The sequence below is a fragment of the Paenibacillus sp. NPDC058367 genome (assembly GCF_042723305.1).
Lineage (GTDB): Bacteria > Bacillota > Bacilli > Paenibacillales > Paenibacillaceae > Paenibacillus_AQ.
In genome coordinates, this window is the sequence record NZ_JBHXIZ010000009.1 from 91,384 (window position 1) to 149,054 (window position 57,671).

Here is a 57,671-nt window from a genome sequence, read left to right on the forward strand (position 1 = left end):
GATTACAATGTTAATCATCATAGCCCCGGCAAATACGCCTGCTAATCCCCATAAGAAGGGTGCTGGACTGATGGAACCAAACATTTGTGCCAAATAAGCTTGTACAGAATAATACATCGGTGTGATGCGGCCGAACCAATCGTATGGTGTATACATCATATCACGAGGCATGGTAGCACCATTGGCGATGGTTTGCATGAGCAGGATTGGAATATTTAAGACCATACCGCCTTCGCCAACTAGGAAGACCATAATCGCACACACGTTAAATGCAGCCATATACATTAGAATTTGCTGAGCAGCAACTGGTAACAGTAAGGATAGGTCTACATCTGCAATAGAGAATGCAATGGCTAAAGCAACGACTGTTGATAATACAGCGATTAATAAAGCTGTTAATTGAACGAACATAAACAGTTTTGTCTTGCTTGCTTTCCCGCGGTTCGCTTTAAAAGAAGCAACTAATTGCATGGAGGCAATCATTGCCCCAACATAACCAGCCATAGTTAAGAACATAGGTAGCATGTTGTTGTGCATGCCGTCCGGAACATCATTGATGACAACATAATTCCCGACATAACTATTCTCAATTTGTGTAGCCATTGCGGTGGCTTGTTCTTCTGGTACGTTAAAGTTCATTAACACACCTTTTGCGGTTTGCTCTGAGAAGTTCGCGCTTAATTGTTTGTTAATTTCTCCTACAACGGAAGACATGGCTGAAGATACCATGGTGGCAGAGGCTTCGTTGACTGTGAAATCAATACTTGCGGATACCTTACCGCTTTGAACGTTGGCGGAAAATTCTTCTGGAATATGGACAACTAGAGCTAACTTATTATGCTCTAATTCATCCATCGCCTTTTTATTCGATACATCGGTTTTTATCGTTTTGAATGGTAAGCTCTCCGAAAACTGACTCGAAATCTGAGCCCCATATTTACCTGCATCATCGTTGACGATAGCAATTTTTAAATCATCCATGTTCCCTGGAAGTGCTGTATACCCTGGTAAGAAAATACCAAGCATCGCAATGGCATAGAACACACCCATAAAAATAGAACCAATGGCTCCTTTGGACTTCAAAAACTGTGAAAACTTCAACTGTATACCTTCTTTCTTCTGAATGACACTTTTATTTTAGTACTCTAATTAAAGTACTTTTAACTGAGTGAGGTTTATAGTACGATAATTCATTATAAATGTCAAATTTAAGATACAATGGATAAGTAGTGAATGAATCATCATTCGGGTTGTTACATTGATATATGGTGGGTGTGTTAATGTATTAATTAAAAAGTGAATAACTGAAGGGACTTCGGACATGAACAAGGTTATTGTAATTGGTGCAGGGATATTAGGGGCTTCAGCAGCTTATCAGCTAAGTAAGTTAGGTGCTGAGGTCATCATTATAGATCGTAAGGATGTTGGACAAGCAACGGATGCAGCAGCAGGGATTATTTGTCCATGGTTGTCTCAACGCAGAAACAAAGCATGGTATCGTCTTGCTAAAGCGGGAGCAAGCTTTTATCCGGCACTTATTCAAGAGTTGGAAGAGGCTGGAGAAACCGAGACTGGATACGCAAAAGTTGGAGCGATATGTATTCATGAGGATTTGAAAAAGTTACTCGCGATGAAAGAAAGAGCGGAGCTTCGCAGAGAGGACGCCCCTGAAATAGGTGAGCTTACGATGCTGACGGATCTTGAAGCACAAGAGAAGTTTCCATTATTATCGGAAGGTTATCATGCGCTTCATGTATCGGGTGCAGCAAGAGTGGATGGACGTGAATTACGTGATGCTTTGCTAAGGGCGGCACAGCGTAATGGTGCGCAGATGATTGAGGGAGATGCTATTCTTGAACATGATGATCATGAAATTAAAGGGGTTAGCGTAGGAGAACAGACATTCACAGCGGATGAAGTGATTGTGTGTGCAGGGGCTTGGTCTAACGCTTTGCTTCATCCGCTTGGGATCATGCTTCAGGTGCGTTATCAGAAGGCTCAAATTATGCACTTGAAGCTTGCTCAACAAGCGAGTACAGGGCAATGGCCTGTGGTAATGCCGCCTACAGATCAATATATACTTGCATTTGCGGATCAAAATATCGTGGTAGGTGCTACTCACGAAAATGATGTCGTAGGTTATGATACTGCTGTAACCGCAGGTGGAATGCAAGAAATTTTAAATAAAGGACTTCAAACGGCTTCCGGTCTTGCAGATTGCAGCCTAAATGAGATTAGAGTAGGGTTCCGTCCTTTTACTGCAGATTTCCTTCCCGTGTTAGGAAGGGTTCAAGGATGGAATAAACTAATTGTTGCTAATGGACTAGGTTCATCGGGATTAACGATGGGACCCTTTCTTGGTGAACAGCTAGCCAAGCTGGCCATGAATCAACAGGTAGATATTCCGCTTGAAGATTATGCATTGGAGCATGCGATAAATTGATTAGTACGAGCACGTATGGAGGGAAAGTCCAAACATTCACCGGAGTCACGAACTTACCTTAATAGAAAAATCTTAAGTTCAACTAGTATAGCGAAGGTTTTTTTTATCCTTTATACTGAAAAGACCAATTTATCTTCCTAGGAGTTGTCTAACGAATCATGATAAAGAAAGAAGTCGCGCATATACGCAAGCAATTTAAGCTGGATCACGATTTAATGAGTATTTACGATATTCTCAACGTGTATATTATGAAGGAAAGCAATGAGATCTATCATTGGGAGCGCCTGCCGTTTGGAATGGTGGATAGAGAGAAGCAGGAACTGTATATGGGCAATTTCAAAAAGCTCTTGACCGGCGAACTGGATCAGAAATTGTTCGAGTTGAAGTTTCAGGCGGAAGCGGAGGAACCAGCGCAGGTGATGCTTCACCAAGCTTTGGTGACAGGGGATCCAGATGAATGGCAGGACCTGATGCTGCTGTTGGTGGACAGAATGATGGCAGATACTCATTATGAACGGGATACGGTGATCACTTTCGTTCGCGGACAGTATTACCGCCCGACCAAAGATAGAAACGATGAAGCCGAGGAAAGTGAGAAAAACGAAATGTTCGCGCATCCGTTTATTCTATGCAGCGTGAATTCCACGGAGAAGCAACGGAAAGCTATCTTATTTGATTATGTGGAAAGGGAATTTAAGTACAATGTCATTGTAGATCCGATCGTCAAGTTAAGTACGCCGGAGCAGGGCTTCTTTTACCCAAGCGTGACGGATAATTATTCCGATGTGAACCGCATTCTATATTGTACGGGAAAATCGAACTTTCCAGATCCGCATTTCATCGAGCAGGTCTTGAACGCCGAAAGATCCGTGACGGCACTGGAAGAGAGAGCTATTTTCGAAGACATCGTGAAGGAAGTGGCGGGCGAACAACTTGACGCGACCACCATTGCTCAGCTGTACGAGGAAATCCACCAGGTCATTGAAACCAACCAAGATGAAGAAGAACCTCCTAAGCTCGACTATAGAGATGTAGAACGTGTGCTGAAGGTAAGCGGCGTTGAAGACGTGACGATGGAAAAAGTGGAACGTGCGTTTGAAACCATCGTCGACGACAAGCACTATGAGATGAAGGCAAGTAGCGTGATGCCGAAATTCACTACAAAATCGATAAAGATCGAAACAAAGGTAGCTACGATTTCGGTCAGTCCGCAGGATTTGAAATATGTGAAGCAAGTGAATTATCAAGGTAGACGCTGCATTTTGATTGAGGTTGACGAAGATGCTGTGATCGAAGGATTTACACTCACTACAGAAACGCTTTAGATTTTTTAATAGCGGGCTATCCTTAAAGTCTTTGATCAAGACTTGGGATAGCCCTTTTTGTATCAAATATGGTACTTAAAGATATAGTGGATATATTCTTTTGCACTAGTATTAATTTCTTCATCGCTGGCTTGAAATGAAGCTCCAAAGACAGCAAGGTACGGTAGTGCTTCTGCACCTACATGTTTGGCACTGGCTTTAAAGGGTGCAATTACTTCGTCTACGGTAAAAGAAACAGAGCCATCAGGTTGATAATTTTCTTTTTTATCGCCGATGGATATAGCAAGCCCTAACTTTTTCCCGTTAAGCTTGTCACCGTTTGATCCATAAGCCCATCCGTAAGAGAGCACATCGTCAAACCATTTTTTCAGTAGAGGCGGATAACTATACCAATACAAAGGGAATTGAAAGATCACATGGTCATAGGCTTCCATTAGATTTTGCTCTCTAGGAATATCAATGTTCCAGTCAGGATACTCTTTATAAATCTCATGAATGGTAATATCGTTTGGATATTGCAGTAGCTCTTCTTTCCAGCGTTGATTGACCCTCGAATTCTCAAGGTTGGGATGTGCCACAATCACCAGTGTTTTCATAATGAATCTCCATTCCAGGCCTATATTAAGCGTATTTCTTCAAAATGCTGTGCCTTATTTTTATGAATATCATCATTATCCTGCAGGTTTTAATAAAAGAAAATACACACAATAAAGTAAGATGGTTACTTTGAAGTGCGTACTAGACTCACAAAAAAATATATGCAAAATGAAGTTTTGGGTAAGTTTAATTAGATCTGTATGAACGAGGTGTTATTCTATGAAACAATATAATCTAGGGATAGAGGCAACACTAGAAATCATCGGTGGAAAGTGGAAAGCTTTGATCATCTGCTTATTGATGTCCGATGCCAAAAGAACAAGTGAATTGCAGCGCAATATTCAGGGCATCTCACAAAAGGTTCTGATCCAGCAGCTACGTGAACTTGAGCGTGATGGACTTGTCAAAAGATTCGTGTACCAGCAGATGCCGCCAAAAGTCGAATATAGCCTTACGGAATATGGCGTTACAGCCAATAAGATCGTTGACGTTATGTGTTCTTGGGGAAAAGAAAATATTAGAATCAGACAAGAACAAGGAGAAGAGGTAGTCTTGTTGGAGGAGTTCCAAGCGTTGTAGCCTTTGAATAGGTTTGCGCGTCATTTGAATCAAACTGATTTTACAGAATTGTTATCAAACTATTAAAAAAAAGTAGGGTTGTTCAAATCCCATGGTATAGCCAATGAAAGCGTTTCTATTGATTTTGCGACCGCTATCCCCGAAAGAAATTGGCATTATTTAGTTCTTGAAGTTCCTCTGATTTGGATATTTTATTTAGTTATTGTTTTATTTTAATAGGATAATGTTACCTTACCGTCACTCTGTCCTATGTTTCTAGGAATATAATGAGATTGTATTCGACACCAACCTTTATAAACCATCGGAGGAAACACAATGAAAATTAAGAAAACATTATCCGTTGCATTATGTGTAGCAGCAGTCGCATCTTTCTCATCTCAAGCAATGGCCAGTCCTGTCACAACGCCAACCAGTTCAACCGTAGCATCATCCACTAATCAAGTTGGACAAAAATTTACACTAGCTGGTGTTAAAACGAACGCCAATACAGTATTGATAGCAACAAGAACGGTTGATCTTGATTTGGATGGCGTGAAGGACACTTTATATCTCATTGGCGACAAAAATGAATCTCCTGATTTCGACAACATTAATCTCATCGTTGTAAACGGCAAAACAAACAAAGTGTTAAACGCAGGGATTAAAGACTTTGGTGGTTTGAACGCGAAAATCAGCTATGTGAGTGATTTCAATAATGACCATGCACTTGATGTGATGATTACTGCGTACTCCGGTGGTAACCAAGGTTCTACCAATGCTAGAATCGTAACTTTCAAGAATGATACCCCTTCTATTATTCTGGGTGGGGATTTGAAGGTAAAAGGCGAACGTGCATTATTCAGAACATTAGAAGCGGTTGATGTGGAAAATGATGGCGTGAACGAACTGCTTGGAATCAGAATCCTCCATGGTGAAGCTACTTCCGTGGTAACAGGCTATGAAAAAGTATGGTTTACGTACAAAAACGGCGAATTCCAAGTTAGCAAAACAGAAACTACTAAAGAAGATCCATTTAAACAACCTGCACTTGGAGAACTGACTGTTGGCCAACCTTTCGCATTGCAAGGTGTTAACACAACAGATAAGACTGTTCTTATCAGAAAACAAGTTAACGATGTTAATAAAGACGGTGTCCAAGATAAAATCTATCTGATTGGTGACAAAGCAGATGAACTTGGTTATGTAAGCAACATCAACCTGGTTGTTGTCGATGGCAAAACAAACACATTGAAGGATGCAAAAATCAGCGGTTTCGATGGCTTTAAACCAGAAATTCAATGGATTGGTGATTTCAACGGGGACAAAGCAAATGATGTAATGTTTACAGCATTCTCCGGTGGTAACAATGGTACAACAGATGCTTACATATTGTCTTTCACAGGTGATAAGGTACAACCACTTTTGAGTGTAAAACCTGTTGTGGATGGTAAACCAGCATTTTTCAACACTTTAGAGCAAGTAGATCTTAATAAAGATGGTGTATATGATCTGGTTGGAACTAGAAAAATTCGCGGTGACGCTGAAGCTATAGTTCTAGGCGAGGAAAAAACAACATTTACTTTCAAAGACGGTGCCTTCAAGGTTGTGGGTACAGAAACCATTAAGTCCGATAGCAAACCAGCGACTACACCATCAACTACAACAAGTGATTTCACCGTTGGCAAACGTTTTGAGCTTAAGGGCATTACAACAACAGCAAAAACGATTTTGCTAGCGAAACAACAAGTGGATGTAACTGGTAATGGTGTTGCGGATAATGTCTTACTGATTGGTAACAAGGATGCCGCAAATGGTGGACTGGTTACAGATATCAACATCGTCGTTATTGAAGGAAAAACTAAAAAAGTGATTAACAGTAATCTCAAAGGCTTCACGGGTTACCAGCCAAAAATTAACTTCGTTGGAGATTTCAACGGAGATAAATCTAAAGATGTCATGATTACTGTATACTCAGGCGGTAACAACGGCAGCACCAATGCTTACGTAGTATCCTTCAAAGACAGTGGTGTGAAAGTTCTTCTTAATGAGTACGTGAAAGTGAATGGCAAACGTTCGCTCTACAATACAATGAAGGCTTCTGATGTAGATAAAAACGGAGTCTATGAGATTGTTGCAACAAAAACGATTCGTGGTGAAGCTACTTCCGTAATTAAAGGCGTAGAAACCTCTGTTCTTGCTTACAAAAACGGAGCATTCCAAGTTCGTTCGACAACTATGAAGAATTCGAAATAACCTTATAGCAAAAACCTAATTGTGAGGGAGTCTCCTAGTAGCCATACAAAAGTGGCTACCGGGGGACTCTCTTTTTTGGAGTTGAATTGACTTGTCTCTTGGTGAGAACGCCTAAAATTAAACTCTCCCTTGCTCAACGAGCTATCCGGATTCATTATTAAATTACAAAATGACCCGTTGATCTAAAGGAGAGAAAACAATCTTATGGAACTAAAAAAAATAAATGAATCGATTTATTATTTAGAAAATGTTAGAGAAACAGACAGACCTGTTTTGGGATATGTTGTAGGTGAGAACTTTTCAATTATGATTGATTGTGGCAATTCAAAATCGCATTTTGATGCCTTTATAACGGGTTTGGATGATCACAATCTATCTCGTCCCAAATATGCTTTGATTACGCACTGGCATTGGGATCATACCTTTGGTATGCATGCTTTTGAGGGGGAAACCATAGTATCTTCAGCAACGAATGAGGTACTAAAGCGATTGAAAGCGTGGAAATGGGATGAAGAGTCCGTTATAAAACGTCTAGGGACAAAAGAAGAAATAGAATTCGCCTATAACTGTATGAAAAAAGAATACGATACGTTCGATAAGATTTCGGTCAGCACAGGATCGATTATTTTCGAGGATTCTTTAACATTGGATTTAGGGGGCATCACTTGCCAAATCCTCAAGGTAGGAGGGCCGCATGAAGCAGACTCTTGTGTTGTATATGTTAAAGAAGCGGAAGTTTTATTTGCAGGTGATGCACATAGTGGAGATTATTATCATGGAGAAGGTAAAATTGATCCCATAAAAATGAAGGAATATGTTGAGTTTTTAAAAAATCTTTCATTCACTACGTATATCCCAGGGCACGACGCCCCTATGAGCAAGGAGCAAATCATTTCTGTGTTAAGTAGATTTTGTGAAGTGAAGTAAACAGGGACTCCCTTTCCCTATACCCAACCTGTAAACTCCAGTATAGATGCTTTTGCAGATTGGGCTTCGGAATGTGCGGCTTTACGCCATTGTTTGGGAGATTCGCCCATAAGCTTGGAGAAACATCGGTTGAAGCTGGAAATGGACTGAAAACCGACTTGTTCAGAGATGGAGAGGATGGAAGCATCCGTGCTTTTCAACTGCTTGCAGGCCTCTTCAATGCGGGTGCTGTTTAGGAAATCGAGAGGTGCGGTCCCCATGATCTCATGGAATTTTCTGCGAAAATGAGTGGTGCTTAGATGGCACAGATCAGCTAGGTCATTGATGGTAATCGGCATCATGTAGTTTTTAGTGATGTACTCCAGAACCGGAGAGATGACAAAATCGCCTTTCAGGTTATGCTCTGTTTCTTGCTCTACTAAGGGTTCATTCCGGGAATGAATTCTAAGCAGCTCTATATAAAGGGATAACAATAAGCCGTAAGCACTTTCCTGATAGTAAGGATTTTTGTGCTTCAATTCCTCTACAATCGATGTCGCAAGGGTATAAACCTTGGGATGTACCTCCTTGTTCAAAATACAATTCTTTCCCTTGATCGCCCATAAATTTGGCTCGAAGTCACTATAAGCGCTTTTGAATGATTGCTGAAAGAGCTCCTCTGGCGAGAAAAAGATATAAGACCAAAGACTGGCCTCATTTGGCGAACTATATGTTGTATGAGGCAGATACCTAGGGATGAAGGTCACATCTCCGGCTTTAAAGGGTACGGATTCACCTTTGATCTCCATGATGCCGCTATCCGAATGACAAATGCCAATCTCTAAATGGTTATGAAAATGGAGATGTTCACTTTTGATATCGGAAATCTTCCAACGCTCACCGCTTAACAGTAAAATAGGGAAGTTTATCGGCAAGCTGTAGTGGCGGTATTCAATGACGGGTTTCTTTTTTCTGGGCATATTCTCAATACTCCCATTCTTATTACGTAGGTTGAGTAGATTATAGGTTAAAGTGATTTCAAGTTCAACAATATAGATGTACTTTACAACTTGAGGAAAGGGAAAGAAGCGGTGGAGGGGAATTTTGGAACTGTAGGAGCGTTAGCGTCCGCCTTTGTCTGCAGATTTCCACCGTGAAGAGCGGTATAAAATCAAGAAATCTGCAGACAACAGCGGCCGGAAGTCCAAACATTCCCCGGAATTGCGACTGACCCTGTACTCTTAATGGTTGAAATTGCACAATTTAGTTATGAATATGCTTAGAATCAGACCATTTTACTCCTTACAATAGAGTTAGTAAAGCGTTTACATAGGACGGACAGCTCTCAGCGCCAATGGGGGTGTGTGAGAAAGAGAGGAGAATCAAGATGCTTCAATTAACTTATGACAGAGAAGAGATTCTAAGCGTCATCGACAAAGTAGTTAGAAAAACAATGACGATGGATTTAACATGGGACTGGCCTTGTGGTGTGGCTTATTATGGGGTATCCAGAGCTTATAAAACGACAGGTAATACAGAGTATTTGGATATGCTTGTCCAGTGGGCAGATGAATATATCGAGCTGGGCCTGCCGGACTGGACGGTAAACACCTGTGCTATGGGGCATATGCTGATTACCTTGTATGAAGAAACAGGCAATCAGAAATATTGGGATATTGTAATGAGCAAGGTGGATTATCTGCAGAACCATGCGCTCAGATTCGGAGATCATGTGTTGCAGCATACCGTTTCTATTTCGAATGATTTTCCAGAGCAGGCATGGGCAGATACATTGTTTATGGCGGCATTTTTTCTGCTCCGTGTTGGAAGTAAATTAAACGATCAGGAAATGATCCAGGATGCCCTGAATCAATATTACTGGCATATCAAATACCTGCAAGACCCTAGCAGCGGCCTCTGGTACCATGGCTACAATAATGTGAAGCAGGATCATATGTCCGGACTATATTGGGGCAGAGCAAATGCTTGGGGCGCATATACCATGTCGCAAGTCAAAAAGCTTTTGAAAGAATGGTATTTGTATCCGCAATGTATGGACGTGGAGTGTTCGCTGCGCGATCAATTGGCCGCACTCAAGCTTGTGCAAACGGAGAACGGCCTGTGGCGGACCGTACTGGATGACGAAGAATCTTATGAAGAAGTATCTGCCTCTTGCGGGATAGCGGCTGCAATGATCAATAACGGCAATCCGCTGCATACCAAATATGTACAAAAGGCCCTGAAGGGTGTCCTAAGCAATATCAGCGAGGATGGACGTGTACTGGGAGTATCGGGCGGAACAGCGGTTATGAAGGACCGGGAAGGCTATCGCAATATTCCAAAAGACTGGATTCAAGGCTGGGGTCAAGGCTTAGCACTCTCTTTTCTGTCCGATATGCTCAAATAGGAGGGATCCGAGTTGTCCACAAAAACAACGGGGGCTTTTACACTACCGGGCGAATCCGGTTATGAGGCACTGACCTTAGAGTTAGCTGAACGGTGGGGTGCCGATGTCATCCGTGACAGTGACGGCACGCAGTTGTCCGATGAGATTATCAACGCAGGATACGGCATTTATTCTACAATCTGTATCATCAGAGATCATAACGAATGGGCATCTCAAAACCCTGATAAGCTACAGCAAAGCTTTTTAATTACTAATCCGAAGGTAGCGGTCGAAGATTATTTATCCATCTATTTAATGGAAGACTTTTTCGCTGAGCAATTCCGAGTAAATGATTCCAAAGAGGCGTTTAAGTACTGGCAGGTTTTTGACCGAACGACCGGTAAAGAGATTCCAAGAGAACAGTGGAATTATGAGCGGGAATCTGGAAATGTAGTTATTACTGGAATTGCGCCATGGCATAAGTATACGGTCAGCTTCATGGTCTACCGGATTTGGGAAGAGATCTCCATGTACAATCACACCACGAATCACTGGGGAAAAGAACATCTAATGCAGATTGATCCCATCTATGTTGAAACGCAAAAGTATTTGCTCCACTTCCTTGAAGATTGGTGCCGTAAGCATAAGGAAACAACGGTGGTTCGGTTTACGTCCCTATTTTATAATTTCGCCTGGATCTGGGGCAGCAATGAGCGCAATCGCCATTTGTTCTCGGACTGGGGTTCATATGATTTTACGGTAAGCGCTAGAGCGCTTGATCTGTTTGCTCAAAAATATGGGTATTCGCTCACGGCCGAGGATTTTGTGAATGGTGGAAAATATCGTGTCAGTCATATCCCGGCGCAGCAGCGCAAGCTGGACTGGATGGCATTTATCAATGATTTTGTCATCGAATTTAGTAAGAAATTAATTGATATTGTGCATGGGTACGACAAGCTGGCATATGTCTTCTATGATGATAGTTGGGTTGGCATGGAGCCTTACAATGATCGTTTCGAGAAGTTTGGCTTCGACGGGATGATTAAATGTGTGTTCTCAGGGTTCGAGGCAAGAATGTGTTCAGGTGTAAAAGTAGCTACCCATGAGATTCGGCTGCATCCCTACTTGTTTCCGGTTGGTTTAGGTGGTCTGCCTACCTTTATGGAGGGAGGGAACCCTACACTAGATGCCAAAAAATATTGGATCAATATTCGGCGTGCTCTACTCAGAGAGCCTATAGATCGAATTGGATTGGGTGGATATTTGCATCTTGTAGAGCCTTATCCGGATTTTTGTGATTATATCGAAAAGATTGCGGGTGAATTCAGAGAAATTAAAGAGCTGCATCATAAAGGCAAACCGTATCATATTAAGACGAAGGTAGCCATTCTGCACGCTTGGGGCAAATGGAGATCGTGGACCTTGTCCGGGCATTTCCATGAAACGTATATGCATGATTTGATTCATATCAACGAGGCTTTATCCGGATTGCCGATTGAAGTACAGTTCATTGATTTTGAGGATATCCGTCAGGGAATTTTAAAAGATTGTGATGTAGTGATCAATGCCGGATCTGCTGGCTCAGCATGGAGTGGTGGAGAACGCTGGAGGGACAACAAGTGTGTGGACTTACTGACAAAGTGGGTGTATGAAGGTGGTACTTTTATAGGCGTGAATCAGCCTTCAGCGCTTGAAGGGTATGACAGCTTTTTCAGAATGTCACATGTGCTTGGTGTAGATGAGGATACAGGCTCCAGAGTAGCGCATGGAAAGTGGACATATGAAGTGAAGGATGAGCTTGGTTTAGTGCCTGCTGGGGCTAGCATAACACCCAAAAATAACATTTATCTTACCGATGGAGCAGCAGCGGTTGTGAATGAAACGGATGGGCTGATAACTCTATCCACGCATGCCTTTGGTAAAGGAAAGGGGATCTATCTTCCATCTTTCCAATTCAGCTTTGAGAATACAAGATTGCTGCTGAATTTGATTCGTTTTGCGGGTAATGAGTTCAGGGAAACAAAATACATTACGGACAACTTATATACAGAGTGCGCTTATTATCCAGAAAGCAAAATCCTCGTGGTCATTAACAATAGCGATCAGCTTCAAAAAACTACGATTCATACGGAATATGGACAACACACCCTGGAATTAGATCCTTTTGACACGATGATTAAAATGATTGGTGACTAATATTTGACTTGAGTAGGGAGATTCCTAAGTATCCTTTACCAAAAGGGGTTCTGGTGAGGCCAACTGCACTGAACAATAGTGGAGCTCAGGAACAATATCGTCAAGCTGAACTCGCTTCCTTTGACGGTGTGGCGTGGAGTCTAAACCATTTGGGATGGATGCAGGGATCTCCCGAAATCGTTAATTTCTGTGCGTTTCATGACGATCAATTGATCGATAACACCTCAACCTGGAGAACTACAGAGGAGAGAAGTGCAACGGAGAATGTATTCGTTATTCCTGAATGGCAGAAAAAAAGTGTCGCCCGTAACATCATCTGCACTATCTAAAGCAGCAGGGTAAAACAATCGCCACCTTAGGCACGCATGGAGATAATAAGAAAGCTATTCGATTATATACTCAGATTGGTTATGAATTATACGGTTCAAGATTTACAGTTGGCTATGAAATAGTTTAACAAGCATTTACTAGACGACTTTGGTCGTCTTTTTTTTATTGTGCAAGGACTTCTGACCTACTTTGTTGAATTAATACTAATAAGGTAATATTTACATAACTATAAGCATATATTGAAATTTCAAATTCTTTATTTTGTTCAACAGAGGGAGTTTAGAGGAATGATACGAATCTGTATTTGTGATGACGAGCAATTACATAGTTCCAAATTAGAGAAGATTATTATGGATAGTGCAGGCTTGTATCAAAACATAGAGTTCGATATTGACATTTATGAGTCCGGAAAATCATTATTGAAAGCTTTAAATGCCAGAAACGAAGAGTACCAAATATTATTCTTAGATATTGAAATGGGGATTTTAAATGGAATCGAGGTCGCTCGGGAAATTAGAAAAATAGACAAAAACATGATTATCATTTATGTTACCAGCTATGACAATTACACCATGGAAAGCTTTGAAGTTTCGCCTTTTCGATACATACTAAAACCTATTCAAGAAGAGCAAATAAGTAAAGTATTACTTCACGCCATTGATGAGGTTAGAAGGAATAATCAGTATTTATTCTTCAAAACTCAAAATCTTAACTATCAAATCAAAAGTGAGACGATTCTATCCATTTCATCTGAGAAAGGTAGGATTATACACGTTGTAACCGTTGATGATGAATTTTCATTCTATGGCACAATAAAAGAGATTGAAGAAATGCTTGATCCATTATCCTTTATAAAAGTAAATCAAGGCACCATTTTAAATTTAAATTACATACATATTGTTTCGGGAACCGATATTATTCTCACCAATAAAGAAAATTTCGCAATTAGTAGAGGGCAGAGGAAAATAGTTAAAGATGCCTATAACCATTTCATAAAAAGGAGGATCGGCTTTTGAGAAATATTGAGGTTATTAGCATTGCGGTTCTAGCGATTCTCTATACACTTGTGCAGGTAACATCGATTTCTATTTATTTCAATGGATTTCTTAACCTCAGAATTTCAAAGTATAAATTTTATTCCATAACCTTTGTCTCTATGGGAATCATAAAATTATTGTCTAGTGATACAAACTCTATGGTTAAGTTGTTTTTATTTGTTGTTCTTTTGAGTATCTGTATACTGTATTCGTTCTACGGATCAATGGCTCAAAGGATCTACCACATTATCTTTTTTACGCTGATCACTACACTTGCAGACTTGGCGTTGTCTATTATTACATATAATTATGATCAAAAATTTGAAGGCCAGTTATTCATTATGCTAGTCGTATATTTTAGTGCAAACTTTTTATCGTTGTTAATTGTGATGTTGTCGGCAAAGCTGTTACTCTATTTTAGATCTGATAATGAGATCGGATTAAGTAATAAGGAATGTTTGTTATTAAGTATTGTGCCTTGTCTATCTTTAATGAGTATATATTGGGTTTTTCAGTATAAAGATATCAATCAATTCGTTCCATGTGTTTTTTTGTTAATTGTGAATGTGTGCATTATGCTGATTTACAATAGTTTAGAAGGGAAAAATTTTCTTATACATAAGTACTCCATAATGGAGACACAAAATAAATATTACGAAGAGAGCTTAGAGAATCAAAGGGAAATGTCTAAGCTAAAACATGATCTGAAAAATATTTTATTAAATATAGCCTATGGATTGGAGAGGAAAAAAACAGACGAGGTAAAAGAGGAGCTACAGGAGTTATTGAAAACCAATGTATTCTCATATAGATTATTAACCGGGTGTATACCCATCGATGCCATTCTTAATAGTAAGCTAGAACAAACCAAAAAGTATAATATAGAATGCACTTTAGACCTCCAAGTTCCTCATGACTTATTTATAGAACATACCATTGACCTAGCGGCCATTTTAGGGAATCTTTTAGATAATGCCGTTGAAGCAGTACTTAGATTAACAGAAGAAATAAAAAAGGAAATTGAAATCAAAATAAAGTTTAGTGAGGGTAAATTATTCATAATCATTGTAAATTCGTCGAATCATGTGAATTTGGATTTCTCCTATGGACGATTAATCTCTGAAAAAGGGAAAAATAGGTACGGCATTGGAATCAGCAGTATCAATGAACGAGTCAAAAAGTTAAAAGGATACTCAGACTTTTCGTACGATGAGGGCTATTTTAATTCAATCGTGGTCTTACCAATTCCATAAAATAAAAAAAGGCGACTTTCCATTCAAAAGAATGAGAAATCGCTTTTTTATTTTGCAGATTACAACGAGTATTGTGCGGATTACAACGAGCATCAAAAAACAAAAAAATATTGGTTTATGATTTCAATATAGGTTATCAAGGCATGATTATTCCGAAGTACAAAAGAAGAGTGAAATAGGGGGGAGCAAAGAGTCGCCATTGTGCGGCTTTCATTATGCAAACTGTATCCATTTCTTTTTTGGAACATGTGAATTCTAAATCAAATAGGAAAGGAGGAAGAATGTTATGATTCCATTAGTTATATTAGTGGTTGTATTTGCTTTATTGACTATAACGCTATCATGTCTATGGCTCTACAACGATTGTTTGTATCGAGGAATAAATCCTTGGATTTGGGTATTCTTAATGATTGCGACCACTCCCATATTGGGATTCATTTTATATTCTCTTATTGGAAAAAGAGGAATATCAATTACGGGTAAGTCTAGAAAAAATAAGTATATAGGATCTGCGGTTTTTATTACCATACTGTTACTTATCTTTTCAAGTATCGGATTAGCATTTTATTCAGTGACATAGGTAGAGAAGTTAGATTCAAGCTGACAGTGCTCTGTAGAGTTTCTACAGGGCTTTTTATTATTGTATAGTTCATTTCAATATTTCACCGCCTATGCTACTATATCTACGATCAGAAAAGGAATAATTTAGAAGAATAGATGGATTTCATGGAAATCGGTGCTATAGAATGGGATGGTGGCATTGAGATCGTAGCTGGCATTTCACAAAGAATAATTGGATATATACAATCACCCGAAAGGAAGAATTGCTCTTGAGAACCCCTATAACTAATGTAAACTGGCTTGAACACCATGAAATCATGGATGAGCTACTCTATCATGAAGCCAGCTTAACCACGCATCCGATGGATGATGGCTTTGAAGCTGAGGTTCTAAAGATCAATCTAGATCAGGAAAGCTATGTCTTGAAAACATGGAGTAAGAGCTCCAAACCAGATGTTCAGTTTCAATACCGTTTATTGGATGTCCTGTCCGAACGAGGGGTAGCCGTCTCTAAACCAGTGGGTTGGGGAATCAATCCGGACGGGAATAAGGTGTTGTTAACAAGCTTTGACGGAACGCCAATTCATAAAGTGAATAATAAGACAATGAAGGAGCTCGCGAGCATTTTAGCCAGAATTCATCAAATAGATATCGCTGAGCTGGAACATATACAACTACCTAAGTACGATTTCATCGACTACTTTTTTCCTGAAGTGAGAGAGCATACAGACCTTAATCAAGCTGTGATTTCTCTAGTGGAGCAAACGCCTATGAGACAAGATCGTATCATTCATGGAGATTTTCATTTAGGAAATATAGTAGAGGAACAACAGCGATTTACCGTCATCGATTGGACGAACGGCCAGTTGGGAGATCCTAGATATGATTTTGCATGGTCATTTATTCTGCTGAAAATCCACATCTCTGAGCGTTACGCTGATATGTTCCGTTCTGCTTATCTATTGGACAATTTTATGGAGCAGGAAGAGCTTGAGGTGTTCGAAGCATGGGCTTGTCTAAGATGGATCTTACTGAATAGACGAGGCAGTACACCTAAAGGACCTAATGTATCGAAGAGGGTAAAGAGCATACTGGGCAGTAATCGCTTCCTGAAAGATTTGGATTTCCAAGGGTTTAAATGAACTTCATCTTAAAAAGAATTACAATACAGACCGCAACCCTTTGCGAGGGAGGCGGTCTATTTACGTTTGTTCGCTGCTTTCATTCAATATTCAGTTTGGGTGTTTATAATGCTTTTTATGAATCGGGGGATGTGCTTGTATAGACTTCGACTGTGAAAAGGAGGTTTTCCATGGTAAGGGCAATTCAAAAAACATTGTATCTCATACTGGCATGCTTCATAGGACTGTTTATCGCTTCCTCCTTTTTTATCCGGGCGAAATATAATTATTTCGTATATGGGGACACGCCAGTTTTGGAGAAGCAACAGCTGGGCCTTTTTATTCTAGGGATTGTGGTGGTGCTGGCGTTAAGCGTTATTTTGTATAAAATATGCCTGAAGCTTAATCAGTACAGTTGGAAAATCGTAATTCCAGCCATATTGCTATGTTCCTTTGCCATTCAGATCGTGATCATTTTTCTGTTTCCTCGCTTGCCGACGGATGATTCGCAGACGGTGCTTTCACTGGCACTCGATATGCTGTACAGGAATGATTATTCATCTTTTGACACGACAGGTTATCTGCATATGTTCCCGTTTAACTTCTCGATTGTTGTGTACTTAAAGACGTTGCTACAGTTATTTCCGGATAATTACTTGGTGATCAAAGTATTCAATATTCTATTTACACTCTTAACCTCGTTAATGATTTACCTGCTGTATAAAGAGCTCAAGGGTAAGTCTGAGGATCATGATTATGGCATTCTCGTGTTTGCCGCTACCTATATCCCTTCTTTGTTTATGAGTAATTTAATTTATAACGATGTGATCGCGACTGCCTTTTTGACAAGTGCTTTATATTTTGCTGTGAAATTTATAAAAAGAAAGTCCATAAAGGATATTGTTTTCGCAGCCATCTTCCTGGCAGTCGGCAACTATTTCCGAAGTATCGGTGTTATTTTTCTGATTGCTGTGGTAGTCAGTCTATTGTTCAACATGCGTGCGATCGGGGTGAAAAAAGCTCTAAGCGCGTTGTTTATTACGGCTTTATTGTTTAATGTTCCAAGCTGGACGCAAAATGCTGTGCTGCAGGCGACGAATGTCGTAGATGAACCGATTAACGAAAATTCCGCACCGGTCTATATGTGGCTGAATATGGGGATCAATCTGGAGACGTTTGGATTCTGGGATAACTGGCAGAGCTATACGATCTATCAGCAGGATGCCAATTATAATAAGGCAGAAAGTACGCAGCTATTTAAAGAGGAAATCAGCCATAAACTCTCCGAGGCGAGCCTAAGGGACGTAGTGAAAATGTATTATAAAAAAATCGTTTGGACCTGGACAGAAGGAACATACCAGATGGAACGATATGGACTTGGGAATGATGGATCATCCAGTAACGGTGGAAGAATAGGCTTTGTCATGGACCGTTATAGCTACACTAATGCTGCTACGGATCTATTTAAGGGGGATTCGAGCTACCGCAGCGGGCTGCTGTGGTTGCTGTATGTCCTGAATTTTCTGATGTATGTTTTTATACTCGTTCGCTTAATCGGTGGAATAAGAGCCAAAAGATTTGAAGAGACCTCTTTGATTCTTGTGGTGTTGGGCTTTATCGGATTTTATCTACTATGGGAGATTAAGTCTCGATATATTTACCCGGTATATCCGCTGCTGATCGTGTTATCCTACATGGGTTTTAAAGATGTATATGATTATATGTTAAAAAGATATTTTCCACGTTGACCATGTTTGCTCGGAAAGAGAGGGTTCAAAGATGCGGATCAAGCGATATCTCACTTTGCTCATAGTAGTGCTTAGTTGTTCCATGGTGCTCGCCTCCTGTGACGCCATCACCGCTCAGAAGATATCAAGTACAGATTCTGGTTCAAGGGCGAACGGGGGACAGGGCTTTAACGGTGGTCGGGGTAAAGATGGAGGTAACTCTCCCGGCATGAATGGTGGGACAAGAAGAAACGGCAGTCAAGGTACAGATGGAGAAGTTAGCGGGCAAAGTGGGCGACAGTGAACAAATTTCATGAACTTGCCCCAAGCCTACGAAGATTAAGTGTGATAGGATAAGATTACATTTAAATTCCCCGCGGGGGTAAGAAAAGAGAAAAGGGAGCAACATGAGAATCATTATATCGCCTGCCAAGAAGATGAAGATGGATACGGATTTTATGGATTGCCGCCAGATGCCGCAATTCATAAGCGAGTCGCAGACTCTTCTGGCCTTATTACAAAAGTTGAATTATGAAGAAGCCAAATCACTATGGAAATGCAATGATGCCATCGCCACGCTGAATGTGGAACGGATTCGGGATATGGATGTAACTCGGAATCTTACACCGGCTATCTTTTCTTATGAGGGTATCCAGTACCAGTACATGGCACCTGGGGTACTTCAAATGGAGGAGCTGGAATATCTTCAGCAGCATTTACGGATATTGTCTGGATTCTATGGAATCGTTCGGCCGTTTGACGGCGTTGTTCCTTACAGGCTGGAGATGCAGGCTAAGCTTAGCGGACCAGGTTTCAAGTCTATCTATGAGTTCTGGAAGAGGAAGCTGGCAGATCAGTTATTTTCGGAGAGTGACATCATTCTGAATCTGGCCTCCAAGGAATATAGCAAGTGCATCTCCCCGTATGTTGGCGGAAACGTTCGAATGATTAGCTGTGTATTCGGGCAGGAAATCGGCGGTAAGATCGTTGAGAGAGCGACTTTGGTTAAGATGGCCAGAGGTGAAATGGTGCGTTTCATGGCTGAGCGGCAAATCACCTGTGTGGAGGATATCAAAGGCTTCGACGGGTTTGATTTCAGCTTTGCTGATGAGCTGTCGGATGAGAGTACGTATGTGTTTATACAAAAAAAGAATGAATAGAGTAAGTAGTACTATGGGTAATCTTGGAGGTGGTTGAACAACCAGCTTCAGGGTTACCTTTATTTTTGGTCAACGAAAACAGATGGGAAATTCTAGTTTTTTAAAGGGGATAGATTGCAGTATAGAGAATAAAGTTCGGATGGAATAAGAACAGGTGAAAGAGGAGGGCTTATGATTTTTAAAAGAGATCCATTGGACAAACAGAGCTTACTTAAAGAATTGGATTCACTAGGCTATTCCGACAGAGTCAAAAAAGTAGCGATATTAGGCCGTGATCATCTTGGATCTGTCCAGTACTCCCAATTACTAGCCTCCTTGCTGGAGGATGGCGTTTATGAAGCACGTCTTGCCTTAATCGGTGCCATTGCAACACATGATGCCCCTATTATTCTGTCAGCCCTGCGGCATCCCATGGCAAGTATCAGAAATACGGCTGCGGGTCTTTTGGCAAAGGTGGCTTCAGATGCTGATATTGAACGTGAGCTCCCCCATTTATCATATGATTGCCGCCGTAAGCTGTTGCACAGTATTTCACAGATTAACCGTCAGGAATTGGCGGAACGTTTATTGCCTATGGTGTACGCCCGGTGGGGAGCGGAGGAAGCCGCGATTATATTGCAGGCCTGTTATTCGGAAACAGTTAGTAAGTGGCTTGCTGATATCGGATATGCCATAAAAGACTGGAAGAAACTAGCCAGCAGGCATCTTGACGTAGTAGCGGAATACTTTGAAACAACGCTAGAAAGCACACCACCCAGGGAAAAAGGATATGTCTGGTGGAGGTTCTCATCAGCTATGGAGATCCTATGCAATCTGAAGGCGGATCTGGTACTTGCGTGTGCGATGAATCATGGACCCGAGGGTGTCATACATCCTGCGTTAAAGGAACAACTTGGTACACTTGTACGCCAAAATCCGAATAAGGTGTATCAGCTGCTGACTCGAACGGAGTCGCGGAGCGATCTGATTTCTTATGGTGTGCCTGAAGGGGTTCTAAAAAGAAAAAAATATTTATCCATGGAGCAATGGATTGAGATAGCGAAATTACTCGCAGATCACCCGATGCATTTAGCGAAGTTGCTGCATAATATTGCACCTTCCAACCGCCAAGTGATTTTTGATGCCGTGTATGAAGAAGATAAACGCCAAGAACGTGTTTTTCCGGAAAGATTACTTTATGTATTACCGCATGCCTTGCGTGACAAGGAAGCCACCCGGATGCTTGGCCTTCGTGAAATCAATGATGACCGGGAGAGAACAATCAGACTCACCGCTTGCCGTTCGATTCTTCATTCAAGAGCGGGGCTTGAACAAGCAACAAAGGTATCCAGTTCAGAAGAACGTTCCACGGCGCTTATGCAACTGATCAGAAGTACGGTTCTGTCGAGACAGGGTATGCATGAGACTTTGGTATTTTTGGGCCGGATTAGAAATGAGCAAGATCCTGTTCGAGGTTTTGTGTTTAAGGAGCTTTCAGAAAGTCCTGCATCTGTGTTCACCGATGCCCATGTACAAGAACTTACTATGCTTGTTGATAGTGTTATAGATGCCAGAGATACTTCATATGGTACGAAGTTTTCCGTTCAACAACTGGCATTTGCTATTCTCCGGCATAACGCACTAAATCCTCACAGTGAGTTGTTCAAGTTCTCTTTAAATACGATCCGGAAACTGGCCCAGCAGAACGGACAGCTTTCACTTCCATCGTTGGAGAAGAATTTACCACAGGGAGTAGAAGAGGTCATCTTTGATGAAATCTATACATTAGCTGTACAGGGCAACAAAAGAGAAGACTACAATCTGGTGCTTAGCCTGGCTAGCTCATTTGGTAAAAGAGGTTACGGCATCATAAAACTTCAGAATCTGTTAAAGGAAGCAACGAGGGCAAAGGCAGATTCTACAGCCATACAAGCGGCTAGATACTGGCTTGCGCCTCGTACAACACGTGATGCCAGAGTTAAGGAATTATTAGCTTTAGATAAATCGTATATTACGATCCATGAAGTATTCCAGCATCTGCATCTGAAGCGTCAAGAATGGCTCGATCCTTTTATTTCAGGGGCTGTCATTAAGGGCAAGTTCCTATCAGGCAAAACGATCTATCTTGTGCCGGCCGCGGATGGATTCCACAGATGGCTGCCACGTCAGCAACAAGCATTAAGTGCCTTATTAGAAAAAATTGCATACGATGCCAAACGTAATCTTTGGGAGCGTGCAAGAGTTATTAAGATCATGGCAAGTATGCCTGATCTCGGTTCGGATAGGTTACTTGGGCTTATGCAGGATAAGGAAGTAACTGTAGTAGAAGCTGCACTTCATGCCTTTTCACTTATGGAAGAACCGGAGAAGGCACTTCCCATTCTGCTGGAGAATCTGGATGGGGACCGGGCACGTGTAGCCATGTACTCGATACCCAGATGCATCCGCAGGGTGAATCCGGTGTTACTGGTTACCATGCTGAAAGAGCTTCTGAATCGGGATAAGCTGAAGATCACTGTCAGAAAAGAGGCCATCCGCTTACTGGGTGCTTATAGAAGCGATGACAGCATTCCGCTATTGATAAACGAGTTCGAGAATCCAAATGCACACAAGGATGTAATCATTGCCATAGGGCATGCTGCAAAACAGCTTTTAGATGATGAGCGCGCTTGGGAGATTTTAAGTGCAATGGCTGCTTCATCAGAAAGTGATATCGCAAGAAGCTTGTTATCCCAACAGCCTAATGATCTTACGCTAGACTATAGACTTCGCTATTTAAAATTAATCATTGAAATTGGAAATCATCCGGATGGGTTTGTTGGCAAGTATGCTTTCAGTTCTATGATGTGGTGGACCAATGGAAATGAAGGCATTGTTGCAGCTGCCACCGCTCAAGCTATTATGGATTTGGAAGATAGCACCAGATGGGAATTTGCCATGAACACGCTAATACAAACCTGCCGCGATGGTAAGATCAATGAGGTTGTAATCGTCGTTTGTCAGAAATTAGCTAGTGCGGCGATAAGGGATGAATGGAATGCAACTACCAGTAGAGATTTGCCTCATCGGCAACGTCTCCTGAAACTTATCAACCAGCTAAACGCTTTGCCAACAATCACCCGGGTGCACCTTAAACCTTTGTATACGGGATTGATTGAGTGTCTAGCATCGGATGAGACTTTACAGCAAGTTGTGATGAAGCTGTATATAGCAGTAATAGACTGGAATAATGTGCAGGAATCCGCCGCTTATCTGAATCAGATGGTTAACTGTATTTCAAATCAGCCGCAGCTGTTGAGCGACGCCTACAAGCAGGTTGCTTATAATTTAAAAGACAGCACAGGCTACTGGAGTCCGGAGACCTTATTGGAAATTGTAGATGTGCTAGGGTCTGAGGGGAGTTACGAATCTCAGTATATTGGACTTTCGTTGCTTGAGGTTGCCGGAAGTGCTCTACTCTGGAGTCCAGAGCCTGCAGAGCGTTTGAGGGTGTACAGAAATCACACGAATATTGCGGTTCGCTCACTTGCGCTAAATATTTGGACGGTGATAGATTAGTTTTCATAGTTTTAATAAAATATAAACACCAAAAAAGCTCAGGCTACAATTCGGCCTGAGCTTTTTTGGTGTTTATTCCATTAAGCTTCCATCTTCTGCGCAGTATATAGGCGGTGGTAAAGCCCCTTTTGTGCGATAAGCTCATCATGTGAGCCGCTTTCTGCGATGCCTTTGTTAGATACATACATAATGCGGTCGCAGTTTTTTACGGTGGACAGGCGGTGCGCGATAATGAATGAGGTACGTCCTTTAAGGAGCTCATTCAGACCTTTTTGCAGCAAACGCTCAGTCTTCGCATCGATCGATGAAGTGGCTTCATCTAATATGAGAATTCTCGGATCAGCCAAAAGCGTTCTTGCGAACGAGATGAGCTGCCGCTGTCCCTGAGACAGCTTGGAGCCACGCTCGTTGACCTCCGTCATGTAGCCTTGATCGAACTCACGGATGAATTCGTCGGCGCACACGGCTTTCGCCGCAGCAATCACTTCTTCCTCGGTGGCATCGAGTTTACCGTAACGAATATTGTCCAAGATCGTACCGGAGAAGATGAAGCTGTCTTGAAGCATAATCCCCATCTGGCTGCGCAGGGACTTCAGCGTAACCTGCGAGATATCCTGATCGTCGATAAGAATCTTACCGCTTGAAATATTATAGAAGCGCGAGATCAGATTGACGACTGTAGTTTTGCCTGCACCTGTTGGTCCCACTAGAGCGATGCTTTCTCCCGCTTTGATCTTAAAGGAGATATTCTCCAGAATATTGAGTCCTGGGTCATAGGCAAAGGTCACATCGTCGAAAGTGACATGGCCCTCTACAGGCCGCAGTGTCTTCGCATCCGGAATATCACTGACGGTAACGGGTTCATCCAGCGTCTCGAAGATACGCTCGAGATAGGCAACGGCGTTGATGAAGTTATTGTACAGGTTCGAAAGATTCAGAATCGGCTGCCAGAAGCGGGCAGCGTAGCTGCTCATCGCCAGAATGACGCCGAGGGTCATATCTTGTGGACTCAGTGTTAGTAGGCCTACAAGGAAAATCAAAGATGTAACGATCGTAGACAAGTTGTCCACGGAGAACGGAATAAGTAAGTTGTAACGTTGAGCCTTCATCCATTCTGTATGGAAATTACCCGCGAGACGTGTGAAGATTCCTTCGTTGCGTTGTTCCCGGGAGAACATTTGCGTCACACCAATACCGCTGATACTTTCTTGCAAATAGGCGTTCAGGTTGGAGCTTTTATTAGATACTGCTTGCCAAGCCCGGCGTTGCCGAGTTTTGATCAGCATCATGATGACAAAGAATACTGGCAGCCCTGCAAGGATGACAAATGATAGACGCACATCAACAGCGAACATGAAGGCTGCGATAAAGAGCAAATTCACGATTTCTAGAATAAAGTTGATAATACCGTTGGATAACACATCTGAAACGGCGTTAACGTAGTTTACGACCCGGATGAGAATCTTGCCTTGCGGACGGTCGTCATAATACTTAAAGGGCAACTCTTGCAGATGCTTAAACAAATCTGTACGGATGTCAAAAATAATATCCTGCCCAACACTCGTCATGATACGTGAACGAATGGTAGCCAGATAAACGCTGACCACAATGGTCAGAAGCATCAGTCCAGCCCAGCCCAGTAGCGCAAGCTTCGCTTTTGCCGGAATGGTCACGTCGATCACATGCTGCATGATCAGTGGAGCTGATAGTGAAATGGCCGCTGAAAGTGCACTGAGGATAAATGCAACAATCATTGGCGTTTTCTTTCGTTTGATGTATACCATCGCACGCCGGAAGTGTTTTATATTAAACGGCGATTCCAGATTCTCATCGACGTCGAATTTATTCCTTGCCACTTGCGGTCACCTGCCTTCCAATACCCTCGTTCTGCAGTTTAAACACATCATAGTAGTAGCCTCGTTTCGCTAGCAGTTCGGCGTGGGTGCCTTCCTCAACCAGCTTCCCGTTATCCAGAATGAGAATACGGTCAGCCTGCGCGGTCGTAGATACACGCTGCGCGATAATAATCTTCGTGCAAGGATAATCCAGCTCGCGTAGACTTTTCTGAATATGCTCCTCCGTCTCAAGATCGACAGCAGAGGTCGTATCATCCAGAATGAGGATCGGACGGCGAACTGCCAAAGCACGTGCTAAAGCGATACGCTGTTTTTGACCTCCAGATAAGCCGACTCCTCGTTCTCCGACAACGGTATCATAACCTTCAGGCATTTTGGTAATGAAGTCGTGTGCGGCTGCGAGCTCGGCAAAGCTTATCGCATCTTCTTCCGGAAGATCAGGATCACCATAGGCGATGTTTCCATCGATAGTATCAGAGAACAAGAGCACATCTTGGGTCGCCATGCCGATATTATCACGCAGCTCATCGAGCTCCAGCTTTCGGACATCAACGCCGTCGACGAGTACACGTCCTTCGGCTACGTCATAGAAGCGAGGAATCAGGTTGATGATTGTTGTTTTGCCTGATCCGGTCGAGCCCATGATTGCTATGGTTTCACCAGGTTCTACGGTAAAGCTAACATCGTCAAGTACGATAGCGCTGTCATATTTGAAGCGGACATGATCGAACTCAATACGGCCTTCGTAACGGCGTTTGTCAGTAGACATATGCTCGTTTACGATATTAGGCTTTGCGTAATAGATATCAATGATTTTGGACAAGCTCGCAAAAAAGCGCTGAATGTCGTTGATAATAATACCAATGTTGCGCATAGGGTTGGATATAGCCCAGATCAGTGAAGAGAAAGCTGTAAATTCACCGAAGGTGATCCGGCCGTTCATCAGGAACAAACCACCTGCCAGCATTAGAATGACGTTGAAGCCCTGAGCGAAGGATTCCAGAAAAGGAAAGTAATCAAGCCATACAAGGGCGGCCTTTTTGTTCGCTGTAGAGTAATTGACATTCTTCTGTGTAAATTTTTGAACTTCGAACTCTTCGCGGGCAAAAGCCTTAACCACACGGTTGCCTGAAATATTCTCCTGAGTAGTCGTGTTAAGCTGGGACAGCCGCTCACGCAGGTCAATATACATAGGACGGACGCGTTTAGCGAATATGTAAGCCACGATAAAAATGGGCGGTGACAGGATTAGCATCCACAGCGTTAGCTGAGCATCTATAGTGAAAAAATAGATAACAGCAGCAATGAAGATCGTTAGCGATTCAATGATCGTTTTGAAAATCCATGCCATCGAGTGCCGAACCATGTCCAGATCCCCGGTCATCTTGGTCATGAGATCACCGGTACGGTTACGGTCGTAATATTCTCTGTCCTGTCCTTGAATCTTGTTGTACAAAAAAATACGGATATTGTACATCATGTTTTGCGAGGATCTTTCGTACTGCATGGTTGTAATATAAGCAAGTCCTGTGCGCAGTAGAGAAAATCCAATCATGCCCAGACAGAGCATAATCAATAATTGCCGTTCTTGTGTAAGATTCTGCAGCGCATTGTCACCTGCTATAAACGTATCGACAATGCGCTGACTGATGTAAGGGTTTACAATCGTAAGACTTGAACCCACTACTGAGAGGCAGAGCGCTAGAATGTACCGTGTCCGGTTGCCCTCTAAGTTCTGCCATAGCCATTTCAGTTCGAACATCTGATCACCTGTTTCTGATTGTTCTTGTTCTTTCACTCTTGCCTGAAAAGAGTGAATAAAACAAAGTGATTATAACATTATCAATTGACTAAGTATCGTTTACGGTAAAATTTCCTTGTTACATTATTGTTACAAAAAAATGAACTTATTAATGATGTGAATTTATCCTTGAGTAATGAGGGTTTGCCATTCGGGCTTGGGCGTTCTAATTATGATAAACTGAAACAATGTAAAGTGATTAGGCTTGGTTTGGATAGAGACAGGAGGATGGAGAATGAGCTTTGTTGCTGTCAAAAATGAGTACAAGCGTTACAAAATGGGTGAAAGTGTGATCGTTGCCAACGACGGAATTGATTTTGAGATAAATAAAGGTGAGTTTGCAGTGATTGTCGGCCCCAGCGGTGCGGGCAAATCGACGGTGCTTAATATTCTTGGCGGGATGGATTCTGCTGACGAAGGCCAGGTCATTGTGGACGGTACGGACATTGCCAAGTTCAGTGCCAAGGAGTTGACGGGCTACCGCCGCAATGACGTGGGTTTTGTGTTCCAGTTCTATAACTTAGTGCCGAATCTTACCACACTGGAGAATGTTGAGCTTGCTTCTCAGATTTCCCCGCGTGCACTAGATGCGCGTAAGGTGTTGGAGGATGTGGGATTAGGTGCACGGCTGGATAATTTTCCGGCTCAGCTGTCTGGTGGTGAGCAGCAACGTGTCGCTATCGCCAGAGCGCTAGCTAAACAGCCGAAGCTGCTCCTTTGCGATGAGCCAACAGGTGCGCTAGATTACAATACTGGTAAGCAAGTACTTAAGCTGCTTCAGGATACCTGCCGTAACACAGGCACCACGGTCATCGTAATCACGCATAATTTGGCGATTGCGCCAATGGCAGACCGGGTTATTGAGATTAATAATGCTAAGGTACGGAAGATGGTAACCAATCCTTCGCCAGTATCCGTTGAAGATATCGAATGGTAAGGAGAAGGCATCTATGAAAAAGCGTGCGTTATGGAAAGATATTTTTCGTGAAATTAGGCACACTAAGGCCCGATTTATTTCGATTTTTGCAATTATCATGCTGGGCGTTAGTTTCTTTTCTGGCATCAAGTCAGCCGGTCCAGATATGCTGGATACAGCCGGAACCTTTTATCAAGAGACGAGACTAATGGATCTGAAGGTGCAGATCAACTATGGTCTGACCGAAGATAATATCGAACTGCTGAGCGATGTACCGGGGATCGATGAAGTTCAGCTGGGTTACAGCGCAGATGTGTTTAGCGGCGATAATGCTTTGATACTCAAAGTCCATTCTTACAATTCAGATACACCTCTTAACCAGTACAGTATGATTGAAGGACGTCTTCCAGAGGATTCCGGAGAAATCGTATTGGATGACAAGCTGGCTGGAAAGTATGCGCTGGGCGACAAAATAACGTTCAGCGGAGCTGGAACGGATGCGGAGTTGTCGAACAACTTTGAAACTTTGAATTATACTGTTGTGGGCTTTGTGCGAAGTCCTCAATTTATAGAGAAGAGTACCCGGGGCACCAGCGGAATTGGTAAAGGGACGGCGGATGCATTCGCAGCGATCCCAGAGTCAGATTTTAAGCTCCCGGTCTATACGGAAGCCTATCTATCCTTCAAGGATACAATCGGAGTGAAGGCTTATTCACCAGAGTATGAGGGATTGATCGAGCAGCATACCAAGTCAGTAGAGCAGGCGATGTCCAGTGTGCCGGAAGCTCGGCTTGCGGAGATGCGCGCGAAAGGTGAGAAAGAGCTGTCCAGTGGACGAGGCAAGGTGGCCGCCGCCGAGAAGCAGCTCGCCGATTTAAAGCGCCAGCCAGAAGTGGTGCAGCAGGGACAAGCTGCAAACATGAAAGCCATTGCTGATGGGCTGGTCTCTGCCAAGGCGGAATTGGCTGCAGGGGAGCAAAAGCTTGCAGAACTAGGGCTCCCGAAGGTCTATGTCACTGACCGCAGTGCCAATCCGGGATATGCCGAATATAAAGACAACGCTGATCGATTATCGGCAATTGCGAGTGCTTTCCCGGTATTCTTTTTCCTGATTGCTGCGCTGGTCAGCTTGACGACGATGACTCGAATGGTCGAGGAGCATCGTTTGCAGATCGGGACACTTAAAGCGCTTGGGTATGGCAACCGTGACATTATGGCCAAATTCTTGGTTTATGGTACACTTGCCAGCTTGACGGCTTCGGTTGCGGGACTTGCGCTCGGTTTTACCATGTTTCCAACCATTATCTATAATGCGTACAGTTCGCTTTATAATCTGCCGGATCTTATCAAAAGCTTCTATCCGTCGTATTCCATCATTTCCATTATAGTGGCGCTTATCTGCACTACATTGACGGCTTGGATTGCCGCACGTGTAGAGCTGCGTAGCAATGCTTCTGTGTTAATGCGTCCGAAGGCGCCAAAGAGCGGGCAGCGGATTCTACTGGAGAGAGTTACGTTTGTATGGAAACGGTTGAGCTTTGTTCAAAAGGTTACCGCGCGGAATTTATTCCGCTACAAGCAGCGGATGTTCATGACTGTGTTCGGCGTGGCCGGCTGTACGGCGCTGATTCTGACCGGGTTTGGTCTTAAAGACTCGATCGGCAGCATTGCCCCCCAGCAGTTCGGCACGATTATGAAATATGATGCACTTGTAGCGCTGCATGAAGATGCGTCTGCTGATGCGCGGGATGCCTACGAGCAATTGATCACTGGCGAGTCCACTATAAATGGATCACTAAGTGTGGCACAGGAAACGATGAAAGCGCACAGCAGTGGTGTAAATGATCAGGATGTGCATATGTTCATCCCTGCATCTGTTGATGCGATATCCGATTATGTGGAGCTGCGGGATCGAGTGAGTGGAGAAAAACGCACGCTTTCGGACGAGGGCGCTATAATCTCGGAGAAGCTGGCTAAATTATACGGGCTTGAGCCCGGCGACCAGTTGAATGTGGTGGACAAGGATAACGAGACATTCAAGATTAAGGTCATAGGGATTACAGAGAACTATGTAATGCACTACGTTTATATGACACCTGCGTATTATTCTTCCGTATTTGGACAAGAACCGGTGTTCAACACAGAGCTGCTGAAGTATACCACGCACGATAAAGCATGGGAGGACAAGTTCGGCGAGAAGCTAACGGACAATGAGGGAGTGGCCGCGGTCAGCTTTTCCAGCAACGTAGGTACTGCCTTTGATGACACCATGAAGAGTATGGATGTTGTAACCTTGGTACTCATTGTATCGGCTGCTGCTTTGGCTTTTGTCGTCCTCTACAATTTGACCAATATTAATGTCTCTGAGCGGATCAGGGAACTATCAACCATCAAGGTATTGGGATTTTATGATAAGGAAGTAACGTTGTATATTTACCGCGAGAATATGCTGCTAAGCCTACTTGGCATTGTAGCCGGATCGGGTCTTGGCATTATATTGCACAGCTTCGTCTTGAATACAGCTGAGCTGGATGCGACGATGTTCGCGCCGATTATTAAGTGGCCAAGCTATGTGTATGCCGCACTCTTAACACTGCTGTTCTCAGGCATAGTCATGGCTTTCATGCACATTAAGCTCAAACGGATTCATATGATTGAGGCGTTGAAGTCGGTAGAATAAGCGGAGCTTCCACACCAAAAACAAAAGTTGATCCTACTTAAACACAAAGGACCGCTTCGAACAGCCATTGTTATGGCTACTCGAAGCGGTCTCTTTTGCTTTGAGAGGCGATGGAATCTTTTAACGTGAGCCGATCGATAACTTCATATGCAGGATAGGAAAAGGATTGCCCTGTTCATCCAGTGCAGAACGCTCAAAAACTTGAAAACCCATATGCTCATAGAAACCTAAGGCCTGCGGATTTTGTTCATTTACATCAACGTAGCGTACGTTCAGTGTCTGTATAGCATAAGCAACGAGCGATTTACCAATTCCTTTTCCCATTGCAGCAGGTTCTACGAATAGCATTTCAATCTTGTTATCCTGAATCCCTATGAATCCAAGCGATTGGTCATGGTCATCTATAAAAGCAAGCAGATGACTTATATGCTCCATCCCTTGTATAACCAGTGGCCGTAACGCATCAATGTCTTGTTCAGACAGGAATAGATGTGTATGCCGCACAGATAATTCCCAAATATTCAGTAGAAGGTGTAAACATTCTTCATTTCTAGCGGTGATTGGTTGTATCGAGTCCATGTCTTCCCTCGCATTTCCACTTAATTTGAAGAAGATGAAGCTGCAGCCGCAGCTGACGCAGCCGCAGCCCCAGCAAGAGCAGCCTGCTGTGCGATCACAATATTAGTGATGCTGGTGGAAAGCATCGAGGTTACAATGCCGCTTTGCACATCCTCTACATATTTGAAGGCTACGAGCGCAGCTGACAGCAGTAGCAATTCCTGCTTTACAATGGACCAGCTGCCAAAGCCTTTTTTGGTACGCAGTAATTCGAAGGTCTCTGAGACTTCCGTAACCATGTCCTTATTGTTGGAGGAGAGCAAAGTTAGCACGCCCAGCGAAGAAAGGGTATATTCCTTATCTAACCGGATGCCATGTGCACGGAACGCATCTCGTAATGCCAGTACACGATCCGCTGCTTCTGAAGCTTCTTTTCCAAGAACCAGTACCTGTGTCAGAGCTTGCACACTGTTCCCCGACATAAATTCAGGCTTTAGTGTAGTGTAAAGCTGCTCCATCCGGTCGATGCCGCTGTCCACGTCGATATCGGAAAGGCCGAGCATGGCAGAGAAGATATAATCATCATGTCCGGTAAGGAAACGGTGCTTCGCTTTCATGCTATCGTAAAACATCTTTGCGCGTTCTACCGTACGCTGATACTGATCTGTTGTCGTATTAGCGGCGATTTGATAAGCGGCAACGACGAGATAATCAGAGGCTCTAAATTTGACATCCTTCAATAAGTCATACACGGTCAGCGTGTTAGCAAGCTGTTGTTCCTTGTCAGCAGAAAGAGAGAGCATAGTAGCAATACTGATTGCCGAATTCCCCCTAAACGAAGAAAACATTCCGGTATTTTCTTTAATAAGCTCGTGGCTCGCACGAATCGCATCCTCATCTGCACTTTTATTCTCTGCTGTGTACAGTAACCCCGCCAAACGGCTAACCATTGCATTATGCCAAGGAAAAGCCTTTTTGATCCTCTGCGCGTTCTCTGCGAACAATTCAACCCTTGCAGCATACTGCTCGTTCATTGGATACACCCCTCAGTTATCTATAATTCATAATATTACGAAAATTTTCTGAGTTGGATTCATTTGTTTGGGGTGTTTATTGTTTTTAGATCGTAACCAGCTCTTTAGCATACCGTTTGCCTGACGAAAGAAGGCTGTCGCTCAGTTCAGGGTCATTTACAGTCCTTGCAAGAACTAGAGAGCCAACCATGGTGCTGAACAGTGCGCTACCTTTGGAGGGTTCAATTCCCGCCAGATCGGAGATAAAAGCAGTCATCCGCTCCAGTTCCTGGGTGAATACTTGCCGAACTTCTTCGGAAGAATGAGATATCTCGGCAGAAAGGGCAGGGATAATACAGCCCATCTCCGTTTTGTCGCGGTGATACGGACTTAAATAATAGTCAATGACCGCATTGATTTTGGGGTTCTGCTCTTCCTGGTCCGCGACCTTCTGCAAAAGTGCGATGGTATCGCTGATGGCATACCGGCAGGCTTCGGCGACGAGTTGTTCTTTGTTGTCAAAATGTGAATAAAACCCGCCGTGAGTCAATCCGGCTCCCTTCATAATGAATGGAACACTTACATCATGAATGCCATGGGTGCGAAAAGCCTGGGCAGCACTTTCAACAATCGTATTCCGTACTTTTATTTTATGGCCTTTGGGATAGGGCATCATAATCACTCCATAGCTTCATAATTCTACTTTTAAAATATTATATGCATCATAATAAAGCCTGTCAATTTGACGATTCTGAGCACTGTCTGCTTATGAAAGGATAAACACGGTTGTTGACGGTTTTAAAATATGATGGTAATAATATATTACGATCATCATATTTTAAAATAGCAGGTACAGGAGGTATCAGGAGATGGGGAAACTTGAGTTCGTAGAAACGTTGGTCATTGGATCAGGTCCGGGTGGGTATGTGGCGGCGCTGCGATCTTCACAACTTGGAATGAGAACGGCGATTGTTGAACGCAATCAGCTAGGTGGGGTCTGCACTAATGTTGGGTGTATTCCCTCCAAAGCATTAATTGCTGAATCCCATCGTTACGAGTTGCTTAGACCGTTCAGCTCTGCGGATGCGGCAGTGTCATTTAAGAATGCTCAGGATTTCAAGCAAGGAATTGTGAATAAGCAGGCAGGTGGAGTTGGCTATTTATTAAAGACTGCAGGTGTGAGCATTTTGGAAGGGGAGGCCAGATTGGTCGATGAGCATACCGCTATTATCAGTCAGTCCGGACAAGAGCAAAGCATTTCTTTTAAAAATGCCATCTTAGCCACAGGATCACGTCCGATTGAGCTGCAAGCCTTTCCAGTTGGCGGACGTGTTTTGTCTTCGACAGAAGCTCTGTCGCTCCGTGAAGTTCCAACTAGCCTAGTAGTTATTGGCGGTGGATATATAGGCGTTGAGCTGGGGCAAATGTATGCCAAATTTGGAACAACGGTAACGATTCTAGAGGGAGGAGATCAAGTGCTGCCTGGATTTGAGGCGGAGCTTGTGAGCCCTGTTGGAAGGCAGTTGAAAGCTGATGGGATTAAGGTGATTACCGGAGCGACAGCTGTGAACGTAGTGCAGAGTGCAGACGCCATCACACTGCATTATTTGAAAAATCAGGAGCAGCTGCATGTGACAGCGGAATATGTGTTAGTCACTGTCGGCAGAAAACCAAATACAGATGGCAATTTAGGGCTGGACCGTATAGGTTTGCCAGTGACGAGCAGGGGGTTCCTTGAGACAGATGAACAGTGCAGAACGGCTATCTCGAATATTTTTGCAATTGGAGATATTACGTCGGGTCCTGCCCTTGCTCACAAGGCGTCCTATGAAGCCAAAATTGCGGCAGAAGCCATAGCAGGTCTTTCCTCCGAGGTTGATTATAGAGCCATTCCGCTTGTTGTTTTTTCTGATCCAGAGCTGGCCAGTGTTGGCTTAAGTGAAACAGAAGCAAAGGCAAAAGGCATCCCGCTGGTTATTGGCAAATCTTCTTTTGGGATTAACGGGAGAGCATTGGCCTTGAGGGAAACGGAAGGGTTCGTCAAAATTGTAGCGGACCCAACCTCGGGAATCGTTATTGGTGCCCAAATTGTTGGAGTAGAAGCATCTACACTGGTGTCGGAGCTTGCCCTTGCCATTGAGATGGGAGCAACTGTAGAGGACTTGGCGATGACCATTCACCCTCATCCCACATTGGGAGAAGTGATTATGGAGGCTGCCGAAAATGCGGCTAAAAAAATGGTAAGGGGAGAGAGTGGGAAATGAAGATAAAAGCAGGTTTATATATTGGAATTGCGATTGCGTTAATCGTTGGAGGTTCGCTACTTGCTATAAAAGGAAAGGATGCTGTCAGTCAAGCTGAGAGCAGGAAACAAGGGATTCTTGATGCAGAGCAAAAGACTATATTTTATCAGAACAGTCCAGGGTCAATTGTAGAGGTCAGTGTGGCTGTAGGTGATTCTATAAAACAGGGAGAGGTATTGTTCAAGGTTAAATCCGCTGAAGAAGGAGAAACAGATGTACTCGCGCCGGAGGACGGATCGGTCAACAGGATTGTTGTAAAGCCGGGAGATCAAATACAGCTAGGAATGCCAATGGCGGTTTTGCAAAAAAACAACTTTTATACAGACCTTTACATACAGGAGAGCGAAATCCAAAAGCTAAAGGTGAATCAAAGTATCGACGTTCATTTTCCGTATTTGAACCATCCAAGCGAGGTGACGGGTGTCGTTACTTCCATCGCAGCCGCCCCTCAATTTGCGAGCTTACGCATGTCACGTGAAAAAGGGCAAGCCGATTTAAGCATGTTTCTTGTCCGTATAGCTATGGATGCGAATGCTGATTTGCTTCCGGGGATGACAGCGGAGGTGAAGCTCGATGAAGTCACTGATTGATGAGTGGAAGTACGTGGCGGGCAGTAAGTATTTACGCCTGATTTTTATTGGTCCGCTTATCGCGGCTATATTTTTTGGCTTGATGTTCTCGAAGAATCAAATCAGCGAATCGCATGTTGTAGTCATTGATGAGGATCACAGCTCGTATTCACGACAGCTGATCTCTAAAATAAATGCTTCTCCATATATGAAAGTAACTAATGTGTATGCCAGCCCCTTAGATCCAGAAACATTATTGGCAAATGAGCAGGCTGTCGCGGTCATCACCCTTCCCAAAGCGTTAGGGCTGCATCAGCAGCAGGGGATATCAACGAATCTCGGCATCTTAATGGATAACACCATGCCATCAGGTCTAACCGGCATCCGAACTGCGATTCAGGAAGTCATCCAGACGGAAAATATGACTCTTTCTATGACCCGTCTCCTCCAAAAGGGGATGGATGCCGAAACCTCTAAAGGACTTGCTTCTCCGTTGTCCCTGCAGCAGCGGTTGTTGTTTAATCCGACCACAAGTTATGTGAGCTTTATGGTCATTGGATTTGTGAATATTGTGGTGCTGATGATTACAACAAGCGCAGCAGGTTCAATTGCCCCTCGCTTACGGCAGGAGGAGAAACTTTTTGCAAACGGGAAGTCTCCTTGGCAGATTTGGGTTCGTAGTGTACCTTACGCTGTTTTATCAACGATCTCGCTGCTCCTGTGTTATGGTTTGTTAAAGCAGGTGGGGGGAATGCGCTTTGAAGCAGAGCCTTATCTTTTTATTATTCCGCTGTTTGTGTATGCCTTTGCTCTGTCACTTATGGGCCTGTTGATTGGTTATACTGCCAAAGACGTATCCAAAGTTAATTTACGAACTAATTTCGTATTGTATCCGTCGTTTCTTGCCACTGGAATCCAATTGAGCCCATTAGCGTTTCCGGAGTTTTTTCAAATTTCCGCTTGGGCATTGCCGATGAACTGGCTTAATCGTCTTATACGCGGGATGGCTTTTCGGGATGTGGCGTTAACAGCCTACAGTCAGGAGCTGGGAGCACTGCTGATCATTATTGGTGTTGTATCCTTATTCATCGGATTGCTGGTGCTCAGGGAGGCGAACAAATCCGAGGTTCAGCTCTCGAAATCAGTCCCAGCTTCAGTAATCTAATCTACTCTAGTCGTGCAAAACGTTGTTCTGTTTTATTAAGATGCTTCACCCGTTCTTCTAAGCTGCGATCTGACATCCCGGCATAATTATACCAACGGAGGTTCTTCCGTATTCCCATTTTGCGGAAGGTTCCTCTGAACAGAATTTTGGTGATGGGGTTGCCAAAAATCCAGCGATAAAAGAAGTCGGGCGTGTTCATTACGGTCAGCAGTGACACTCCTTTAAGATTCGTGAGCAAGCATTTGAAGGGCCTTCCAGGTTTAATTTCCTCGTAGACAATACCTTTTGCGAATACCTTATCAAGAAAGCCTTTGGTGAGAGCGGGCATGGCCTCCCACCAAATGGGGAATAGGAAGACGATATGATCTGCTGCCATAAGCCGCTGCTGATAATTGGCGACTAGGGGGTCGGTGGTTTTCTTTTGTCGCCAAGCAGCAAGTTCTTCGCGCGACATGACTGGATCAAATCCATCGGCATGCAGATCGATAAGATCAATCGTATGGCCTTTAGTGTTAAGACCTCGCATTACGGAGGCTAATAAGGCTGCGGAATAGCTTCGCTGATGTGGGATATTCTCGGACGCTGATGCTCCATATGGATGATCAAAAATAATTAAGACATTCATATAAATACCTTCTCTTCTTTTTATTGTTTCCTAGAAATAAAATATTAACTATGGAAACAATAATACGTTTTAAGTTTCCTTGTTGTCAATATTATTTCTAGGAAACTTTATTTATGAGCTGTGTCTTGTTAAAATGAGCATAAGATGAATTTACGAGGAGACTTAACAGTGACGCATTCTTTCGAGAACTTACCTAATAAGGATATTATGATAAAAAAATTGATAGATATGATTCCCCAATTACAAAAGCGATTTCAATCGGAGGATGATGAAGAGAAGGCGTGGCTGATTCAGAACTGTAGTAATCCTCTTATCATTGATTTCCTCCAAGACTCCACAGTCATGATGCTGCATGTAATCGATGCAATTGGACAGCTTGAGCCGGTGAATGGCACTACCATTTCGAAGCATTTCGGAATTCCGAAAGGTAGCGTGTCCAAAATCACTAGAAAATTAGTTCTGCAGCAAATTATTCGCACGGAGTTTCTCCCCGATAATAAAAAAGAAGTGCTGTTTCTTACAACACCTCTTGGAAAAGAAATATTCGATTTGCATCAAGCACTACATAAGGAGATGAATAAAGGGATAAATCGGTTTCTACAGAGATATAACACAGATGAATTGTTATTTCTGAACCAAGCGTTCGAGGATACTTTAGAAGCATCATGGGTTCATCCGGAATCGGTTGCTGAAGAAGTACCATTAAATGCTGGAGAATCTCATGAGGCAATGGAAATCGATGAAATGAGTCAAATCGTAGATATGCTTAACCAACTTGATACACGCAATCTTAAGAAAGCTAAGGCCATTCTTCAAGATGTGTTTTTTACCACTTTTGAGTAGCTTTATAATTTCTGATAGTGGCTTAAGAGTTGCTCTAGCTTATCCTGAATCATTTGTTTCAAGCCTTCAGGCTTCACCGCTCTAACATATTGACCATAACGCATGAAATAATTAGCTAGAAATTCTTCTTCGCCTGGATTATAGAATCCTTTTATGACTGTTTTCGGGCCAGCTTCTATTTTCATAGAGGGGTAATGCTCTTTATAAAAAATATCTTTGGCTTGCTCCGCAATCTCAATTTCAAAGTGAATACTGTTCTCGGATTGATAAAATTCTAAGGAACGACTAAGAAGTTCTTCTATAGAATAGCGGGCTGAGCTTTCCTCTTCTTCAATGAAGGTTATTCGATCGCATCTAAACACTCTATATGTATTCGTATTTAACTCTATTCCAGTAGCATACCATTGACCAAACTTCGCGGAAATTCTGAAGAATTGTACAGGGTAGCTTTTTGTCTCGTTATTTTTTGTGTATTCAATGTTACAGGCACATTCATTTAGAATACTTGCCAGGATTTTATCTAAAAAACGACTGACATGCTTATGCTGATACATTTCGAATTGTAGAACCTTTTTCATTTTATGAATCTGGTTGATTTGTGTACTCGATAGACAGTGCTCGAACTTTTCGTTTAGCTTGTTAACACTTAAATGAAAAGGTGTAGATTGATAAGATTCTAGCGTCAGCATAGCAAAGTACAGTGCATAGACTTCATCTATCGTGAAAATAATAGGGGATAACAATCTATTTTTCAAAATACCATAACGTCCGTGTCTTCCATGTTCCGCGAAAATAGGCATACCCAATTGTTCTAATGAAGTAACATCACGTAGCGCTGTGCTTTTTGAAATATTGTATTTCTCCATAAGGTCACTTAGATTGAAAAACTCTCGCCCGTTTAAGTATCTCATCATGTCATTTAAGCGTTCTGATTTCTTCATATAAAAAGCTCCTTATTAAGGTGTCATGTTTTGATACCTTTATATATGATAATAAGTTTAAGATCACATATCAAATATACGAAGGAGATTTACACTATGAGTACAACATTAGAAGTAGCTATTTTCTTATCGATGAAGGGAAGAGCCAAGGAAGCTATAGAATTTTACAAAAAGCATTTTAATGCAGAGGAATTGTTACGTGTTACCTATCAACAACTAGCAGAACGTGACAGCTCCATACAGCTTACGGATGAAAATAAGAATTATATTACTCACTCTGTCCTGTTAATCGGAAAAACAAAAATAATGATAGCAGAAGATACAATGAATACGAATGAGAAATATACAGTGGGTAATAACACTTCATTATGTATTCAAAGTGCTGACTTAGAGGAAATTGAAGGTTTCTATAAAAGCTTAATCACGGATGAGCGCGTAAAAATTATTGCTCCTTTATCTAGTAATGTGTTTAGTAAAGCCTACGGTATCATTGAAGATCCCTTTGGTATTCAAATTCAACTCATGTTTGATGAAAGATTACATTAACCCAAGCACGTTTATGCATTTAAAGTTAACCCATTTCACCGCTCAGCTGATCATAATTCAGGAATTATCCTGACGTTGGTCGGCTTTTTTGCATGTATTGAGGTTTATTTTTTATGAAAACTATTGAATTATTATGCATAGAGATGTATAGTGTTTTTTAATTAACGTTAATTAAGTAAGTAAGGGATGTGGAATGTCTTGACCAAAAACAAGTTGAAAGAAGTAGCGATGCGACTATTCGGAGAGAAGGGTTACGAGGGTACGGCTCTCTCTGAAATTACGAAGGAAGTTGGCGTGAAGACTCCGGCGATCTATGCCTTTTTTGAGAATAAAGAGGATTTGTTTATGACGGTCTTTCGTGAGGCTATGCAGTCCTATAACACTTATATTCAAGAGCTGTCGGAAGAACAGAAAGTACTGAGTGCCCAGGAAAGTCTACGAGGCATATTGTCTAGACAGTATGAGTTCTATCAGAAGAGTCCTGAAGCAAGCAAAATTGTGCTGAGGTATGTGGTCTTCCCACCGGCATTCTTAAAGGAAACGATTGAGGAAGCATTCCTAGAGTCCGACGCGATGCTGACGAAGATCATTGAACAATTCATCTCAAAAGGGATGGAAGAGGGCGTAATTCGCGATCAATCCGTGCAGCTTCTCACAGATGCTTTTCTCAACTTGATGGATGGATTAAGCATGCAGTATTTCTATTACACTTCTAAAGGAATTTATGAGCGTAAGCTAAACCATGCGTTTGAAATGTATTGGAAGGGTGCGTCCTCATAGCGCTACAGAAGAAGATAACAACAAGGGGATGGGGAGAATGGCAGAAGTAAGTGAAGTAAAGGGGAACGAGCTTAGCTCGGGGGATTTTGAGAGAGAGCCGGTTCCAGCGCATTTGCGTAAAAAATGGCTATCTATGTCGCTCGTCTGGATCGCCATCGGGATTGACCTATCAGCGATGTTCTTGGGTGCTCAGCTTGGCAATGGAATGAATCTGACGGATTCACTCACAGCAACCATAATCGGTTCGTTAATCCTAGGGGTGATCGGAGCGTTATGTGCGTATGTAGGGGCGAAAACAGGGTTATCGACATCGATGATCTCTCGGTTTCTATTCGGAAATGTGGGTGCACGTGTCGTAGCGGTTATCCTCGGTATTTTCTCACTCGGTTGGTTTGGGGTGCAGGTCGGGTTCTTCGCTTCGAATATGCAGACTGCTTTTAGTCAATTATGGGATATTCATCTGTCCTTAGGGGTGCTTTCATTCATAGGTGGGCTTCTGATGATGTCGACAGCTATTTGGGGATATCAATCTATTGAACGACTAAGCACCTGGTCCGTACCATTGCTTATTTTGTTTATCGGAGTGGCTATTTATTCCGCGTTCCACACCAAAGGAGCTTCAGCCGTGTGGGAACCGATTAGCGGAGCAGCGATCCCGATGGGGACAGCGATCTCGCTTGTTATTGGTATCTTTATTGTCGGCACGGTGCTTTCACCGGATATCGCTCGTTGGGCGCGCACACCGAAGCATGCTATAACAGCGGCCTTTATCGGCTTTTTTGTGGGTAACAGCTTCATGACGATTGTAGCTATTTTCCTATCTCGAATTATGGACACAGATGATCTGACGAATATTTTCATTGCGCTAGGACTTGGTCTTCCAGCCATTATCGTCTTAACCCTTGCCCAATGGACGACAAACACGAACAATTTATATTCTGCTTCGCTAGGGTTCTCTGTTGTGTTCCAAAAGGTTCCGAAAAAGCTAATTACTATTGTGGCAGGTATCTTTGCTACGTTGCTTGCCGTACTTGGCATCTATGATAAGTTTTTATCTTTCCTAAATATTATTACGGTGTTTGTCTCTCCAATCGGGGGAATCTACACGTCCGAATTTTTGCTTGTAGATCGAAAGAAATTCACTTTTGAAGGTCTGGATCGCAATAAGAACTGGGTGATTCGCTCCTTAGCGGTGTGGGTTGCAGCTACGTTGTTCGCTTTTATGACAACCGCAGCGCCAGATGGATTTGGATGGTTCCAAATCACGAGCGTACCGGCATTAGATGCGTTTATGTTCGCCTTTATCGTGCAGTGGATTGTCGGCAAAATCATGACAAAGAAGGGATAACAACATGAGAAATCACAAACTAACAGAATTAAATGAACAAGCGGTGCAATACATTGCTGTTGGTGCAGCCGTTCTTGGAACAGGCGGGGGCGGTGACCCGCATATTGGTAAATTGATGGCGATGGAAGCCATTCGCAAATATGGTCCTGTTCGTTTATTAAGTCCTGAGGATCTGGAGGACGATGCATTGGTTGTTCCTATATCCATGATTGGCGCACCTACGGTTATGAATGAGAAGATTCCTTCGATTCAGCAAATGATCAAGCCTTTGGATATGATTGAGAAAGAGCTTGGACGCAAGGTGAGCGCCATTATGCCGATTGAGGTCGGTGGCGGTAACTCTCTGGTTCCCGTAATTACGGCTGCGGAACGCAATATTCCTATCGTAGATGCGGATGCCATGGGACGGGCTTTTCCAGAATCGCAAATGGTGACGTTCTACTTGGACGGTATTGACTGCAGTCCGATTACGATGGCAGATGAACGCGGCAACGGTGTGCTTATGCATGCGATCGACGGTGTTTGGGAAGAGCGGATGGCGCGTGCGGTTACGATTCAAATGGGCGGATCAGCTTCGATTTGTGATTATCCGGTAACTGGAGCGCAGGTAAAGCAAAGTGCAATCCCACATACCTTGACGCTTGCGTATGAGATCGGAAAAACATTGTTCGAGTCCAAGGAATTGAAGCAGAATCCAATTGAAATGCTGCTGAAGCAGCTGAATGGATATGCGTTGTTCCAGGGTAAGGCAGTAGACATTCGCCGTCGTACAGAAGGCGGATTTACACGCGGTGAAGCGATCTTCGAAGGTACAGATGCTAAAAAGGGACGTACGATGACTTTGTTCTTCCAGAATGAGTTCCTTCTTGCCACAGAAGATGGACATTCAATTGCTATTACTCCTGACCTGATCTCTGTGCTTGACCAGGATACAGGTATGCCAATCACGACTGAGAATTTGAAATACGGTGCCCGGGTGAGTGTGGTTGGTTTCCCTTGTGATCCGAAATGGCGTTCACCAAAGGGCCTCGAGACGGTAGGTCCACAATATTTTGGCTATGATGCACCTTATGTTCCAATTGAACAATTGGCAGCAGAGAAAGGGGGAGCAGAGTAATGTCTCATACGAATGTAGACAACATGGAAGAAATATATCGCATTGGGATTGATGTCGGCGGGACAAATACAGATGCAGCCTTGCTCGACTCCAAGTTAAACACCATTCATACGATAAAAGTGCATACCACACGTGATGTAAATGAAGGCATTACTGAATCCATCCGTCGTTTGTTAGCAGAGAGTAGTGTGAATCCGGCGCAGATTCGTTATGCAATGCTCGGAACTACGCACTGTACGAATGCTATTGTAGAGCGCAAGCACTTGGGGAAAGTCGGCTTGATTCGAATCGGGGCACCGGCAACAACTGCGGTTCCTCCACTTGCGGATTGGGACGATACACTTAAGGCAACGGTTTGCCCACATGCTTATGTTGTTCATGGTGGATATGAGTATGATGGCCGCACGATTGTTGAAATGGATGAAGAAGAGATTCTAGACTGCTTTTTGAAAATGAAGGGTGAAGTCGAAGCGGTTGCGATCTGTGGTGTGTTCTCCCCAGTGAATACCTCGCAGGAGAAACGTGTCGAAGAACTTGCGAAGCAAGTACTTGGCGCAGATATGCCTGTGACGTTGTCTCATGAGATTGGAAGTATTGGATTGCTCGAGCGTGAGAACGCGTCGTTGCTGAACGGCGCATTACTTAACGTTATTGCTGGAGTCGTAAAGGGCTTCGAAGAGGCGCTTCACACTTATGGAATTGACGCGAGCCTATACATCTGTCAGAACGATGGAACACTGATGTACAGTGAATATGCGCTTCGTTACCCGATTCTGACGATTGCTTGCGGTCCGACGAATTCCATTCGGGGTGCGGCACACTTGTCAGGTCTGAATGATGCACTTGTTGTTGATATTGGTGGCACCACGACAGATATCGGCGTCTTGATGCAAGGCTTCCCGCGTCAATCATCCGCTGCGGTTGAGATTGGCGGCATTCGCACGAACTTCCGCATGCCGGATATCTTATCGATCGGGATCGGCGGCGGTACAATCGTTCGCTTAGATGAAACGCAGGATCAGGTAACAGTGGGTCCGGATAGCGTGGGGTACGAGCTATTGAAGCGCGGCCTCATCTTTGGTGGTGATACGCTCACAGCAACCGATGTGGCGGTGAAGCTTAATCGATACGAGTGGAAAGATGCGCAGACAGAGGTACTTGATGAATCGATCTGCAAGAGAGCAGATGAGATCATTACGCGGGATATCGAGGAAGCGATTGATCGGATGAAGACAAGCTCAGATCCTGTTGACGTCATTTTGGTCGGTGGCGGAAGTATTCTTGTGGCAGACAAGCTTGAAGGTGTATCACGGATTGTGAGACCGGATCACTATGATGCTGCGAATGCGATTGGCGCTGCGTTAGGTGAGGTGAGCGGGGAGACAGAGCGCATTTATTCCCTGGACGAAATGTCTTATGATGAAGCTAAGGAAGATGCCCGCAGCCATGCAATAGAGCAAGCTGTTCTAGCCGGTGCAGATCGCAATACCGTTCAGATCGTATTGTCTGAGGATATTCCGATTGCATACTTGCCGGGCAATGCCTTGCTGGTAAAAGTAAAAGCGGCTGGACGTTTATAAGATGAGTATGGATCTGCCTTGAGGAGTGAACTCTTCGAGGCGGATCTTTTTTCTTATACAATAGTATGACCAGAAGAAAGGGGATTAAGAATAGCTGTCGAAGTGGGTTATGTACATATTTTAACGATGGGAGAGAGGACAATGAAAGTGATTAGCACATTAGAAATCGTAGATGTACATACTGGGGAACGTACTGCGCTCCGCTCATTTGATTATTTAATCGAGGCACCCAATTGGACTAGCGATGGTAAGCATCTTATTTATAATAGTCGAGGTTGTCTCTATTCGTTCGACATCGCAACCTGTGAGCTTGTTCAAATTGACTCGGGATTTGCTGCGGAATGTAATAACGATCATGTTCTGTCTTTTGACAACACTAAAATCGCAATTAGTCACCATACGAAAGAAGATGGTAAATCTCGTATATATATTCTTCCCATGGAGGGTGGCGAACCGGTTCTAGTTACACCGAATGCTCCAAGCTATTTACATGGTTGGTCTCCAAACGGTGCTGAGTTAGCTTACTGTGCAGAGCGCAATGGTCAGTATGATATTTATACCATTCCAGTAGACGGGGGAGTAGAGGTACAACTGACGGATTCGCCTGGGCTGGATGATGGGCCTGAATATTCACCAGATGGTGGACATATATGGTTCAACTCGGTGCGTACAGGGCTGATGCAGATATGGCGAATGAATGCCGATGGCACTGAGCAAACACAGATGACTTTTGATGAGAGTAATAACTGGTTCCCGCATGTATCGCCAGATGGTCAGACGATAGCCTACCTGAGTTACCGCAAAGGAGATGTAGATCCTGGCGATCACCCTGCGAATAAGGATGTTGAGATTCGATTGATGGCAAGCACGGGAGGAGATTATCGCACACTAGTACAATTGTTTGGAGGACAAGGTACGATTAACGTGAATTCGTGGTCTCCGGATAGTAAGCGCTTGGCGTTTGTAAGTTATGTGGTGGAGGAATAGGAATAAAATACCGATAAAAATTATAGTATTTTTATTTATATATAAATGGGGGAAAAGTTGGATGAAGAGGATTTTTAGTGTTTTGCTAATTGTATTACTGGTTATACCAGCACTAGGCACTACAACCTTTGCGAGCAGTACGGTGAAGGCTAAGGTAACCGAGAGCAGTACATATTTTGACGGAGAACAAAGGGACCTGAACGGATTCAATATCTCGAACAACAATTATTTCTGGCTGCGCGATGTAGCGGAGTATTTCTCGGGAACAGCCAGTCAATTTGATATCACTTGGAATAAAGCAAACAATGCGATAGAGATCATAACCGGGCAAGCCTATACTCCCGAAAAGAAAGCTAGCAGCAACTACTATAGTCGCAATAGAAATTATTCAGCTACGCTGTCGACCTCTAAAGTGCTAGTGAACGGACAGCTACAGTCGATTACGGCGTACAATATTGACGAGAATAACTATGTTCAGTTGCGAGATTTGGCGGGGAAAATTCCATTCGATATCGAATATGACGTTCAGTCTGATCGCATATCCTTGTTCTCAAAAGTTCCAGATCATGCTTACCGGGTAAAGACGGCGGTGAAAACCGAAAGTAACGCTGTATCTTCTTATTTTCCCAGATGGAAAAGTACGGCCACTTCCTATCTCGTGAATAATAATGACGGGACTGAAAGTGTCCTTGAGGCGAATAAGGAAGTTACGATTGAATCATATAATGAGAAGTTTGAACTAACTGGAAATAAGAGTATCCCTTTTGAGCTTCCGATATTTGGTGGTTTCTATAGTGGGGAGAAGTATAACTATATTGCTTTTGGACAAGAGAATCGCGAAGAGAATGATAGCAAAGAAGTGATTCGTATTGTCCGTTATGATAAAAGCTTTAATAGAGTAGATAGTGTCTCCATTAAGGGTGGCGAGAGTTATACGGTTAGCCCTTTTGATTCTGGCTCTGGTAGTATGGCCGAGGCTGGTGATACGCTTGTATTCCACACTTCACGTACAAGATACACGACAGAAGATAAACTAAATCATCAATCGCAGCTGACCATTATCGTGAATACCCAAACAATGACCGTGACGAATGATCTGGGAAGATTCCAGAAGAATCATGTCAGCCACTCTTTTGATCAATATGTATTGTTTGATGGTGCTACGCATGTTCTAGTGGATCATGGTGATGCCTATCCTCGTTCGATTGTGCTGAATAAAGGAAATGGAACCAGCTATAACGAGGTAGACCTGTTTAATATTCCCGGCAAAATCGGAGCGAACACCACAGGCGTTTCTATAGGCGGATTTGAGATGTCTTCGGCGAACTATATTGTCGCTATGAATACGATTGACCATTCGCTTGTCAAAGAATATACGTCTTATGAGATGGTGGGACTGGAGAAGGATCAGAGAGATATCGTTCTTAGTGTTCTACCAAAAGCCAACCTGTCTAGCACAGCAGTGAACCACATCACCTTGGCTAAATATGTTGGTACGAACCAGATCGCTTCCATTCCTAAACTAGTAAAAATCACAGACGACAAAATGATGGTGCTGTGGCAGGAGTTTGATAAAGAGAATCATCCGGGTGACCTGAAATATGTTCTTATAAATGGAGAGGGTGCAACCACTGGCGGTATCCAAACGATTAAGAACTTTGTACTATCAGAAAGCAGCCCTATTGTTAGCGGCGACAAAATTGTATGGTATACCAACAACAACGGATCCAGACTGTTTTATTCGATCCCATTAAGTTAACAGATTCAATTAATAACAAAGTGGGTAAATTAGACTATAAGTTATAAATAGGACCTTCTAAATAGAAGGTCTATTTTTTCACGCAAAAATCACATCATCCCATGGAGGTCGCTATGCATCGCGTAAATCTAAACCAGGAACAATTCAACCAACAGGTGATTAATCACGCCTCCTTTGGAATCGCCCTTTTATCGCCAAATGGTTTGATTCTGACCATAAACCCAGCCTTTGAACAGATTTTTGGTTATTCCATTGAAGAGTTTGAGGATATGCGGTTAGAAGACCTTTCTCACCCCGAGGATTTCGGCAACCTTCATGATTTAAAAGCCCTCTTGGGTGAGGAAACAGAAGTGCAGATGGAAAAGCAGTTTATCACAAAAAATGGAGATTATATTTGGGGACAGCTTACTCTCCACTTATTCAGCGACGAGTCGAACCAGCCAGCATATTTCATTTGCCAGATCGTTAACATTACAAAGCAAAAGGAATCCGAGCAACGCCTTCAGGAGTCTGTTGAACGGTATACGTCGCTTAAAAAATACAACCATGACGCCGTCATTTCCTTTGACCTTGACGGTCGAATCATTAACACCAATAGTATGACGGAAAAGTTAACGGGCTACTCCATCGAGTCCGAGTTGATCGGGATGAAGCTTGCGAGTCTGATTGGAGAAGAGAATGTCCAGCGCATTCTGGAAAGAGCCCTTTACGATAATACGGTTGAGCAGTATATCAATAAGCTTGTCACTAAGGACAGCGAAGTAGTTGAAGTGCTCACCAGTATTGCACCCATTTATGTGAACAATCATAATATCGGATTTTACCTTATATGCAAGGATATTTCCGAGCAAAGGCAATTGTCGCTAGCTAAGGAAGCTGCAGAGTCCACGAATAGAGCTAAAAGTGAGTTCCTGGCTATGATGAGTCATGAAATTCGCACTCCCATGAACGGGGTGATCGGCATGACTGATATTCTGCTTGAAACAGAGCTCAATGAAGAACAACGTGAATATGTAGAAATCATTCGCAAAAGCGGAGGAATCCTGCTCAATATAATTAATGATATCCTTGATCTTTCAAAAATTGAGGCAGGCCGAAGCGAGCTACAAGAGGATACATTCGATCTGCGAACTTGCCTCAAGGACAGCTTTTCTGTTATCGCAATAAAAGCTGAACAAAAACATCTGGAGCTCACCAGCATCATAAATCATGACGTTCCTGAATTTATTTACGGTGACGAGGAACGCTTGAAGCAAGTGTTCTTGAACCTGCTAGGCAATGCTGTGAAATTCACACCGGCGGGCAGCATATCGGTAAAAGTGAGGCTTGTAAAGGAAGATCCCTCCCTGTTGGCCTTTACGGTAACTGATACTGGGATTGGAATTGACCCTGAGCGGCTTACCGACGTTTTTGAACCGTTTGAGCAGGTTGATAGCTTTATGATGCGTAGACACGAAGGCACTGGCCTTGGGCTTGCCATCAGCCGTAGAATTGTCGAAATGATGGGTGGCGAGATCTATGCGGAGAGTGACGGCAAGAACGGCACGTCGGTTACCTTCACCATCAGACCCAAGAAATCAGTCGTAAATCCCATTCAAGAAACTAGCAGTGACAAGCTTCATACCGCACGTGAGGCTAGCATTTTACTTGCTGAAGATAATTCTATCAATGCACTAGTGCTGACCAAAATACTCGAAAAAATGGGTCACAGCGTTACCACCGTCACAAATGGTAAAGACGCTGTTGAAATAGCACGGAAAGAATCATTTGATCTTATTTTATTAGATCTTCACATGCCGATTATGAACGGCATAGATGCTATGAGGATATTAAAAGATGAGCATAGGGAGAACTGTCCGCCTATCATCGCGGTTACGGCCAATGCCTTGAAGGGCGACCGTGAAAATTGTTTGGCTGCTGGGATGGACGAGTATATCAGTAAGCCTATAAGACGTGAAGTCATCGTAAAGATGTTAGATCAGTTTGTGAGCTAATATAAAACAGCATAATATCTCAATGATTTTATCCCCTTTAGGTGAACGTGAAAAGCGCTATTTCATTACTGTTACACTTGGAGGGGATTACTCTATCCATTGAATTACATAGCAATGAACGTTATACTTTGATGAGAAATACGGACCCGCTTATCCTTTAACAGATCCGTCCTTAATAGGGTAGGGATCTTATTTTTCGTAGGTATAATTTCATTCAGATATGGAGGCGTAACCTTGCAGCTAATTAATCAATCCGAAATACAAGAGAGGATCGACCTGCTTAAAGATCAGGATCTATATATCCATCTTGAGATGACGACGGGAGCATACGCTGCCCATTTCGATAGTTCTAAGCACCCAGCGGCTACTTTCATTACTAATGCTGTGATCCGATATTCTCATGGTTCGATTTCCGGTCATGGACCTTATCGCGTAGGCCTAAAAATGTCACAAGGCTGGGTGTACTCGGAAGGACTAACTCACTATGAAGAGAGTGAGACCGAAAGATTAATTCTGGCCGGTCATGACAGCCAAGGCAAACTGGTCGTATCCTTGCAATTAAGCCGGGAGCCGTTCTAATGGTAGAGGAGATGAGGAGTTCAGTGGAAAGACATATTCTAGTTATATTACCGCATCCGGATGACGAGGCCTTCGGTATATCCGGAACGCTTGCCAAGCATGTGCAAAACGGCACCCAAGTCACCTACGCTTGTCTGACACTTGGAGAGATGGGCCGGAATATGGGCGTGCCGCCATTTGCGAATCGGGTAACCCTCCCAGAGATCCGTAAAAAGGAGCTGGAAGAATCCTGCCGAGCGATTGGAATACAGGATTTGAGAATGCTTGGTTTCCACGATAAAACGATTGAATTTGAAGATCAAGCTCTGCTCGAGGGCCATATTGATGCGCTTCTGAAGGAGCTTAACCCCTCACTGGTCATTACATTCTATCCGGGGTACAGCGTTCATCCCGATCATGATGCTACCGGAGCTGCAGTGGTTCGAACGGTTGGAAGAATGCCCAAGGCAGAGAGACCTCCTGTTCACTGTATAGCTTTCGCGAATAATATTGAAGAGATTGGAAAGCCTCAGGTTATCATTGAAGTGAAAGATTTCCTGAAGCAAAAGATGGCATCCATTCAGGCGCATAAATCCCAATTCCAAGCCGCTGAACTGTTAGGCAGCAAAACGCTAGAGGATAAAGAAATCCAAGATCGTTTTGGAACAGAGCATTTCTGGATCTATCCATTTGAATGATATTAAGTCCGAGCATAAACGCTCGGGCTTTTTCTTTGGGGCCCACTGCCGTGGGCATGCTTCATTTTTCTAATATAAGGCATGAATATCTGTGTCTTTTTTCAAATATATGGTAAGGTTTAGGGGGTTGATCAACCAAACCGGTTTCGTCAGGCCAGGAGGTGTATTCGTTTGAAAAAATCATATTTCAATCTCATTTTTGGAATAGTCATTCTTTTGCTGGTATTTACTGCATGCAGTAAGGACAGACCCCAGTATGCTGAGCTTTTCACACATGTGGAAGAGCATCGGGCTGTGTTCATGGAACCGCGTGAAGAAGGGCTTGCTGCTTTGCAAATTGCGGATACAGTGGGTGAATACGATACAACCTTGGGTACAATTATGCAGGATGATATCTTATCCGTGAATCAAAAGGAGTTTATACAGCAGATTGTGGTAGATGTTAAGACTAATAAAATCATTGGTTACCGGGTAGGAACGGTCTTTCCCAGATCGGAAAGTGGTTATCAAGATGCGAGAGAACTGGTACGTGCTTTTATGAACCAATACAAACCTACGGATGAGGAGGCGGCTGACAAAGTCGAAAAATCCATCCAAACGATTGACAGGATGACTCTTCCGCTAAAGCCATTAACAGGCTCTATCGAAGAATCATGGTCATACGGCAAGGGCGAGGATAAATTGTATATAACCTACAGGATGTCGAACAGTTTTCAAAGTGATGATGAATTGCCTTTGAACTTTTATTTCAGCTATGAGGGGGAGTAAGGAACGAAGAGATAAGATGTGATTTACAAAAAAATACACAAAGACTATTATATTTCTATAGGTAATTATATCCTTTTTTTCCTAAACAATTGTTCGGACTAAATAACTGGAGGATCAAATGAAAAAGCACGACAAAATCATTTCCTTCATCTTCATACTTGTTATGATGGTGACGGCTATTTACTGGGCCATTTCGACTCAGAGCTGGACCATGCTGGGCACCCTCGCTTCTGTGGTCTGTTTCGGGCTTTTTGCGCTATTGGGGCTCCGCACTATACCTGTATTGACGGATTTTGTTTTGACGAATCCAGCACCTGAAGTGACTTGGAAGAGTAAGGAGCAGGATAGAAGACAGGCTTGGCTTTATATTATTGGATGGATATTGGCGAGTCGTATCCTGCTTATGCTCATCGGGTATTCATTTTTGATCATACAGAATGGCTATTCAGGTGGTCTGCTTAGCAAAATGGCAGAGACTTGGCATATCTCTGGAATCGATGCTTCTAGTTATTTGGGCATTGCTGAGAATGGATACGTGACCGAGGGTGATGCGAGATTCCATATCGTGTTCTTTCCCTTTTTTCCAAATTTAATAAGAGTAGTTCAGGCATTCGTAGGGAATTATCTTGTCGCTGGATTCATCGTTTCCAATATCTCATCGATTGTCGCTGCATTGGTTGCTTATGAACTGGCAGCATTAGACATGCATCGAAAGAATGCCATGCGGGTCGTGAAATACATTTTCATATTCCCTGCCGCGTTCTTTTTCTTCATTCCGATGACCGAGGCTCTATTTCTGGCATTATCTTTGATGTGTTTATATTTTGTGAGAAAAAAGGAATGGCTGATCGGATGCTTATGCGGTGCACTTGCAGCTTATACACGTTCTCCCGGAGTGCTTCTGATTGTACCGGTTGCGATTGAATTTGGACGGGATCTGATAGGCAACTATAAGCTATTAAGTAAAAAAGTCTTTATACATAGAATCATCAGCGCTGTATGTTTTCTCGCTATCATATCAACGGGCTTGCTGGCCTATCTGTTTATTAATTATCACGTGACGGGATATGCTTTTCAGTTCAGTATTTACCAGAGAGAGCATTGGTCTCAGCGGTTTTATCTCTTTTTTGATACGGTAAGATATCAGATGGAATACGCTGTGGGCACCTTTAAGAGTGGAGATAGCCGTTCTTTTCTCGGCTTATGGCTGCCTAATTTAATCGCTATATTCTCAGCACTAATTATCATGTTCATGGGTGCAAAAAAGATACGACCTTCATACACCGCCTATTTCATCGTGTATTTTGCGTTCGTAGTGGGAGCTACCTGGCTGCTGTCAGCCCCGCGGTATTTGCTTGTTGCATTTCCACTAGCTTTTGCTGCTGTCGCGCTCACTGAAGAGAAATCAAAGGATGCTATCCTTACTGTAGTTTCTGTTGCGGGGAGTCTTTTGTATTTAGCGATGTTTGTGGCAGGATATCCAGTGTATTGAGGACCCTTTCATTTTTTTATATTTTAAGCTAAAATGATTGAAACTGGTTTCAAAAACTGTCCCTATCTGGAGTGAGTGTAGAAATGGCAAATATTTTAGATGTGGCGCGTTTAGCAGGAGTGTCTAAGACGACCGTATCCCGAGTAATAAATAACTATCCTCATATTTCAGCAGATAAAAGAGAATTGGTATTAAAAGCAATGGAAGAGCTTGAATATACCCCGAATCTCTCGGCAAGAAGATTAAGAGGACAAGTGACAACAACGATAGCTGTCGTAGTTCCTAGAATTGTGAATCCTTTTTTCTCCTATTTAGTTGATTCCATAGAGAAGGTTGGTTACAAAAACGGCTACCAAACCTTGATCTGTCAGACTAATGAGGATAAGGAGAGAGAATTAACCTATTTAAATTTGTTGAAGACCAAACAAGCGGACGGCATCATCATGGCATCCATTGAGAATGATTGGAAAGTCATTGAACCGTATACTGAATTTGGGCCTATTGTGTTATGTAATGAATATGTGAGTAATGCAAAAATTCCGATGATTCGGCTGGATCAATTTAAAGGTACATACTTAGGAATCAAGCACCTCATTGAAAGAGGTCACCGTAAAATTGCTTACTGTACGGGAGGTCTGTTTACCGAGGCCGGGAAAGATAAAGACCGTAACCTAGGTTATCAAAAAGCATTGGAAGAGGCCGGGATTCAAGTGAATCCTAACTGGATTTTGGTCAACCAGCATACCATTGAAGATGGGAAAAAAGTAATGAAACTCTTGCTTGAAATGAAGGATCGTCCAACCGCTGTGTTTACAGGCAGTGATGAAATTGCTGGTGGTTTGATGATGGCTGCGAAAAAGGAAGGGTTAAGTATCCCACGAGATCTGGCGATCATTGGTTTCGATGACCAGCCCCTCGCTGAAATGTTGGATCCCGCATTAACGACTATACGGCAGCCTATAGAGCAGATGGGGCGTAAAGCAGGGGAAGTTCTTATGGAGATGCTGGATGATTTCAATGTAGAGCCAGTTACTTATGAGCTTCCGGTAGAACTGGTAGTTCGAGAATCTACTTAACACTGATAAGCGAATTTGCAATGCAGACTCGCTTTTTTATTTCTCTTTATTGGTATCGATACCACGTCTAAGGGGTAAATAATTAACTGGAATTACCTTGTTTATCAGTAGTTTTTCCGAATAATTTATAAACTTAGCTTTAAATTGTATTGAAACCGATACCAAGTGATGTTACAATACAGGCAAGAAAGCTTTCTAGTATATAAGCCAGTTGAATTTATGAAGAATTTTTTTAACTAATGAAAACGGTATCAATCTGATGTTCAGACTTTTATAGGGGTCTAGCATATAAAAAAGCACAAAATGGAGGGGTTTTGTTTGAAAAAGATATCTGTTTTATTATTTGTTCTTTTGCTTGCTGTTTCATTGACAGCTTGTGGTGGATCCAACGGAGCGGGGTCCAGTCCGGCAGCGAACTCGAAGGATGAGCAAGTCAGCATAATTATTACGAACGGTAAAGGTGAAATCGCTTCCCAATGGGAACAGGCGGCTAAAGATTTCATGGCAGCGAATCCAAATATCAAGGTTGAGGCTGTCTCAGGAGCTGTTGGTGATACCGTTAATTTGCTGGATAAACTTACGGCATCCGGTAAAACGGTAACTATGGCGATGATGTCCCCCGACTCCATTGTGAACAAATATAAAGATTTCGGTATAGATCTTTCAGGTGAGAAGTGGAATGAAGAAACGGTTTACGGCGTTAAAGACGCAGAGGGAAAAATTGCCGGTTTTCCATTTTCAATAGAAGGCTTCGGTCTCGTATACAACAAGAGTGTACTTGATAAGGCTGTTGGCGGTACCTTCGATCCGCACACTATCAATACTCGTGACAAACTAAAAGAATTATTAGATCAAATTAAAGCATCCGGGGTGAAATATCCGGTTGCCTATCAAACTGAAAACTGGTCCGTAGCGAACCATTACAGTACACAGTTTGTGAATCAGGCAGAAGATCCGAACACGATTGTAGAGCAACTAAAAGCCGGAACATTTGATTTAGCTAGTAATGATGTTTGGAATGGTTACTACGATACGATGGATCTGCTGGTATCCAAAGAATACAACAAATACGGTGAACGTCCACTGGGCAAGTACTATGACGATGCGCATGTAAGTGTGGGTAAAGGGGAGTCAGCTATCCTGTTTAACGGGAACTGGGCTTATGATTCATTGCAGGCGGTTAGTGGAGAATCCTTCGGATTTATACCTGTCCCAGTGGATAACAATCCAGACAATCCGCTGAACAATAAGATTGCTGCAGGTCCAACTAATATTCTGGTGATTAATAAAGCGGCAACCCCGGCTGAGCAAGAAGCAGCTAAGAAGTTCCTGAACTGGCTCGTTTATGATGAAAAAGGTCAAGATTTTCTGGTGAACCAGTCGCAAGTCGTCTCAGCCTTTAAGAACAACTCTTTGAAAGTGAACAATCCACTCGGATCAGCGATTGCGGATGCTGTGGTAGCCGGCAATACGATGCCGTTCAGCTCAAACTATGTGAAGGTCGAGGATTGGGGCAACATTCTTGCACCGGATATTCAGAAATATATCGCCCAAAAAGAATCCCGTGCTGATCTTGCCAAAGCTATTGAAACCTATTACAAAAGCCAAAAGTAATTAATCATTTGCTGAATTGCGGGAAACGGGTTGGGGTGACTCTCACCTGTTTCCTCCTTAAAGCAATTAGGGGTGTGCTAAACGTATGATATCAGAAAAACGTCTGATCAAACGAATGGGCAACCAGTTATTTTTCACCGGTCCCACGATCATTTTCTTTACGATTGCCGTGCTGATTCCTTTTGCATATGGATTATATCTGACCTTTACCAATATGACCTCTCCATTAAATCCAATAGAGTTCTCAGGTTTAGCTAACTATAAGACAGCATTTACGGACTCCAAGTTTTGGGATTCTCTTTTGTTGACCGTTAAGTTTGTCGTGACAACTGTTATTATCATCAATATTCTCGGTTTTATATTGGCTTATTTAGTGACTTCCGGAGTGAAGATGCAAAATTTCTTTCGAACCTCCCTGTTCACACCGAATTTGATTGGTGGCTTGATTCTAGGTTACATCTGGCAGTTTATATTCGTACAAACCATGCCTTCTATTGGTGAGAAGTTCGGGATAGAATGGCTGCGTTTAGGGTGGCTAGGGGATGAACATTTAGCTTTCTGGGCCATTGTTATTGTGTCGATCTGGCAATCAGCGGGCTATATGATGATCATTTTTGTCGCTGGCTTAGTCAATGTGCCAAAAGATGTAGTGGAAGCAGCCACGATTGATGGTGCCAATGGATGGCAACGGTTGAGAAAGGTTACTTTGCCGCTGATGGTTCCTTCCTTTGTAGTGACCATCTTTTTAACTCTGAAGAATGCCTTTATGGTTTACGACGTTAACTATTCTCTAACGGCAGGCGGACCATATGATAGTACAACCATGGTATCGATGCATGTGGTAAAAAAGGCCTTTGTCGAAAATAATTATGGCGTTGGCCAAGCGGAAGCCTTTGTATTGTTTGCTATCGTTGCAGTTGTTACCGGCCTGCAGGTTTATTTCAGTAAGAAATTGGAGGTTGCTGCATGATGAGTGCTAGACGAAAAACTTCCGTGATTCTGACGTATTTATTTTTAATTGTATTTTTCATTATTTTTGTTTTTCCATTCTTTCTTATGATCGTCAATTCCTTCAAGAGCAATGGTCAAATTCTCGAAAGCCCTTTTTCACTGCCGACCAGCTTAAACTTCGGGCATTTTGCTGAAGTCATTGATAAAATGAATTTTTTTGTCTCGTTTAGAAACACGGTCGTAGTCACCTTTTTCAGTGTCCTATTCATTGGTGTCTTTGCAGCAATGACCGCCTATTACATGGTGAGACATTCGACTAAATTTAATAATGGTTTCTTTGCTCTAATGGTGGCTTCCATGATTATTCCGTTTCAGTCCATTATGATTCCCCTGATTTATATCTACGGGGCAAAGCTTCATTGGATCGATGCGGCACCTATTCCATTATTGATTATTCTCTACATCGGCTTCGGAAGTGCGTTATCGGTATTTATGTACCATGGTTTTGTGAAGTCGATTCCTTATGAATTGGAAGAGGCGTCACTGCTCGATGGATGTAATCGTAGACAGACTTTCTTTAAGATTGTACTGCCTATGTTGGCTCCAACTTCAGTGACAATTGCGATTCTGAATGTGTTATGGATTTGGAATGATTATCTGCTACCTTCATTGGTGCTGACTCAGGATAACCATTTTACTATGCCTATTAAGATGAAGGTGTTTAACGGAACGTATATGAATAACTGGGAGCTGTTGATACCAGCACTTCTGTTAACGATCCTGCCGATTCTTATTGCTTATTTGTTTGGTCAACGTTACATCATCAGAGGCGTCAGCCAAGGCGCTATTAAATAAGATAAAGAAAGCCCTAAACTCGGGTGCTGGAGGAAGTGTGGATTTATGGAGACTAGAAACAGCAACTGGTGGAAAGAAAGTGTGGTTTATCAGATTTATCCCCGGAGTTTTCAGGATTCAAATGGAGATGGAGTAGGGGATTTGCGTGGAATCATCAACCGACTCGGGTATTTAAGGGATTTGGGCATCAATGTTATTTGGTTGTGTCCGGTCTACGATTCACCTAATGATGACAATGGGTATGACATTCGGAATTTCTATAAAATTCAGGATGAGTTTGGAAGTATGGAAGATATGCTCGAATTGATCACACAAGCGGAAGCGTACGGAATTCGTATGATCATGGATCTGGTAGCGAATCACACCTCTGATGAACATGCTTGGTTTATGGAGTCCAGAAGTTCTAAGGACAATCCAAAGCGTGACTGGTATATATGGAAGCCTGGGAACGATGGTCAGGAACCTACCAACTGGGAATCGAATTTTGGAGGTTCAGCTTGGGAATATGACGAGACCTCACAGGAATATTATTTACATTGTTTCTCTAAGAAACAACCGGATCTTAATTGGGAGAATCCCGAAGTTCGCCAAAGCATCTTTTCCATGATGGATTGGTGGATTGACAGGGGAATAGCCGGATTTCGCATTGATGCGATCACATTTATTAAAAAAAATCAGCAATTTCCGCACCTTAAGTCTGAAGACGACCGCCGCTATGTTCCTCTGGCAGAAGCTTGTTTGAATCAACCCGGAATTTTGGATTTTCTTCACGAGATGAAACAGGAGGTTCTGGAACCTCGCAATGTGATGACGGTTGCGGAAGCCCCTGGGGTTCCGATAGAGCAAATTCATGAATATGTTGATGAGCAAAACGGCGTCTTTAATATG

General features: G+C 42.9%; 48 protein-coding genes (2 of these 48 only partly in view). 38 read left to right on the plus strand and 10 right to left on the minus strand.

What is annotated here, in order from left to right:
• Window positions 1-1,101, minus strand: partial view of a YhgE/Pip domain-containing protein gene (locus ACFWMP_RS29350; protein WP_340974088.1) — the 5' portion only. The gene continues 87 nt to the left of window position 1, outside the view; the window shows 1,101 of its 1,188 coding nt (coding positions 1-1,101); the start codon lies at window positions 1,099-1,101; its stop codon lies off the left edge, out of view.
• A 220-nt stretch (window positions 1,102-1,321) separates the two neighbouring features.
• Between ACFWMP_RS29350 and ACFWMP_RS29355 the strand changes: the two genes are divergently transcribed.
• The gene (locus tag ACFWMP_RS29355; protein ID WP_379425834.1) at window positions 1,322-2,443 is read left to right on the plus strand and encodes an NAD(P)/FAD-dependent oxidoreductase; all 1,122 of its coding nucleotides are present in this window, start codon (window positions 1,322-1,324) and stop codon (window positions 2,441-2,443) included.
• A gap of 158 nt (window positions 2,444-2,601) precedes the next feature.
• A complete protein-coding gene (locus ACFWMP_RS29360) occupies window positions 2,602-3,768 on the plus strand; it encodes a DUF4317 domain-containing protein (protein ID WP_379425836.1) in 1,167 nt (388 codons plus the stop codon).
• 62 nt (window positions 3,769-3,830) lie between these two features.
• Here ACFWMP_RS29360 and ACFWMP_RS29365 read toward each other — a convergent pair whose 3' ends face one another.
• The gene (locus ACFWMP_RS29365) at window positions 3,831-4,364 is read right to left on the minus strand and encodes an NAD(P)H-dependent oxidoreductase (RefSeq protein WP_379425838.1); all 534 of its coding nucleotides are present in this window, start codon (window positions 4,362-4,364) and stop codon (window positions 3,831-3,833) included.
• A 220-nt stretch (window positions 4,365-4,584) separates the two neighbouring features.
• Here ACFWMP_RS29365 and ACFWMP_RS29370 point away from each other — a divergent pair, with 220 nt between their 5' ends.
• The 3 genes from ACFWMP_RS29370 to ACFWMP_RS29380 all read left to right on the plus strand — a co-directional run bounded on the left by ACFWMP_RS29370 (window position 4,585) and on the right by ACFWMP_RS29380 (window position 8,103).
• Window positions 4,585-4,944 carry a winged helix-turn-helix transcriptional regulator gene (locus ACFWMP_RS29370; protein ID WP_339244827.1) on the plus strand — a complete coding sequence of 120 codons (360 nt, stop codon included), beginning with the start codon at window positions 4,585-4,587 and terminating at the stop codon, window positions 4,942-4,944.
• Window positions 4,945-5,259: 315 nt separating this feature from the next.
• Window positions 5,260-7,176 carry a hypothetical protein gene (locus ACFWMP_RS29375; protein WP_379425841.1) on the plus strand — a complete coding sequence of 639 codons (1,917 nt, stop codon included), beginning with the start codon at window positions 5,260-5,262 and terminating at the stop codon, window positions 7,174-7,176.
• A gap of 204 nt (window positions 7,177-7,380) precedes the next feature.
• Window positions 7,381-8,103, plus strand: a complete 723-nt coding sequence (locus ACFWMP_RS29380; protein WP_379425843.1) for an MBL fold metallo-hydrolase — start codon at window positions 7,381-7,383, stop codon at window positions 8,101-8,103.
• A 17-nt stretch (window positions 8,104-8,120) separates the two neighbouring features.
• Here the strand turns inward: ACFWMP_RS29380 and ACFWMP_RS29385 are convergent, their stop codons facing one another.
• Window positions 8,121-9,062, minus strand: coding sequence for an AraC family transcriptional regulator (locus ACFWMP_RS29385; protein ID WP_379425845.1), 942 nt, complete (start codon window positions 9,060-9,062; stop codon window positions 8,121-8,123).
• A 407-nt stretch (window positions 9,063-9,469) separates the two neighbouring features.
• On the opposite strand from ACFWMP_RS29385, the gene ACFWMP_RS29390 reads away from it, so the two are divergent.
• The 10 genes from ACFWMP_RS29390 to ACFWMP_RS29435 all read left to right on the plus strand — a co-directional run bounded on the left by ACFWMP_RS29390 (window position 9,470) and on the right by ACFWMP_RS29435 (window position 23,390).
• Complete coding sequence (locus tag ACFWMP_RS29390; RefSeq protein ID WP_379425847.1) at window positions 9,470-10,489, plus strand: glycoside hydrolase family 88/105 protein; 1,020 nt, start codon at window positions 9,470-9,472, stop codon at window positions 10,487-10,489.
• A 12-nt stretch (window positions 10,490-10,501) separates the two neighbouring features.
• On the plus strand, window positions 10,502-12,664 hold the full coding sequence (gene gnpA, locus ACFWMP_RS29395; RefSeq protein WP_379425849.1) for a 1,3-beta-galactosyl-N-acetylhexosamine phosphorylase: 2,163 nt from the start codon (window positions 10,502-10,504) through the stop codon (window positions 12,662-12,664).
• A 53-nt stretch (window positions 12,665-12,717) separates the two neighbouring features.
• Complete coding sequence (locus tag ACFWMP_RS29400) at window positions 12,718-12,993, plus strand: hypothetical protein (RefSeq protein WP_379425851.1); 276 nt, start codon at window positions 12,718-12,720, stop codon at window positions 12,991-12,993.
• A 288-nt stretch (window positions 12,994-13,281) separates the two neighbouring features.
• Complete coding sequence (locus ACFWMP_RS29405; protein ID WP_042184870.1) at window positions 13,282-14,010, plus strand: LytR/AlgR family response regulator transcription factor; 729 nt, start codon at window positions 13,282-13,284, stop codon at window positions 14,008-14,010.
• A complete protein-coding gene (locus ACFWMP_RS29410; protein ID WP_379425853.1) occupies window positions 14,007-15,284 on the plus strand; it encodes a GHKL domain-containing protein in 1,278 nt (425 codons plus the stop codon). The genes ACFWMP_RS29405 and ACFWMP_RS29410 overlap by 4 nt, the downstream gene beginning before the upstream one ends.
• 830 nt (window positions 15,285-16,114) lie before the next feature.
• A complete protein-coding gene (locus ACFWMP_RS29415) occupies window positions 16,115-16,987 on the plus strand; it encodes an aminoglycoside phosphotransferase family protein (protein WP_379425855.1) in 873 nt (290 codons plus the stop codon).
• Window positions 16,988-17,157: 170 nt separating this feature from the next.
• Window positions 17,158-18,714 carry a glycosyltransferase family 39 protein gene (locus tag ACFWMP_RS29420; protein ID WP_379425857.1) on the plus strand — a complete coding sequence of 519 codons (1,557 nt, stop codon included), beginning with the start codon at window positions 17,158-17,160 and terminating at the stop codon, window positions 18,712-18,714.
• Between the two features lie 31 nt (window positions 18,715-18,745).
• The gene (locus tag ACFWMP_RS29425) at window positions 18,746-18,997 is read left to right on the plus strand and encodes a hypothetical protein (RefSeq protein WP_379425859.1); all 252 of its coding nucleotides are present in this window, start codon (window positions 18,746-18,748) and stop codon (window positions 18,995-18,997) included.
• Between the two features lie 103 nt (window positions 18,998-19,100).
• Window positions 19,101-19,853 (plus strand): peroxide stress protein YaaA, encoded by a 753-nt coding sequence (yaaA, locus tag ACFWMP_RS29430; protein WP_379425861.1) that lies wholly within the window; start codon window positions 19,101-19,103, stop codon window positions 19,851-19,853.
• A 171-nt stretch (window positions 19,854-20,024) separates the two neighbouring features.
• On the plus strand, window positions 20,025-23,390 hold the full coding sequence (locus tag ACFWMP_RS29435) for a HEAT repeat domain-containing protein (protein WP_379425863.1): 3,366 nt from the start codon (window positions 20,025-20,027) through the stop codon (window positions 23,388-23,390).
• A gap of 80 nt (window positions 23,391-23,470) precedes the next feature.
• Here the strand turns inward: ACFWMP_RS29435 and ACFWMP_RS29440 are convergent, their stop codons facing one another.
• Together ACFWMP_RS29440 and ACFWMP_RS29445 are read right to left on the minus strand one after the other, a co-directional pair.
• Window positions 23,471-25,246, minus strand: coding sequence for an ABC transporter ATP-binding protein (locus ACFWMP_RS29440; protein ID WP_379425865.1), 1,776 nt, complete (start codon window positions 25,244-25,246; stop codon window positions 23,471-23,473).
• Entirely contained in the window at window positions 25,233-27,044 is a 1,812-nt protein-coding gene (locus ACFWMP_RS29445; protein ID WP_379425867.1) for an ABC transporter ATP-binding protein, read from the minus strand. Before ACFWMP_RS29445 ends, ACFWMP_RS29440 begins: the two co-directional genes overlap by 14 nt.
• Window positions 27,045-27,282: 238 nt before the next feature.
• Here ACFWMP_RS29445 and ACFWMP_RS29450 point away from each other — a divergent pair, with 238 nt between their 5' ends.
• Window positions 27,283-27,984, plus strand: coding sequence for an ABC transporter ATP-binding protein (locus ACFWMP_RS29450; RefSeq protein WP_042184895.1), 702 nt, complete (start codon window positions 27,283-27,285; stop codon window positions 27,982-27,984).
• Window positions 27,985-27,997: 13 nt separating this feature from the next.
• Entirely contained in the window at window positions 27,998-30,643 is a 2,646-nt protein-coding gene (locus tag ACFWMP_RS29455) for an FtsX-like permease family protein (RefSeq protein ID WP_379425870.1), read from the plus strand.
• A gap of 120 nt (window positions 30,644-30,763) precedes the next feature.
• On the opposite strand, the gene ACFWMP_RS29460 is transcribed toward ACFWMP_RS29455, so the two are convergent.
• From ACFWMP_RS29460 to ACFWMP_RS29470, 3 genes are all read right to left on the minus strand, one after another.
• On the minus strand, window positions 30,764-31,222 hold the full coding sequence (locus ACFWMP_RS29460; protein WP_379425872.1) for a GNAT family N-acetyltransferase: 459 nt from the start codon (window positions 31,220-31,222) through the stop codon (window positions 30,764-30,766).
• A 20-nt stretch (window positions 31,223-31,242) separates the two neighbouring features.
• Complete coding sequence (locus ACFWMP_RS29465; protein ID WP_076300281.1) at window positions 31,243-32,235, minus strand: DUF4003 family protein; 993 nt, start codon at window positions 32,233-32,235, stop codon at window positions 31,243-31,245.
• 85 nt (window positions 32,236-32,320) lie between these two features.
• A complete protein-coding gene (locus ACFWMP_RS29470; RefSeq protein WP_076286126.1) occupies window positions 32,321-32,887 on the minus strand; it encodes a TetR/AcrR family transcriptional regulator in 567 nt (188 codons plus the stop codon).
• Between the two features lie 196 nt (window positions 32,888-33,083).
• On the opposite strand from ACFWMP_RS29470, the gene lpdA reads away from it, so the two are divergent.
• The 3 genes from lpdA to ACFWMP_RS29485 are packed head-to-tail and all read left to right on the plus strand — an operon-like array spanning window position 33,084 to window position 36,251.
• Window positions 33,084-34,478: a dihydrolipoyl dehydrogenase gene (lpdA, locus tag ACFWMP_RS29475; protein ID WP_379425874.1), complete on the plus strand. Its 1,395-nt coding sequence runs from the start codon at window positions 33,084-33,086 to the stop codon at window positions 34,476-34,478.
• Window positions 34,475-35,107 (plus strand): biotin/lipoyl-containing protein, encoded by a 633-nt coding sequence (locus ACFWMP_RS29480; protein WP_340974118.1) that lies wholly within the window; start codon window positions 34,475-34,477, stop codon window positions 35,105-35,107. The genes lpdA and ACFWMP_RS29480 overlap by 4 nt, the downstream gene beginning before the upstream one ends.
• On the plus strand, window positions 35,091-36,251 hold the full coding sequence (locus ACFWMP_RS29485; RefSeq protein ID WP_379425876.1) for an ABC transporter permease: 1,161 nt from the start codon (window positions 35,091-35,093) through the stop codon (window positions 36,249-36,251). The genes ACFWMP_RS29480 and ACFWMP_RS29485 overlap by 17 nt, the downstream gene beginning before the upstream one ends.
• A 1-nt stretch (window position 36,252) precedes the next feature.
• Here the strand turns inward: ACFWMP_RS29485 and ACFWMP_RS29490 are convergent, their stop codons facing one another.
• Window positions 36,253-36,876 carry an NAD(P)H-dependent oxidoreductase gene (locus ACFWMP_RS29490; RefSeq protein ID WP_339244873.1) on the minus strand — a complete coding sequence of 208 codons (624 nt, stop codon included), beginning with the start codon at window positions 36,874-36,876 and terminating at the stop codon, window positions 36,253-36,255.
• A gap of 168 nt (window positions 36,877-37,044) precedes the next feature.
• Between ACFWMP_RS29490 and ACFWMP_RS29495 the strand changes: the two genes are divergently transcribed.
• Window positions 37,045-37,719 carry a MarR family transcriptional regulator gene (locus tag ACFWMP_RS29495; RefSeq protein ID WP_339244876.1) on the plus strand — a complete coding sequence of 225 codons (675 nt, stop codon included), beginning with the start codon at window positions 37,045-37,047 and terminating at the stop codon, window positions 37,717-37,719.
• A 2-nt stretch (window positions 37,720-37,721) separates the two neighbouring features.
• On the opposite strand, the gene ACFWMP_RS29500 is transcribed toward ACFWMP_RS29495, so the two are convergent.
• The gene (locus ACFWMP_RS29500) at window positions 37,722-38,660 is read right to left on the minus strand and encodes a helix-turn-helix transcriptional regulator (RefSeq protein ID WP_379425879.1); all 939 of its coding nucleotides are present in this window, start codon (window positions 38,658-38,660) and stop codon (window positions 37,722-37,724) included.
• 96 nt (window positions 38,661-38,756) lie between these two features.
• Between ACFWMP_RS29500 and ACFWMP_RS29505 the strand changes: the two genes are divergently transcribed.
• The 17 genes from ACFWMP_RS29505 to ACFWMP_RS29585 all read left to right on the plus strand — a co-directional run.
• Complete coding sequence (locus ACFWMP_RS29505; RefSeq protein WP_379425881.1) at window positions 38,757-39,206, plus strand: VOC family protein; 450 nt, start codon at window positions 38,757-38,759, stop codon at window positions 39,204-39,206.
• 198 nt (window positions 39,207-39,404) lie between these two features.
• Entirely contained in the window at window positions 39,405-39,986 is a 582-nt protein-coding gene (locus tag ACFWMP_RS29510) for a TetR/AcrR family transcriptional regulator (protein WP_042184917.1), read from the plus strand.
• 37 nt (window positions 39,987-40,023) lie between these two features.
• Entirely contained in the window at window positions 40,024-41,334 is a 1,311-nt protein-coding gene (locus ACFWMP_RS29515; RefSeq protein WP_076286137.1) for a cytosine permease, read from the plus strand.
• A gap of 4 nt (window positions 41,335-41,338) precedes the next feature.
• Window positions 41,339-42,451 (plus strand): S-methyl thiohydantoin desulfurase family protein, encoded by a 1,113-nt coding sequence (locus ACFWMP_RS29520; protein WP_076300296.1) that lies wholly within the window; start codon window positions 41,339-41,341, stop codon window positions 42,449-42,451.
• On the plus strand, window positions 42,451-44,031 hold the full coding sequence (locus ACFWMP_RS29525) for a hydantoinase/oxoprolinase N-terminal domain-containing protein (RefSeq protein WP_341127192.1): 1,581 nt from the start codon (window positions 42,451-42,453) through the stop codon (window positions 44,029-44,031). The genes ACFWMP_RS29520 and ACFWMP_RS29525 overlap by 1 nt, the downstream gene beginning before the upstream one ends.
• 141 nt (window positions 44,032-44,172) lie before the next feature.
• Entirely contained in the window at window positions 44,173-45,018 is an 846-nt protein-coding gene (locus ACFWMP_RS29530; RefSeq protein ID WP_339268773.1) for a TolB family protein, read from the plus strand.
• Between the two features lie 61 nt (window positions 45,019-45,079).
• Entirely contained in the window at window positions 45,080-46,777 is a 1,698-nt protein-coding gene (locus ACFWMP_RS29535) for a hypothetical protein (RefSeq protein ID WP_379425885.1), read from the plus strand.
• 113 nt (window positions 46,778-46,890) lie between these two features.
• Entirely contained in the window at window positions 46,891-48,771 is a 1,881-nt protein-coding gene (locus ACFWMP_RS29540) for a PAS domain S-box protein (protein ID WP_042184924.1), read from the plus strand.
• Window positions 48,772-49,005: 234 nt separating this feature from the next.
• On the plus strand, window positions 49,006-49,350 hold the full coding sequence (locus tag ACFWMP_RS29545) for a YojF family protein (protein WP_042184926.1): 345 nt from the start codon (window positions 49,006-49,008) through the stop codon (window positions 49,348-49,350).
• A 23-nt stretch (window positions 49,351-49,373) separates the two neighbouring features.
• Window positions 49,374-50,027: a bacillithiol biosynthesis deacetylase BshB2 gene (bshB2, locus tag ACFWMP_RS29550; protein ID WP_042193301.1), complete on the plus strand. Its 654-nt coding sequence runs from the start codon at window positions 49,374-49,376 to the stop codon at window positions 50,025-50,027.
• Between the two features lie 171 nt (window positions 50,028-50,198).
• Window positions 50,199-50,795 carry a hypothetical protein gene (locus tag ACFWMP_RS29555; RefSeq protein WP_379425888.1) on the plus strand — a complete coding sequence of 199 codons (597 nt, stop codon included), beginning with the start codon at window positions 50,199-50,201 and terminating at the stop codon, window positions 50,793-50,795.
• Window positions 50,796-50,913: 118 nt separating this feature from the next.
• Window positions 50,914-52,287, plus strand: coding sequence for a hypothetical protein (locus ACFWMP_RS29560; protein ID WP_379425890.1), 1,374 nt, complete (start codon window positions 50,914-50,916; stop codon window positions 52,285-52,287).
• Between the two features lie 83 nt (window positions 52,288-52,370).
• Window positions 52,371-53,363 carry a LacI family DNA-binding transcriptional regulator gene (locus ACFWMP_RS29565; protein ID WP_042184934.1) on the plus strand — a complete coding sequence of 331 codons (993 nt, stop codon included), beginning with the start codon at window positions 52,371-52,373 and terminating at the stop codon, window positions 53,361-53,363.
• Window positions 53,364-53,681: 318 nt separating this feature from the next.
• Window positions 53,682-54,977, plus strand: coding sequence for an ABC transporter substrate-binding protein (locus ACFWMP_RS29570; protein ID WP_052404151.1), 1,296 nt, complete (start codon window positions 53,682-53,684; stop codon window positions 54,975-54,977).
• Between the two features lie 85 nt (window positions 54,978-55,062).
• On the plus strand, window positions 55,063-55,947 hold the full coding sequence (locus tag ACFWMP_RS29575; protein ID WP_042184938.1) for a carbohydrate ABC transporter permease: 885 nt from the start codon (window positions 55,063-55,065) through the stop codon (window positions 55,945-55,947).
• Window positions 55,947-56,783, plus strand: a complete 837-nt coding sequence (locus ACFWMP_RS29580) for a carbohydrate ABC transporter permease (protein WP_339248422.1) — start codon at window positions 55,947-55,949, stop codon at window positions 56,781-56,783. Before ACFWMP_RS29575 ends, ACFWMP_RS29580 begins: the two co-directional genes overlap by 1 nt.
• Before the next feature lie 45 nt (window positions 56,784-56,828).
• Window positions 56,829-57,671: the 5' portion of a glycoside hydrolase family 13 protein gene (locus tag ACFWMP_RS29585; RefSeq protein WP_379425893.1), read on the plus strand. 840 nt of this gene lie beyond the right edge of the window; only the first 843 of its 1,683 coding nucleotides appear in the window; it begins with the start codon at window positions 56,829-56,831; the stop codon falls past the right edge of the window.

Bases quoted from the DNA above. Each gene is read 5' to 3' on its own strand.
- ACFWMP_RS29480 (WP_340974118.1), top strand. From the start codon at position 34,475: ATGAAGATAAAAGCAGGTTTATATATTGGAATTGCGATTGCGTTAATC.
- ACFWMP_RS29405 (WP_042184870.1), top strand. From the start codon at position 13,282: ATGATACGAATCTGTATTTGTGATGACGAGCAATTACATAGTTCCAAA.
- ACFWMP_RS29425 (WP_379425859.1), top strand. From the start codon at position 18,746: ATGCGGATCAAGCGATATCTCACTTTGCTCATAGTAGTGCTTAGTTGT.
- ACFWMP_RS29435 (WP_379425863.1), top strand. From the start codon at position 20,025: ATGATTTTTAAAAGAGATCCATTGGACAAACAGAGCTTACTTAAAGAA.
- ACFWMP_RS29530 (WP_339268773.1), top strand. From the start codon at position 44,173: ATGAAAGTGATTAGCACATTAGAAATCGTAGATGTACATACTGGGGAA.
- ACFWMP_RS29365 (WP_379425838.1), bottom strand. From the start codon at position 4,364: ATGAAAACACTGGTGATTGTGGCACATCCCAACCTTGAGAATTCGAGG.
- ACFWMP_RS29460 (WP_379425872.1), bottom strand. From the start codon at position 31,222: ATGGACTCGATACAACCAATCACCGCTAGAAATGAAGAATGTTTACAC.
- ACFWMP_RS29580 (WP_339248422.1), top strand. From the start codon at position 55,947: ATGAGTGCTAGACGAAAAACTTCCGTGATTCTGACGTATTTATTTTTA.
- ACFWMP_RS29505 (WP_379425881.1), top strand. From the start codon at position 38,757: ATGAGTACAACATTAGAAGTAGCTATTTTCTTATCGATGAAGGGAAGA.
- ACFWMP_RS29375 (WP_379425841.1), top strand. From the start codon at position 5,260: ATGAAAATTAAGAAAACATTATCCGTTGCATTATGTGTAGCAGCAGTC.
- ACFWMP_RS29535 (WP_379425885.1), top strand. From the start codon at position 45,080: ATGAAGAGGATTTTTAGTGTTTTGCTAATTGTATTACTGGTTATACCA.
- ACFWMP_RS29500 (WP_379425879.1), bottom strand. From the start codon at position 38,660: ATGAAGAAATCAGAACGCTTAAATGACATGATGAGATACTTAAACGGG.
- ACFWMP_RS29515 (WP_076286137.1), top strand. From the start codon at position 40,024: ATGGCAGAAGTAAGTGAAGTAAAGGGGAACGAGCTTAGCTCGGGGGAT.
- ACFWMP_RS29455 (WP_379425870.1), top strand. From the start codon at position 27,998: ATGAAAAAGCGTGCGTTATGGAAAGATATTTTTCGTGAAATTAGGCAC.
- ACFWMP_RS29525 (WP_341127192.1), top strand. From the start codon at position 42,451: ATGTCTCATACGAATGTAGACAACATGGAAGAAATATATCGCATTGGG.
- ACFWMP_RS29370 (WP_339244827.1), top strand. From the start codon at position 4,585: ATGAAACAATATAATCTAGGGATAGAGGCAACACTAGAAATCATCGGT.
- ACFWMP_RS29465 (WP_076300281.1), bottom strand. From the start codon at position 32,235: ATGAACGAGCAGTATGCTGCAAGGGTTGAATTGTTCGCAGAGAACGCG.
- ACFWMP_RS29360 (WP_379425836.1), top strand. From the start codon at position 2,602: ATGATAAAGAAAGAAGTCGCGCATATACGCAAGCAATTTAAGCTGGAT.
- lpdA (WP_379425874.1), top strand. From the start codon at position 33,084: ATGGGGAAACTTGAGTTCGTAGAAACGTTGGTCATTGGATCAGGTCCG.
- ACFWMP_RS29390 (WP_379425847.1), top strand. From the start codon at position 9,470: ATGCTTCAATTAACTTATGACAGAGAAGAGATTCTAAGCGTCATCGAC.
- yaaA (WP_379425861.1), top strand. From the start codon at position 19,101: ATGAGAATCATTATATCGCCTGCCAAGAAGATGAAGATGGATACGGAT.
- ACFWMP_RS29540 (WP_042184924.1), top strand. From the start codon at position 46,891: ATGCATCGCGTAAATCTAAACCAGGAACAATTCAACCAACAGGTGATT.
- ACFWMP_RS29420 (WP_379425857.1), top strand. From the start codon at position 17,158: ATGGTAAGGGCAATTCAAAAAACATTGTATCTCATACTGGCATGCTTC.
- ACFWMP_RS29560 (WP_379425890.1), top strand. From the start codon at position 50,914: ATGAAAAAGCACGACAAAATCATTTCCTTCATCTTCATACTTGTTATG.
- ACFWMP_RS29380 (WP_379425843.1), top strand. From the start codon at position 7,381: ATGGAACTAAAAAAAATAAATGAATCGATTTATTATTTAGAAAATGTT.
- ACFWMP_RS29470 (WP_076286126.1), bottom strand. From the start codon at position 32,887: ATGCCCTATCCCAAAGGCCATAAAATAAAAGTACGGAATACGATTGTT.
- ACFWMP_RS29575 (WP_042184938.1), top strand. From the start codon at position 55,063: ATGATATCAGAAAAACGTCTGATCAAACGAATGGGCAACCAGTTATTT.
- ACFWMP_RS29450 (WP_042184895.1), top strand. From the start codon at position 27,283: ATGAGCTTTGTTGCTGTCAAAAATGAGTACAAGCGTTACAAAATGGGT.
- ACFWMP_RS29565 (WP_042184934.1), top strand. From the start codon at position 52,371: ATGGCAAATATTTTAGATGTGGCGCGTTTAGCAGGAGTGTCTAAGACG.
- ACFWMP_RS29490 (WP_339244873.1), bottom strand. From the start codon at position 36,876: ATGAATGTCTTAATTATTTTTGATCATCCATATGGAGCATCAGCGTCC.
- ACFWMP_RS29385 (WP_379425845.1), bottom strand. From the start codon at position 9,062: ATGCCCAGAAAAAAGAAACCCGTCATTGAATACCGCCACTACAGCTTG.
- ACFWMP_RS29485 (WP_379425876.1), top strand. From the start codon at position 35,091: ATGAAGTCACTGATTGATGAGTGGAAGTACGTGGCGGGCAGTAAGTAT.
- ACFWMP_RS29355 (WP_379425834.1), top strand. From the start codon at position 1,322: ATGAACAAGGTTATTGTAATTGGTGCAGGGATATTAGGGGCTTCAGCA.
- ACFWMP_RS29520 (WP_076300296.1), top strand. From the start codon at position 41,339: ATGAGAAATCACAAACTAACAGAATTAAATGAACAAGCGGTGCAATAC.